40 protein-coding genes and 1 pseudogene are annotated in these 44,567 nt (G+C 73.0%); 27 read left to right on the plus strand and 14 right to left on the minus strand.

From position 1 onward, the window contains the following. Positions 1–138: 138 nt before the first annotated feature. Positions 139–1,374: a threonine aldolase family protein gene (locus Q5694_RS33130; RefSeq protein WP_333937224.1), complete on the minus strand. Its 1,236-nt coding sequence runs from the start codon at positions 1,372–1,374 to the stop codon at positions 139–141. Positions 1,375–1,562: 188 nt separating this feature from the next. Here Q5694_RS33130 and Q5694_RS33135 point away from each other — a divergent pair, with 188 nt between their 5' ends. From Q5694_RS33135 to Q5694_RS33180, 10 genes are all read left to right on the plus strand, one after another. Next, entirely contained in the window at positions 1,563–2,492 is a 930-nt protein-coding gene (locus Q5694_RS33135; protein WP_333937225.1) for a Rossmann-like and DUF2520 domain-containing protein, read from the plus strand. Further along, positions 2,489–3,487, plus strand: coding sequence for a pantoate--beta-alanine ligase (gene panC / locus Q5694_RS33140; RefSeq protein ID WP_333937226.1), 999 nt, complete (start codon positions 2,489–2,491; stop codon positions 3,485–3,487). Before Q5694_RS33135 ends, panC begins: the two co-directional genes overlap by 4 nt. Next, a complete protein-coding gene (locus Q5694_RS33145) occupies positions 3,484–5,193 on the plus strand; it encodes an L-aspartate oxidase (RefSeq protein WP_333937227.1) in 1,710 nt (569 codons plus the stop codon). Before panC ends, Q5694_RS33145 begins: the two co-directional genes overlap by 4 nt. 5 nt (positions 5,194–5,198) lie before the next feature. After that, complete coding sequence (nadC, locus tag Q5694_RS33150) at positions 5,199–6,173, plus strand: carboxylating nicotinate-nucleotide diphosphorylase (RefSeq protein ID WP_333937228.1); 975 nt, start codon at positions 5,199–5,201, stop codon at positions 6,171–6,173. A 15-nt stretch (positions 6,174–6,188) separates the two neighbouring features. Continuing rightward, complete coding sequence (locus Q5694_RS33155) at positions 6,189–6,986, plus strand: type III pantothenate kinase (protein WP_333937229.1); 798 nt, start codon at positions 6,189–6,191, stop codon at positions 6,984–6,986. Positions 6,987–7,807: 821 nt separating this feature from the next. Then, a complete protein-coding gene (locus Q5694_RS33160) occupies positions 7,808–8,470 on the plus strand; it encodes a hypothetical protein (RefSeq protein ID WP_333937230.1) in 663 nt (220 codons plus the stop codon). A 16-nt stretch (positions 8,471–8,486) separates the two neighbouring features. Beyond that, positions 8,487–8,675, plus strand: coding sequence for a hypothetical protein (locus Q5694_RS33165; RefSeq protein WP_333937231.1), 189 nt, complete (start codon positions 8,487–8,489; stop codon positions 8,673–8,675). A 169-nt stretch (positions 8,676–8,844) separates the two neighbouring features. Then, positions 8,845–9,282 (plus strand): BlaI/MecI/CopY family transcriptional regulator, encoded by a 438-nt coding sequence (locus Q5694_RS33170; protein WP_443040987.1) that lies wholly within the window; start codon positions 8,845–8,847, stop codon positions 9,280–9,282. 9 nt (positions 9,283–9,291) lie between these two features. Beyond that, on the plus strand, positions 9,292–9,825 hold the full coding sequence (locus Q5694_RS33175) for an amino-acid N-acetyltransferase (RefSeq protein WP_333937233.1): 534 nt from the start codon (positions 9,292–9,294) through the stop codon (positions 9,823–9,825). A 271-nt stretch (positions 9,826–10,096) separates the two neighbouring features. Beyond that, the gene (locus Q5694_RS33180; RefSeq protein WP_033310340.1) at positions 10,097–10,432 is read left to right on the plus strand and encodes a histone-like nucleoid-structuring protein Lsr2; all 336 of its coding nucleotides are present in this window, start codon (positions 10,097–10,099) and stop codon (positions 10,430–10,432) included. Between the two features lie 9 nt (positions 10,433–10,441). Here the strand turns inward: Q5694_RS33180 and Q5694_RS33185 are convergent, their stop codons facing one another. Next, positions 10,442–11,164 carry an SCO3374 family protein gene (locus Q5694_RS33185; RefSeq protein ID WP_443040986.1) on the minus strand — a complete coding sequence of 241 codons (723 nt, stop codon included), beginning with the start codon at positions 11,162–11,164 and terminating at the stop codon, positions 10,442–10,444. A gap of 430 nt (positions 11,165–11,594) precedes the next feature. On the opposite strand from Q5694_RS33185, the gene Q5694_RS33190 reads away from it, so the two are divergent. Then, positions 11,595–14,120 carry an ATP-dependent Clp protease ATP-binding subunit gene (locus Q5694_RS33190; RefSeq protein WP_333937235.1) on the plus strand — a complete coding sequence of 842 codons (2,526 nt, stop codon included), beginning with the start codon at positions 11,595–11,597 and terminating at the stop codon, positions 14,118–14,120. 66 nt (positions 14,121–14,186) lie between these two features. On the opposite strand, the gene Q5694_RS33195 is transcribed toward Q5694_RS33190, so the two are convergent. Beyond that, the gene (locus Q5694_RS33195; RefSeq protein ID WP_333937236.1) at positions 14,187–14,828 is read right to left on the minus strand and encodes an HAD family acid phosphatase; all 642 of its coding nucleotides are present in this window, start codon (positions 14,826–14,828) and stop codon (positions 14,187–14,189) included. Between the two features lie 439 nt (positions 14,829–15,267). Here Q5694_RS33195 and Q5694_RS33200 point away from each other — a divergent pair, with 439 nt between their 5' ends. Further along, positions 15,268–15,963 (plus strand): M23 family metallopeptidase, encoded by a 696-nt coding sequence (locus Q5694_RS33200; RefSeq protein ID WP_333937237.1) that lies wholly within the window; start codon positions 15,268–15,270, stop codon positions 15,961–15,963. Between the two features lie 22 nt (positions 15,964–15,985). Here the strand turns inward: Q5694_RS33200 and Q5694_RS33205 are convergent, their stop codons facing one another. Next, positions 15,986–16,582, minus strand: coding sequence for a TetR/AcrR family transcriptional regulator (locus Q5694_RS33205; RefSeq protein ID WP_333937238.1), 597 nt, complete (start codon positions 16,580–16,582; stop codon positions 15,986–15,988). A 122-nt stretch (positions 16,583–16,704) separates the two neighbouring features. Between Q5694_RS33205 and Q5694_RS33210 the strand changes: the two genes are divergently transcribed. From Q5694_RS33210 to Q5694_RS33220, 3 genes are all read left to right on the plus strand, one after another. Further along, on the plus strand, positions 16,705–18,303 hold the full coding sequence (locus tag Q5694_RS33210) for an MDR family MFS transporter (RefSeq protein ID WP_333937239.1): 1,599 nt from the start codon (positions 16,705–16,707) through the stop codon (positions 18,301–18,303). Between the two features lie 254 nt (positions 18,304–18,557). Continuing rightward, positions 18,558–19,004, plus strand: coding sequence for a helix-turn-helix transcriptional regulator (locus Q5694_RS33215; protein WP_333937240.1), 447 nt, complete (start codon positions 18,558–18,560; stop codon positions 19,002–19,004). Between the two features lie 62 nt (positions 19,005–19,066). After that, on the plus strand, positions 19,067–19,513 hold the full coding sequence (locus Q5694_RS33220) for a VOC family protein (RefSeq protein ID WP_333937261.1): 447 nt from the start codon (positions 19,067–19,069) through the stop codon (positions 19,511–19,513). Between the two features lie 28 nt (positions 19,514–19,541). Here Q5694_RS33220 and cseC read toward each other — a convergent pair whose 3' ends face one another. From cseC to Q5694_RS33245, 5 genes are all read right to left on the minus strand, one after another. Beyond that, entirely contained in the window at positions 19,542–20,891 is a 1,350-nt protein-coding gene (gene cseC, locus Q5694_RS33225) for a two-component system sensor histidine kinase CseC (protein ID WP_333937241.1), read from the minus strand. A gap of 7 nt (positions 20,892–20,898) precedes the next feature. Then, complete coding sequence (gene cseB / locus Q5694_RS33230) at positions 20,899–21,600, minus strand: two-component system response regulator CseB (protein WP_333937242.1); 702 nt, start codon at positions 21,598–21,600, stop codon at positions 20,899–20,901. Positions 21,601–21,718: 118 nt separating this feature from the next. Then, positions 21,719–22,372, minus strand: coding sequence for a hypothetical protein (locus tag Q5694_RS33235; RefSeq protein ID WP_333937243.1), 654 nt, complete (start codon positions 22,370–22,372; stop codon positions 21,719–21,721). Next, entirely contained in the window at positions 22,360–22,899 is a 540-nt protein-coding gene (locus tag Q5694_RS33240; protein WP_311689083.1) for a SigE family RNA polymerase sigma factor, read from the minus strand. The genes Q5694_RS33235 and Q5694_RS33240 overlap by 13 nt, the downstream gene beginning before the upstream one ends. A 294-nt stretch (positions 22,900–23,193) precedes the next feature. After that, the gene (locus tag Q5694_RS33245; protein WP_333937244.1) at positions 23,194–24,135 is read right to left on the minus strand and encodes an A/G-specific adenine glycosylase; all 942 of its coding nucleotides are present in this window, start codon (positions 24,133–24,135) and stop codon (positions 23,194–23,196) included. A gap of 633 nt (positions 24,136–24,768) precedes the next feature. Here Q5694_RS33245 and Q5694_RS33250 point away from each other — a divergent pair. After that, entirely contained in the window at positions 24,769–25,620 is an 852-nt protein-coding gene (locus tag Q5694_RS33250; protein ID WP_333937245.1) for a hypothetical protein, read from the plus strand. Between the two features lie 188 nt (positions 25,621–25,808). Here Q5694_RS33250 and disA read toward each other — a convergent pair whose 3' ends face one another. Both disA and radA read right to left on the minus strand, forming a co-directional pair. Further along, positions 25,809–26,933 carry a DNA integrity scanning diadenylate cyclase DisA gene (gene disA / locus Q5694_RS33255; RefSeq protein WP_333937246.1) on the minus strand — a complete coding sequence of 375 codons (1,125 nt, stop codon included), beginning with the start codon at positions 26,931–26,933 and terminating at the stop codon, positions 25,809–25,811. A gap of 80 nt (positions 26,934–27,013) precedes the next feature. Then, complete coding sequence (gene radA / locus Q5694_RS33260) at positions 27,014–28,423, minus strand: DNA repair protein RadA (protein ID WP_333937247.1); 1,410 nt, start codon at positions 28,421–28,423, stop codon at positions 27,014–27,016. A gap of 196 nt (positions 28,424–28,619) precedes the next feature. On the opposite strand from radA, the gene Q5694_RS33265 reads away from it, so the two are divergent. Beyond that, the gene (locus Q5694_RS33265; protein ID WP_333937248.1) at positions 28,620–30,344 is read left to right on the plus strand and encodes a BACON domain-containing protein; all 1,725 of its coding nucleotides are present in this window, start codon (positions 28,620–28,622) and stop codon (positions 30,342–30,344) included. A 13-nt stretch (positions 30,345–30,357) separates the two neighbouring features. Here the strand turns inward: Q5694_RS33265 and Q5694_RS33270 are convergent, their stop codons facing one another. After that, entirely contained in the window at positions 30,358–31,185 is an 828-nt protein-coding gene (locus tag Q5694_RS33270; protein WP_333937249.1) for a hypothetical protein, read from the minus strand. Positions 31,186–31,256: 71 nt separating this feature from the next. Between Q5694_RS33270 and Q5694_RS33275 the strand changes: the two genes are divergently transcribed. The 4 genes from Q5694_RS33275 to ilvD all read left to right on the plus strand — a co-directional run bounded on the left by Q5694_RS33275 (position 31,257) and on the right by ilvD (position 35,753). Further along, positions 31,257–32,189: a Ppx/GppA phosphatase family protein gene (locus Q5694_RS33275; RefSeq protein ID WP_333937250.1), complete on the plus strand. Its 933-nt coding sequence runs from the start codon at positions 31,257–31,259 to the stop codon at positions 32,187–32,189. Positions 32,190–32,307: 118 nt separating this feature from the next. Then, positions 32,308–33,132: a sugar phosphate isomerase/epimerase family protein gene (locus Q5694_RS33280; protein WP_333937251.1), complete on the plus strand. Its 825-nt coding sequence runs from the start codon at positions 32,308–32,310 to the stop codon at positions 33,130–33,132. Continuing rightward, positions 33,129–33,761, plus strand: coding sequence for a TetR/AcrR family transcriptional regulator (locus Q5694_RS33285; protein WP_333937252.1), 633 nt, complete (start codon positions 33,129–33,131; stop codon positions 33,759–33,761). Before Q5694_RS33280 ends, Q5694_RS33285 begins: the two co-directional genes overlap by 4 nt. 138 nt (positions 33,762–33,899) lie before the next feature. Further along, the gene (gene ilvD / locus Q5694_RS33290; protein ID WP_333937253.1) at positions 33,900–35,753 is read left to right on the plus strand and encodes a dihydroxy-acid dehydratase; all 1,854 of its coding nucleotides are present in this window, start codon (positions 33,900–33,902) and stop codon (positions 35,751–35,753) included. Positions 35,754–35,814: 61 nt separating this feature from the next. On the opposite strand, the gene Q5694_RS33295 is transcribed toward ilvD, so the two are convergent. Further along, on the minus strand, positions 35,815–37,926 hold the full coding sequence (locus Q5694_RS33295) for a serine/threonine-protein kinase (RefSeq protein ID WP_333937254.1): 2,112 nt from the start codon (positions 37,924–37,926) through the stop codon (positions 35,815–35,817). 181 nt (positions 37,927–38,107) lie between these two features. Here Q5694_RS33295 and Q5694_RS33300 point away from each other — a divergent pair, with 181 nt between their 5' ends. The 6 genes and pseudogenes from Q5694_RS33300 to proC all read left to right on the plus strand — a co-directional run bounded on the left by Q5694_RS33300 (position 38,108) and on the right by proC (position 42,977). Then, positions 38,108–38,440, plus strand: coding sequence for an SH3 domain-containing protein (locus Q5694_RS33300; RefSeq protein ID WP_333937255.1), 333 nt, complete (start codon positions 38,108–38,110; stop codon positions 38,438–38,440). A gap of 176 nt (positions 38,441–38,616) precedes the next feature. Continuing rightward, the gene (locus Q5694_RS33305; RefSeq protein ID WP_333937256.1) at positions 38,617–39,111 is read left to right on the plus strand and encodes an EamA/RhaT family transporter; all 495 of its coding nucleotides are present in this window, start codon (positions 38,617–38,619) and stop codon (positions 39,109–39,111) included. Positions 39,112–39,312: 201 nt separating this feature from the next. Beyond that, on the plus strand, positions 39,313–40,140 hold the full coding sequence (locus tag Q5694_RS33310) for a class I SAM-dependent methyltransferase (protein WP_333937257.1): 828 nt from the start codon (positions 39,313–39,315) through the stop codon (positions 40,138–40,140). A 300-nt stretch (positions 40,141–40,440) separates the two neighbouring features. After that, entirely contained in the window at positions 40,441–41,268 is an 828-nt protein-coding gene (locus tag Q5694_RS33315; RefSeq protein ID WP_333937258.1) for an ABC transporter ATP-binding protein, read from the plus strand. Beyond that, positions 41,265–42,058: pseudogene (locus Q5694_RS33320) on the plus strand (ABC transporter permease). Before Q5694_RS33315 ends, Q5694_RS33320 begins: the two are co-directional and overlap by 4 nt. 106 nt (positions 42,059–42,164) lie before the next feature. Continuing rightward, entirely contained in the window at positions 42,165–42,977 is an 813-nt protein-coding gene (gene proC, locus Q5694_RS33325; protein WP_333937259.1) for a pyrroline-5-carboxylate reductase, read from the plus strand. Between the two features lie 44 nt (positions 42,978–43,021). On the opposite strand, the gene trpS is transcribed toward proC, so the two are convergent. Further along, a complete protein-coding gene (gene trpS, locus Q5694_RS33330) occupies positions 43,022–44,056 on the minus strand; it encodes a tryptophan--tRNA ligase (protein ID WP_333937260.1) in 1,035 nt (344 codons plus the stop codon). Between the last annotated feature and the right edge of the window lie 511 nt (positions 44,057–44,567).

Genomic DNA, 44,567 nt, shown 5'->3' on the forward strand with positions numbered 1-44,567 from the left:
AGCCGCCCGTGCCCGGGCGGCTTCCGCGCGGTTTCGGCGGAGGCCGGCCCGTCACGGAGCCGCCTGCGCCCACGCGCGGGGCGTCGACGCCCCACCCCGCCCCGCCCGGCTGACCTCCCCGCTCCCGGTGCCGCGGCCTCAGGCGCCTCCTCCGGCCCGGCCTCCCCGGCCCCGCCGCGGCCGCCCCGGCAGCCGGCTCGCGAACTCGGCCACCGCCGCCTCGACGTCCCCGGCCGTCCACTCCAGCCCGGCGGCCCGCACGTGCACCTCGGTGTACGCGAGTCCCGGGCCGCCCCGGGCCCAGCCGGCGCCGAACAGCACCACGCCCGTCTCCTCGGCCGTCCGCACCGCCGCCTCACCCGCGACGTCCGCGTCGTACGGCAGCCACACCTGGAAGTCGTGCGTGTGCGGCACCTCCGGGTGCACCCGCGCCCAGGGCAGCCCGGCCGCGGCGAAGCCCTCCCGCAGGGCGGCGGCCACCACGCGCGCGTGGGCGACGTACTCCGGCAGCCGGGGCAGCTCCCGCTCCAGCCCGGCGAGCGCCGACAGGACGGTCGGGAATTGCTGGAAGACCTGGCCGCCGTAGCGGTGCCGCCACACCTTGGCCTCCTCCACCAGCAGCTCCGGCCCGGCGAGGGCGGCACCGCCGAACGCCTCCAGCGACTTGTAGAACGACACGTAGACGCTGTCGGCCAGGGCCGCGATCTCCGCCAGGGGCCGGCCGAAGTGGACGGTGGACTCCCACAGCCGGGCCCCGTCGAAGTGCACCACCGCCTCCCGCTCCCGGGCGGCCTCGACGACCTCGGTGAGTTCCTCCCAGGTCGGCAGGACGAAACCGGCGTCCCGGAGCGGCAGTTCCAGCATCAGGGCACCGAAGGGCTCCGCGAAGTCGCGCACCTCGTCGGCGGTCGGCAACCGCGGCTCGCTCGTCACGCGCACCGGGCGCAACCCGCCGACCTCCCGGAAGGCGTTGCGCTCGTGCACCTCGGGGTGGCTGAGCCCGTGCACGGCGACGGTCCGGTCGCCGGTGCGCCCCGCCCAGCAGCGCAGGGCCACCTGCTGGGCCATCGTGCCCGTCGGGAAGAACGCGGCGGCCTGCGTGCCGAGCAGCCCGGCGACCTTCTGCTCCAGGGCCTCGACGACGCCGTCGCCGTACAGGTCGGACGGCTGGTCCAGGTCGTGGAGCCCTTCCGCGTCCTCCAGCACCGCCAGGCGCTCGCGAAGGGTGCGGTGGAAGCCGAAGCGGGCGAAGACCCGCCGTGCGCCGCGGTGGGCGGCCAGCCGCCGTTCCCGCAGCCCCGGTGCCCGCTCCCGCGCGTCCTGGTCCCGCTCCCGGTCCGCCGTGGGGCCGTCGTGCCCCGCCGTGTCAGTCATGCTCCGGATCCTCCCCCGCGCGCGTGCGGCCGGGCACTCGCATTTCCGTCACCTGCGGGCGCCGGTCCGCGGTCCCGAGCGCCGTGCACAGCCTGTGGACGGCCCAACGCCCCGCGGACCGATAGCGTTAACATGACGAGAAATCGTCCGGTACCCGGAGCGGACTGGAACGGGAAGGCCGCCGTCGAGTGAACACAACCCCACAGCCAGACCCCAGGGACCGCCCCGCGCGACTCACCGTCGGCGTGATCGGCGCCGGCCGGGTCGGACCCGCGCTCGCGGCGTCCCTCCAGCTCGCCGGGCACCGGCCGGTCGCCGTCTCCGCGGTCTCCGAGCGCTCCCGGCGCCGCGCCGCCGAGCTGCTGCCCGACGTGCCGGTGCTGCCGCCCGCCGAGGTGCTGGAGCGGTCCGACCTGGTGCTGCTGACGGTCCCGGACGACGCCCTGCCCGGCCTGGTCTCCGGCCTCGCCGAGACCGGGTCCGTCCGGCCGGGCCAGCTGCTCGTCCACACCTCCGGGCGGTACGGGGCGCGTGTCCTCGACCCGGCCCTGCGCGCCGGGGCGCTGCCGCTCGCCCTGCACCCCGCGATGACCTTCACCGGCACACCCGTGGACGTCCAGCGCCTGGCCGGCTGCTCCTTCGGCGTCACCGCCCCCGAGGAGCTGCGCCTGGCCGCCGAGGCCCTGGTCATCGAGATGGGCGGCGAGCCGGAGTGGATCGCCGAGGAGAACCGCCCGCTCTACCACGCGGCTCTCGCCCTGGGAGCCAACCACCTGGTCACCCTGGTCGCCCAGGCCATGGACCTGCTGCGCACCGCCGGGGTCTCCGCCCCCGACCGCATGCTCGGCCCGCTGCTCGGCGCGGCCCTGGACAACGCCCTGCGCTCCGGCGACGCGGCCCTGACCGGCCCCGTCGCGCGCGGGGACGCGGGAACGGTCGCCGCGCACGTCACCGAACTGCGCCGGCACGCCCCGCAGACCGTCGCCGGCTACCTGGCGATGGCCCGCGCCACCGCCGACCGGGCCCTCGCGCACGGCCTGCTCAAGCCGGAACTGGCCGAGGACCTCCTCGGGGTACTCGCCGACGGGACCGACGGCACCGAAGGGGACGCCCGATGACCACCCTGCTGCGCACCGCCGGTGAACTGCACGCACGCGTGCGCAAGGGCCGCCGCGCCGTCGTGATGACCATGGGCGCCCTGCACGAGGGCCACGCCACGCTCGTCCGCACCGCGCGCGACCTCGCCGGACCGGACGGCGAGGTCGTCGTCACCGTGTTCGTCAACCCGCTGCAGTTCGGTGCGGGCGACGACCTCGACCGCTACCCGCGCACCCTGGACGCCGACCTCGCGCTGGCCGGGCGGTCCGGCGCGGACGTCGTGTTCGCCCCCGCCGTCGAGGAGGTCTACCCCGGCGGCGAACCCCAGGTCCGCATCAGCGCGGGGCCCATGGGCGAGCGCCTGGAGGGCTCCTCCCGCCCCGGCCACTTCGACGGCATGCTCACCGTCGTCGCCAAGCTGCTCCACCTCACCCGCCCCGACGTCGCCCTGTACGGCCAGAAGGACGCCCAGCAACTCGCCCTGATCCGCCGCATGGTGCGGGACCTGAACTTCGGCGTGGAGATCGCCGGCGTCCCCACCGTCCGCGAGGAGGACGGCCTGGCCCTGTCCAGCCGCAACCGCTACCTGTCGGCCCCCGAGCGGCGTACGGCCCTGGCCCTGTCCAGGGCGCTGTTCGCGGGCCGGGACCGGCACGCCGCGCAGGAGGCGCTGCGCGCCCGGGCCCGCGAGGTGCCCGCCACCCGCGCGCGTGCCGAGGCGCTCAGCGCCCTCGGCGAGTCCCGCGCGGCGGCCGACACGCACGCCGTCGCGACGGCCGCCCCGGGCGGCCCCGCGGCCGTCCGAGCGGCCGCCCGCCAGGTCCTGGACGAGGCCGCCCGCCTCGACCCGCCCCTGAAGCTGGACTACCTCGCCCTGGTCGACCCGTCCGACTTCACCGAGATCGGCGAGGACTTCACCGGCGAGGCGGTCCTGGCCGTCGCCGCCCGGGTCGGCACCACCCGGCTGATCGACAACATCCCGCTCACCTTCGGAACCTTCGGAGCCGCCTCGTGACCACCACAGGCATACGACTGCACGCCCCCGCCCCCGGGTGGTCCATCGCCGCGGACGTGGTCGTCGTCGGCTCCGGGGTCGCCGGCCTGACGGCCGCCCTGCGCTGCGAGGCCGCGGGGCTGAGCACCGTGGTGGTCACCAAGGCGCGGCTGGACGACGGCTCCACCCGCTGGGCCCAGGGCGGCATCGCCGCGGCCCTGGGCGAGGGCGACACCCCCGGGCAGCACCTGGACGACACCCTGGTCGCCGGAGCGGGCCTGTGCGACGAGGAAGCGGTCCGCATCCTCGTCACCGAGGGCCCCGACGCCGTACGCCGCCTCATCGAGACCGGTGCCCGGTTCGACGAGTCCACCGCGGGCGGGCTCGAACTGACCCGGGAGGGCGGCCACCACCGCCGCCGCATCGCCCACGCCGGCGGCGACGCCACCGGCGCCGAGATCTCCCGCGCCCTGGTCGAGGCCGTCCGCGCGCGTGGCATGCGCACCGTGGAGAACGCGCTCGTCCTGGACCTGCTGACCGACGCCGAGGGCCGCACGGCCGGCGTGACCCTGCACGTCATGGGGGAGGGCCAGCACGACGGGGTCGGCGCCGTCCACGCCCCCGCGGTGGTCCTGGCCACCGGCGGCATGGGCCAGGTCTTCTCCGCCACCACCAACCCGTCGGTCTCCACCGGCGACGGCGTGGCCCTGGCCCTGCGCGCGGGCGCCGAGGTCAGCGACCTGGAGTTCGTCCAGTTCCACCCCACCGTCCTCTTCCTCGGCCCGGACGCCGAGGGCCAGCAGCCCCTCGTCTCCGAGGCCGTGCGCGGCGAGGGCGCCCACCTGGTCGACGCCGACGGCGTGCGCTTCATGGTGGGGCAGCACGAACTGGCCGAGCTGGCCCCCCGCGACATCGTCGCCAAGGGCATCACGCGCCGCATGCAGGAGCACGGCGCCGAGCACATGTACCTGGACGCCCGGCACTTCGGCGCGGACATGTGGGAGCGCCGCTTCCCGACGATCCTCGCCGCGTGCCGCGCCCACGGCATCGACCCGGTCACCGAGCCCGTCCCGGTCGCCCCGGCCGCCCACTACGCCTCCGGCGGCGTGCGCACCGACTCCCACGGCCGTACGACCGTGCCCGGCCTGTACGCGTGCGGCGAGGTGGCCTGCACCGGCGTGCACGGCGCCAACCGCCTCGCCTCCAACAGCCTCCTGGAGGGCCTGGTCTACGCCGAGCGGATCGCCGCCGACATCGCCGCGGCCGGCCTGCACGCGCGCGTGCCGCAGCCCCTGCCCCACCCCGAGGTCCCCGAGCACCCCCTGCAGAGCCCCGAGGCCCGCCTCACGATCCAGCGGATCATGACGAACGGCGCGGGCGTCCTGCGCTCGGCCGACTCCCTCACCCACGCCGCCGACCGGCTGGAGCGGCTGCACGCGGACGCCCGGGAGGCCCTCACCGAGCACGGCAAGACGGCCGAGCCCGGCACCGACACCTGGGAGGCCACCAACCTGCTGTGCGTGGCCCGCGTCCTGGTCGCCGCCGCCCGGCTGCGCGAGGAGACCCGGGGCTGCCACTGGCGCGAGGACCACCCCGAGCGCGACGACACGGCCTGGCGCCGGCACATCGTCGTACGCCTCAACCCCGACCGCACGCTGGCCGTGCGCACCACGGACACCACACACTTCCCTACGACTTGCCCGCCCCAGGCCCCCCAGGAGCAGTGACCCACGTGAGCACCCACGACCTTCCCCTCGCCCCGTCCGGAGGCTGCGGCGACGGCTGCGCCTGTGGCGCGGACGACGAGGCGTACCTGGAGTGCGGACTGGACCCCGCGCTCGCCCAGCTCCTGGCCGACGCGGGCCTCGACCCCGTCGAGGTCGAGGACATCGCCAACGTGGCCCTCCAGGAGGACCTGGCCCACGGTGTGGACGTGACCACGGTCGCGACCATTCCCGAGGACGCGGTGGCCACCGCCGACTTCACCGCCCGCGAGGCGGGCGTCGTGGCCGGCCTGCGCATCGCCGAGGCGGTCGTCTCGGTCGTGTGCGAGGAGGAGCTGGAGATCGAGCGGCACGCCGAGGACGGCGACCGCGTCGAGGCGGGCCAGAAGCTGCTCTCGGTCACCACCCGCACCCGCGACCTCCTCACGGCCGAGCGCAGCGCGCTCAACATCCTGTGCCGCCTGTCGGGCGTCGCGACGGCCACGCGCGCGTGGGCGGACGCCCTGGAGGGCACCAAGGCCAAGGTGCGCGACACCCGCAAGACCACCCCCGGCCTGCGCAGCCTGGAGAAGTACGCCGTCCGCTGCGGCGGCGGCGTCAACCACCGCATGTCCCTGTCGGACGCGGCCCTGGTCAAGGACAACCACGTGGTCGCCGCGGGCGGCGTCGCCGAGGCCTTCCGGGCGGTGCGCGAGCGCTTCCCCGAGGTCCCCATCGAGGTCGAGGTCGACACCCTGCACCAGCTGCGCGAGGTGCTGGACGCCGGCGCCGACCTGATCCTGCTGGACAACTTCACGCCGGCGGAGTGCGAGGAGGCCGTCGCGATCGTCCGGGGCCGCGCCGCCCTGGAGGCCTCCGGCCGCCTCACCCTCGGCAACGCCAGGGCGTACGCGGACACCGGCGTCGACTACCTCGCCGTCGGAGCCCTCACCCACTCCTCGCCGATCCTGGACATCGGCCTGGACCTGCGGCCGGCGGAGTAGGGGAGCGGTAGGGCCATGCTGCTGACGATCGATGTAGGAAACACCCACACCGTCCTCGGCCTGTTCGACGGCGACGAGATCGTCGAACACTGGCGCATCTCCACGGACGCGCGCCGCACCGCCGACGAACTCGCCGTCCTCCTGCAGGGCCTGATGGGCATGCACCCGCTCCTCGGCGACGACCTCGGTGACGGCATCGACGGCATCGCCATCTGCGCGACCGTCCCCTCGGTCCTGCACGAGCTGCGGGAAGTGACCCGCCGCTACTACGGCGACGTGCCGGCGGTGCTCGTCGAGCCCGGTGTGAAGACCGGCGTGCCGATCCTCATGGACAACCCCAAGGAGGTCGGCGCGGACCGCATCATCAACGCGGTCGCGGCGGTCGAGCTCTACGGCGGCCCCGCCATCGTCGTCGACTTCGGCACGGCCACGACGTTCGACGCGGTCAGCGCGCGCGGCGAGTACGTCGGCGGGGTCATCGCCCCCGGCATCGAGATCTCCGTCGAGGCCCTCGGCGTCCGCGGCGCCCAGCTGCGCAAGATCGAGGTGGCCCGGCCGCGCAGCGTCATCGGCAAGAACACGGTCGAGGCGATGCAGTCCGGCATCATCTACGGGTTCGCCGGCCAGGTCGACGGCGTCGTCAACCGCGTGGCCCGCGAGCTGGCGGAGGACCCCGACGACGTCACCGTCATCGCGACGGGCGGCCTGGCCCCGATGGTCCTGGGCGAGTCCTCGGTCATCGACGAGCACGAGCCGTGGCTGACCCTCATCGGCCTGCGCCTGGTGTACGAACGGAACGTGTCCCGCACGTGACCGGGCGGGCCGTCCCGGCCCGTCCGGCTCCGCAGCCCGCCCATTGGCGCGCCGGTCCGTACGCCCCGGCGCGCCAGCCCCTGCGCGTCGCGGTCCGGACACGCGCCGTGTTCGACCGCCCCGGCGCGTGCGGGTCCTCGGTGTCCCGGCCCGGGCGTGCGGGTCTGCGGTGCGAGGGCCCCGGCGTGTGCAGGTCATCGGCGTCGCAGCCCGGGTGCCCCGGAGTCTCCGGGCTTTCGGCGCCGGCGCCACAGCCGGGTCGGCCGGCCCGGCCGGGCGGCGTGGTTCGACCGCCCCGGCGCGTGCGGGTCCTCGGCGTCCTAGCCCGGGCGTGCGGTTCTGCGGTGCGAGGGTCCCGGCGTGTGCAGGTCATCGGCGTCGCAGCCCGGGCGCCCCGGAGTCTCCGGGCTTTCGGTGCCGACGCCACAGCCGGGTCGGCCGGCCCGGCCGGGCGGCGTGGTTCGACCGCCCCGGCGCGTGCGGGTCCTCGGCGTCCCGGCCCGGGCGTGCGGTTCTGCGGTGCGAGGGTCCCGGCGTGTGCAGGTCATCGGCGTCGCAGCCCGGGTGCCCCGGAGTCTCCGGGCTTTCGGTGCCGGCGCCTCAGCCGGGTCGGCCGGCCCGGCCGGGCGGAGCGGGTGGGTCTGCGCGGACTCCGGCCCGGCTCGGCGAGCACGCACCGGGACCCGCCCGCCGGCACCGCCACGACCGCCCTCCGCGCCTGCTCGGCCGCAGGCGTGCCGTCGCCCGGCCACCCGGGTGGTCCCCCGCGCCACACCCGTCCCCTATGCGTTATTTGTCTGATTAGCGCGTATCGTCGCCGCATGCCCACGCCCTACGGATCCCGCGGCGGCATGGCGTTCGGCCCGGAGGAGCTGCGTGTGCTCCGCCGCGCCCTCGCCCTCGCCCTCCACCCCGCCCCCGCCACGCCCGACGACGTCCGCGACTGTCTCCGCCTCGCGGAGTCGCTGGACGAGGCCCGGCGGGAGGGAGCCAGGCTGCGCGCCTTCCTCGTGGCCGACCTGGGCCGGTACCGCGCCGCCCTGCCCGGCACCGCGGCCGGCTACCTCGCCCTCCTGGACGAGGCCCTGGCCGCCGGCCACCGCCCCGGCCCCGACGACCTCGCCGCCCTGCGCGCCCTGCGCGGCAACCCCGCGGCGGCGGCCCTCCTGGACCGCTGCGCCCCCACCCCGGCCGCCCGGACCGCCCCGGCCGCGGCGCTGACGGCCACCGTCCCCGCCTCACGCACCCGCAGCCGCGTCGTCGGTGCCGTCCGCCTCCTGGCCCTTCCCGGCGGCGTCGGCCGGCAGCCCGACAGGAAGCCCGCCAAACCCGGCCCCGCGAAGCCCGCACCCACGCCCTCCCCGGCCCCCGCACCGGGCACCCCGAAGCCCTCCCGCCCGATCCCCACCCCGGGTGAGGTCTTCCCGCGCCGCAAGCCCGCTCCGCCGTCCCCACCGAACCCCCGGCAGCTCGCCGCGGGCTGACGGCTACCCTGGATCCATGGACTACGTCTCCGCGCTCCTGCCCCCGGTCGTCATGGCCGCGTTCTTCATCGGCGTGATCCGGGTGATCGTGAAGACCCAGGGCGGCGCCAACAAGGCCAAGGAGGACGCGGCCGTGGACGCCGCCCTCGCCCGCGTGGACGGCGCCCGCCCGTCCGCCGCGACGCCCCCCAGGGCCGAGGCCTGACCCCACCCTCCGTCCCACGGCGTACGACTCCGCGAGCCCGCTCGGCCGAGTCGTACGCCCTTTTTGTTCGTGTTCGCCGCTGAAGCGCACGTCCGCCACGCCATTACCCGGATCTCCCACTATTGTGCTGAGGGTGCCTCGCCCATTGGGAGAACTCGAAGACGCGGTCATGTCGCGGGTGTGGAAGTGGAACCGCCCGGTGACCGTTCGAGAAGTCCTGGAAGATCTCCAGAAGGAGCGGTCCATCGCCTACACCACGGTGATGACCGTTTTGGACAATCTCCATCAGAAGGGCTGGGTGCGCCGCGAGGCGGAAGGCCGCGCCTATCGATATGAGGCCGTCTCCACCCGGGCCGCCTACGCCGCCGCCCTCATGAACGACGCCTGGTCGCAGAGCGACAACCCCGCCGCCGCTCTCGTCGCCTTCTTCGGGATGATGAGCGAGGAACAGCGGCAGGCGCTCACCGATGCCGTGCGCATCGTCCAGGGCCCGGAAACGCGGGAAGCGGCCGCACCGCCGGAATCCGCCGCGCCGGCACAACCCGTGCAAGGCCCGGAAGACCCCCCTCAGAACCCCGCCTCCCCTTCGGACCCCCGCGGGCGATAGCGTCCCGGCATGTCCGCGAAGAGCCCCGAACCCACCGCAAAAGCCGTCACCGTCCGGCGGGCCCGCACGAGCGATGTCCCGGCGGTGCGCCGCCTCCTCGACGCCTACGTCCGCGGCGGCATCCTGCTCGACAAAGCGACGGTGACGCTTTACGAGGACATCCAGGAGTTCTGGGTCGCGGAACGGGACGACAACGCCGAGGTCGTGGGCTGCGGCGCACTGCACGTGATGTGGGAAGACCTCGCGGAAGTGCGCACTCTCGCGGTGAAGCCCGGCCTGAAGGGCGCGGGCGTCGGGCACCGGGTGCTGGAGAAGTTGCTGCAGACCGCGCGATGGCTCGGTGTTCGCCGCGTTTTCTGCCTGACCTTCGAAGTCGACTTCTTCGCCAAGCACGGCTTCGTGGAGATCGGCGAGACGCCCGTGGACACCGATGTCTACGCGGAGCTGCTGCGTTCCTATGACGAGGGCGTCGCGGAGTTCCTCGGTCTCGAACGAGTGAAACCGAACACCTTGGGCAACAGCCGGATGCTTCTGCATCTGTGATCACCGGGACGGACAACGCACCGTGCGAAGGCGGGCCGCCCGGTTCGTCAAGACATATTCCGCGGAGCACGCCCTGCCCCGGTGGCCTATGTCCGAAACGCGCACGTTTCCGGACGGAGCCCGGCCTCCGGTCTCCGCCGGGGGTTTGTGTTTTTCCGGCAAAAGCGGTTTGCTTTCCGACGTACTGCAGTACTGCATATAACAGGGGACGGCGATACGGCGGACGCCGGCACTCCCCCGACCCTTGAAGATATCGATGAAAGGAAATCCGGTGGCACAGAAGGTTCAGGTCCTTCTTGTCGACGACCTCGACGGCGGCGAGGCGGACGAGACCGTGACGTTCGCGCTGGACGGCAAGACGTACGAGATCGATCTCACCACCGCCAATGCGGACAAGCTCCGTGGCCTTCTCGAGCCTTACGTGAAGGGCGGTCGTCGTACCGGAGGCCGTGCCTCGGGCGGGCGCGGCAAGCCGCGCGCGGCCTCGGGCGGCAGCCAGGACACCGCGGCCATCCGCGCGTGGGCGAAGGAGAACGGTTACGAGGTCAACGACCGCGGCCGGGTCCCCGCGACCATCCGCGAGGCGTACGAGAAGGCCAACGGCTGAACAGCGGCGCTACCGGCCCCGCGCAGGCGAGGCCGGCGGCTGGGCGCCCGCGCGCCGCAGCCGGGTCCGGTGGCACCATGTGGCCACCGTGTCCACCAGCCGCACGAGATCGGGGGCAGCCCCACCGCCCCCCAGCGCCGACAGCGTCGGCAGCGAGGCCTCGACCTCGCATCCCGGCTCGGGGGGCCGCAGCCACACGGCGGCCCCCTGGGAACCGACCCGCCCTCCGGGCCGGGGCCGCCCCGTGACGGAACCGGGGGCCTCCGCACCGGTGGACCCGTCCGCGTCCGGCCCGCACGGCGGCAGCGGCGCCTCCATGGCGCCCCCCGTGCCGACCGCCGCCAGGTCCAGCGGCAGCGTCCCCCAGTCCAGCCACTCCAGCAGCCCCGGCAGCTCCTCAGCACTGCCCGGCGCCACCAGCAGGCGTACGCGCGGGCCCCGGACGGCCACGGGGCAGCCGGGCCCCAGGTGCCGCAGGGCGGCCCGGCCCGCCTCCGCCGGCACGTCCAGGACGTCGAAGCGCACGCCCACCACCAGCCGCACCGGGTCCCCGGGCACCGTCGGCCAGCCGAGCTCGTGCTCGTACCACCGCCGGACCCGACCGCCCGGGTCCGGGCCCGTCCCGCCGCGGGCGGCCGGGTCGAGCGGCCGGCGGGGGAGCGGGACGAGCCGGGGTGCGGAAGGGCTCACAGCGTGCGGGGAGGGGGTCACCGCGTGCGGGGTGCCGGACATGCCGAGTGCAACAGCCGGAAGGCTCCGAGAGTTACGCTGGGTGGCGCCGTGCGCGCGTAAAGTGCCCGGACGGGGGCGTGCGGGGGGCTCGGAGGGGCGCAAGGTTGTTCGCCCGTAGCGGAGGGGGAGGGTGCGCTCGGCATGGACTTCCGGTCCGCGCGGGTAAGACATGCCTAGTGGGAGGGGGCGACACGCAGGAAAGGACGTCTCACGTTCGCCATCGGCGTACTGGCGAGTGGGGTATCTGCCTGGCCTGCGGGAACATCGTCTCGCACCATCGGGTTGGAGCAGATGTCGGCGTTCGGGGTCAGGAGGCCAAGGACGGTGTCGGCAGTTGGAATGAGCGGTCCCCGCTTGCGGGACTAAGCTGCGGAAGGACAGGGAGGGGAAGTTCCCCCCACTGCCTGACCGCTCTGAGGAGCGATTAACGATGTTCGAGAGGTTCACCGACCGCGCGCGGCGGGTTGTCGTCCTGGCTCAGGAAGAAGCCCGGATGCTCAACCACAACTACATCGGCACTGAGCACATCCTCCTGGGCCTGATCCACGAGGGTGAAGGTGTCGCCGCCAAGGCCCTTGAGAGCCTCGGGATTTCGCTCGAGGCGGTCCGCCAGCAGGTGGAGGAGATCATCGGCCAGGGCCAGCAGGCCCCGTCCGGCCACATCCCCTTCACCCCCCGTGCCAAGAAGGTCCTGGAGCTGTCGCTCCGCGAGGCCCTTCAGCTGGGCCACAACTACATCGGCACGGAGCACATCCTGCTCGGCCTGATCCGCGAGGGCGAGGGCGTCGCCGCCCAGGTCCTGGTGAAGCTGGGCGCAGATCTGAACCGCGTGCGGCAGCAGGTGATCCAGCTGCTCTCCGGTTACCAGGGCAAGGAGACCGCCACCGCCGGTGGTCCTGCCGAGGGCACCCCCTCCACGTCCCTGGTCCTCGACCAGTTCGGCCGGAACCTCACCCAGGCCGCTCGTGAGTCCAAGCTCGACCCGGTCATCGGGCGCGAGAAGGAGATCGAGCGGGTCATGCAGGTGCTGTCCCGCCGTACGAAGAACAACCCGGTGCTGATCGGTGAGCCCGGCGTCGGCAAGACCGCCGTCGTCGAGGGCCTCGCCCAGGCCATCGTCAAGGGCGAGGTGCCCGAGACCCTCAAGGACAAGCACCTCTACACCCTGGACCTCGGCGCCCTCGTCGCCGGCTCCCGCTACCGCGGTGACTTCGAGGAGCGCCTGAAGAAGGTGCTCAAGGAGATCCGCACCCGCGGCGACATCATCCTGTTCATCGACGAGCTGCACACGCTGGTCGGTGCGGGTGCCGCCGAGGGCGCCATCGACGCGGCCTCCATCCTGAAGCCGATGCTGGCGCGCGGTGAGCTGCAGACCATCGGTGCGACCACGCTGGACGAGTACCGCAAGCACCTGGAGAAGGACGCGGCCCTGGAGCGCCGCTTCCAGCCCATCCAGGTCGCGGAGCCGTCCCTGCCGCACACGATCGAGATCCTCAAGGGTCTGCGCGACCGGTACGAGGCCCACCACCGCGTCTCCATCACGGACGAGGCGCTGGTCCAGGCCGCCACGCTGGCCGACCGGTACATCTCGGACCGCTTCCTGCCGGACAAGGCGATCGACCTGATCGACGAGGCCGGATCGAGGATGCGCATCCGCCGGATGACCGCGCCGCCGGACCTGCGCGAGTTCGACGAGAAGATCGCCGGCGTCCGCCGGGACAAGGAGTCCGCGATCGACTCGCAGGACTTCGAGAAGGCCGCGTCCCTGCGCGACAAGGAGAAGCAGCTCCTCGCCGCCAAGGCCAAGCGCGAGAAGGAGTGGAAGGCCGGCGACATGGACGTCGTCGCCGAGGTCGACGGCGAGCTGATCGCCGAGGTCCTCGCGACCGCCACCGGCATCCCCGTCTTCAAGCTCACCGAGGAGGAGTCCTCCCGCCTGCTGCGCATGGAGGAGGAGCTCCACAAGCGGGTCATCGGCCAGAACGACGCCGTCAAGGCGCTGTCGAAGGCGATCCGCCGTACGCGTGCCGGTCTGAAGGACCCCAAGCGTCCCGGTGGCTCGTTCATCTTCGCCGGCCCGTCCGGTGTCGGTAAGACCGAGCTGTCCAAGGCGCTCGCCGAGTTCCTCTTCGGTGACGAGGACGCGCTGATCTCCCTCGACATGTCGGAGTTCAGCGAGAAGCACACGGTCTCGCGCCTCTTCGGTTCGCCCCCCGGCTACGTGGGCTACGAGGAGGGCGGCCAGCTGACGGAGAAGGTGCGCCGCAAGCCGTTCTCGGTCGTCCTCTTCGACGAGGTCGAGAAGGCCCACCCGGACATCTTCAACTCGCTGCTGCAGATCCTGGAGGACGGTCGCCTGACCGACTCCCAGGGCCGGGTCGTGGACTTCAAGAACACGGTCATCATCATGACGACCAACCTCGGCACCCGGGACATCTCCAAGGGCTTCAACCTGGGCTTCGCGGCCTCGGGCGACACGAAGACCAACTACGAGCGCATGAAGAACAAGGTCCAGGACGAGCTCAAGCAGCACTTCCGGCCCGAGTTCCTCAACCGCGTCGACGACGTGGTCGTCTTCCCGCAGCTCAGCCAGGACGACATCCTCCAGATCGTCGACCTGATGATCGGCAAGGTGGACGAGCGCCTGAAGGACCGGGACATGGGCATCGAGCTCTCCCAGTCCGCCAAGGAGCTGCTGTCCCGCAAGGGCTACGACCCCGTGCTGGGTGCGCGTCCGCTGCGCCGCACCATCCAGCGCGAGATCGAGGACTCGCTGTCGGAGAAGATCCTCTTCGGCGAGTTGCGTCCCGGTCACATCGTGGTCGTGGACACGGAGGGCGAGGGCGAGGCCAAGACCTTCACCTTCCGCGGCGAGGAGAAGTCGGCCCTGCCGGACGTCCCGCCGATCGAGCAGGCGGCCGGTGGCACCGGTCCGAACCTGAGCAAGGACGCGTAAGCGTCACGGCCTGACGAGAAGGGGCCGGTGCCGAAAGGCACCGGCCCCTTCCGCGTGTCCGGGCCCCTACGACAGCTGCCCGCCGTAGTCGGGCAGCTTGAACGTCTTCTCGGCGTGGCCGCCGGAGAGGTCGGTGGCGCTGTTGCCGATGTTCGCGATGATCGTGTAGCCCTTCTTCTCGATCGAGACGCGCTGGGCCGTCTTGTAGTCCGCGACGTTCTTGAACAGGTCGATGAAGTTGCGGACGTACAGTCCGGAGACCCGGTAGCCGGCGTGCTTGAGGTTGTAGTCGGTGAACGCGTAGACGATGTCCGGGCGGGCGGTCACGAAGAACAGCGCGACGCCGCGCTCCTGGGCGTATCTGGCGGCCTCCAGGACCGGCTCGTTGGCGGGCTGGGGGTAGCTGAAGCCGAAGTCGGTCTCCAGCGTCGTGTTGTCGATGTCGAAGACGATGGCCTGCTTCTCGCCCGGCTCGGTCGCCGCGATCCGCTGCTTCAGATAGGGCAGCGCCTGGTCCATCACGGCCTGGCAGTCCCTCTGCCAGGTGCCGTAGTCGACGTCCGCCGCGGCGGCCGCGGTGGCGGCTGCGGTGGCGGTGGAGGCCCGGTCGGCGGTCGTGGCGTCGGCCGGTGCGGCCATCGCCACGAGGGCGGCCGCCGAGACGGCGGACACTGATGCGCGGCGCAACCAGGGGCGTCGGATCTGCATGTCGTGGGGGTCCTCTCACGTCCGTGACGCTGCCAACATGTCGTGTGCATGCTTGTGCGCGAGGGTGGCGCGAGGGGAACCGTAGGGTTACCGGACGGTAGGCGCATAGAGGCGTACGCCACATTTCCCGAATGGCCGAAGTGGGCCCCCGGTGACATGCCGCACAGGCGATATGTCCGTTACTAGCCGGAATAGTGGCCAAGTGACCGGGACGAAAGGGATTCTTCGCCCCTCCTGCGGGCCGAAGACGGGCTGGTGCCGGTATTTGTCCCGAATGGGAGCTGTGTCAAGAGACCTGGAACACGCTGCCAAAGTACTAACTTGGGCCGTAGATCACGCTTTTGGGGCTTTGTCGGACTTCGGGTTACCAAGGGATGGCCATTCGGCGAGCGACTGTGCGCCGGGTGGTTTTCTCCGTCCCCTTCCACACGAGGTTTCGATGTCCCAGCGCGTCACGTCCCGTTCTTCCCGTACGTCCCAGCTCCGCACCCGTGCGACCGTGCTGGCCGCCGGCCTCGGTGTCTCGGTCGCACTGGGGGCCGGGGTCGCGTCCGCCGCCGACACCACGGCCGCGTCCGGTGCCGCCGCCGCCGTCCAGGCGCAGGCCGCCGCCCAGGCCAAGGCCGCCAAGGCCGAGGCCGCCAAGGCCGAGAAGGCCGCCAAGACCGCCGCCGTGAAGGCGGCCGCGAAGAAGGCCGCCGCCAAGAAGGCCGCGCCCTCCTGGGTCGACCCGGTCAAGAAGTACAAGCTCTCCGCGAGCTTCGCCCAGAACGGCGGCATGTGGCAGTCCACCCACAGCGGTCAGGACTTCGCCGTGCCGAGCGGCACCCAGGTCGTCGCCGCCCACGGCGGCACGGTCGTCAAGGCCGGCGGCAACGGCGCCGGCGACGGCCCCGCCTACGGCAACGCCGTCGTCATCAAGCACGGCAACGGCACGTACTCCCAGTACGCCCACCTGTCGAAGGTCAAGGTGCACATCGGCCAGATCGTCAAGACCGGCCAGGAGATCGCGCGGTCCGGCAACACCGGCAACTCCAGTGGTCCGCACCTGCACTTCGAGATCCGCACGACCCCGAACTACGGCTCGGCGATCGACCCGGTCAAGTTCCTGCGCGCCAAGGGCGTGAAGGTCTGATCCGTGTGACCGGCCAGGCCCGCTAGGAGCTCGCCGCTCCTCGGTGGGCCTGGGTCACCAGGTCCGTGGCGACCTCGAGGACGGCTCTGCTCTTCTCCTCGGGGTCGTTTCCCATGTCCTGGAGCAGGAACATCCCGGCGTGCAGCGTGAAGATGGCGCTCGCGCAGCGCACCTGGTCGACCAGGTCCGCGTCCGGGTCGACGATGATGTCGCGCAGGCTGCGGATGCGTTCCTTGAAGGACTCGCCGATGCGCAGCTCGCGCACCGTCGCCTGGTTCTCGTGCATGAAGCGGAACAGCGGCGCCGCCTGGGCCAGCGTGTCGGCGTAGCGGCGGACGATCTCCTGCTTGGTCTCCAGGGTGTGCGGCTGCTGCCGACCCCAGTCGATCAGGTCCTCGATGGGCTGGGTGAGGTCCTCGAAGATGCTGACGAGGATCTCTTCCTTCGTCTTGAAGTGGTAGTAGAGCGCCGCCTTGGTGACGTCCAGGTGCTCGGCGATCTCCCGCAGGGACGTCTTCTCGTAGCCCTGCTCCGCGAAGAGGTCGAGGGCCACGTCCTGGATGCGCCGGCGGGTGTCCCCGCGGCGCCGCTGCTTGGTGCCGTCCATGGTGCCGCCCATCCTCCTACGCCGCTCGCTTTCCAGAAAACTTACTTGACGACCGGCTAGTGCGCCGCTAGCTTCCCAGTGTATTCACTAGCCGGTCGGCAAGTAAGTAGCAGTAGCTGGGGGAGTGGGAAGCGATGGCGGACACGACGGACACACCATCGGCGCTCGCCGCCGACGGCGGGGGCGGGCAACCGAGGAGCGTGCGGGTCGTCCTGCTCGCGCTCATGATCGCGATGATGCTCGCGATGCTCGACAACATGATCATCGGTACGGCGATGCCGACGATCGTGGGGGAGCTGGGCGGACTGGAGCACCTCTCCTGGGTCGTGACCTCCTACACGCTCGCCACCGCCGCCTCCACCCCGCTGTGGGGCAAGCTCGGCGACATGTACGGCCGCAAGGGCACGTTCCTGTCGTCCATCGTCATCTTCCTGATCGGCTCGGCCCTCAGCGGCATGGCCCAGGACATGGGCCAGCTGATCGGCTTCCGCGCCGTGCAGGGTCTGGGCGCCGGCGGTCTGATGGTCGGCGTCATGGCGATCATCGGTGATCTGATCCCGCCCCGGGAGCGCGGCAAGTACCAGGGCATGATGGCCGGCGTCATGGCGCTGGCCATGATCGGCGGCCCCCTGGTCGGCGGCACGATCACCGACAACTGGGGCTGGCGCTGGGCCTTCTACATCAACCTGCCGCTCGGCGTGGTCGCCCTGGTCGCCGTGAGTGCGGTGCTGCACCTGCCGAAGAAGCGGGCGCAGGCCCGGATCGACTACCTGGGCGCCGTGCTGCTCACCGTCGGCATCACCGCGATCGTGCTGGTCACCACCTGGGGCGGCACGGAGTACGCCTGGGACTCCGCGCGGATCATGGAGCTCATCGGCATCGGGGTCGCCGCGCTGGTCGGGTTCGTGTTCTGGCAGACGAAGGCGGCGGAGCCGGTGGTGCCGCTGCACATCTTCCGCAGCCGCAACTTCACGCTGATGTCGCTCATCGGCTTCATCACCGGCTTCGTGATGTTCGGCGCGACGCTGTTCCTGCCCTTCTACCAGCAGGCCGTGCAGGGAGCCAGCGCCACCAACTCCGGTCTGCTGCTGCTGCCGATGCTCGGCGCGATGCTGGTGACGTCCATGGTCGCCGGGCGGGTCACCACCGGTACCGGCAGGTACAAGGTCTTCCCGGTGGTCGGCAGCGTGCTGATGATCGTCGGGCTCTATCTGCTGTCCACGATGGACACCGGTACCTCCCGGCTGACCTCCGGCGTCTTCATGGCCGTGGTCGGCCTCGGCATGGGCTGCCTGATGCAGATCACCATGCTGGTGGCGCAGAACAGCGTGGAGATGAAGGACATGGGCGTCGCGTCCTCGTCCACGACGCTGTTCCGCACGCTGGGCTCCTCCTTCGGCGTCGCGATCATGGGCGCGCTGTTCAACAACCGGGTCCACGACGTCATGGCCGAGCGGGCCGGGGCGCTCGGCTCCGAGGTGACCGAGCAGTCCGCCCAGCTGGACCAGGCGAGCCTGGCGAAGCTGCCGGAGGCGGTGCGTGAGGCGTACCAGCACGCCGTGGCGGCCGGTACGCACTCCGCGTTCCTGCTCGGCGCCGTGATCGCCGTGCTCTCGCTGGCGGCGGCGGTGTTCGTCACGGAGGTCCCGCTGCGAGGAGCCGGGCCGAAGGCCCCGCAGGACGAGAAGCCGGACGCCCCGGCCCCCCAGGCACCGCTGGCGGAGGCGCTCTGACGGATCGGCGGCCCGGCCGGCGGTCGGTCCCCGGTGGGACGGCAACCGTGCCGGGGACCGGGCAACGGGTGCGGGGCCGCCCGCCCGGCCGGTCGACGCGTCGGCCGACCGGAGCGTGGCCGACCGGCCGACGGGCAGGCCGACCGGCACCGGCGAAGGCCCCGGGGATGTGTCTCCCCGGGGCCTTCGCCGCGCCGTGCGCGACGGGGGCGGTGCCCAGGGCGTTGTCGGACCCCCGTGTCACCATCGGTCGCATGGACAGGACGCGGCAGGTGCGGCTCGCCAAGGACGCCATGGACCGGGACTGGGCCGACCCCGGCCTCGACCTGGACACCGTGGCCGCCCACGCCGGTTACTCGCGGTATCACTTCATCCGTGCCTTCAAGGAGACCTACGGCGAGACCCCGGGCCAGTACCTCACCCACCGCCGTATCGAGCGGGCCGAGGACCTGCTGCGCACGGCCAACCTGACCGTCACCGAGATCTGCCACCTGGTCGGCTTCAGCAGCGTCGGCACCTTCTCGGCGCGCTTCAAGGCCTGGACCGGGCTGACCCCGAGCGAGTACCGCGCCGAGCACGTCGGTCGCGGAGCCGCCCTGATACCCGGCTGCTACGCGATGCTCTGGGCGGGCGGATTCCGCTCCGGCCCCGGCACCGCGCCCGGTCCCCGCAAGGAGCGCAATTCCGGAGAAGCGGGCTGACGGACCCGCTGCCTACCGTGGCAGGGCAAGCAGCATTCACCGCGGAGCAGCAGGAGCGCGCCATGATCAAGGGTCTCGCCATCTCGACCGTCTGGGTCCTCGACCAGGACCGGGCCAAGGAGTTCTACACGCAGAAGCTGGGTCTGGAGGTCCGTACGGACATGACCATGGGCGAGGGCGGCATGCGCTGGCTCACCGTCGGCTCACCGAACCAGCCCGACGTCGAGCTCACCCTGATGGTGCCGGGCGGACCCGCGATGGACCCGGAGTCCGCCGAGATGCTCAGGAAGCTGGTGACCAAGGGGGCGCTCGGCGCGGGCGTGCTGACCACCGACGACATCCACGGCGACTACGAGAAGCTCAAGGACCGGGGCGTGGAGTTCCTCCAGGAGCCGCAGGAGCGTCCCTACGGCACGGAAGCGCTGTTCCGCGACGACTCGGGCAACTGGTTCTCCTTCACCCAGCCCCGCGAGGGCGGCCTCGACATGGACCAGGACTGGTCCTGCTGAGCGGCAGGACCGGCCGCCCGCACAGGTCCTACGGGGCCGGCAGCATCGGGTAACTGCCGGTGTCGGTCGGCGCGTGCTCCGGCAGCCACAGCACCGCCACCGCGCCCTCGGCCCGTACGTCCTGCGGGGCACCCGGGGTGCGGACGTTGCGGAAGGTGAGCCGGGCGCCCAGCACCCGGGCCTGACCGGCCGCGATGGTCAGGCCCAGGCCGTGCCCGTGCCCGGCCCGGTCCGCGCTGCCGGTGCGGAAGCGGCTCGGCCCCTCGGCGAGCAGGTCCTCGGGGAAGCCCGGCCCGTGGTCGCGGACCCGGATGACCCGGCCCTCGACGGTGACCTCGATGGGCGGCTTGCCGTGCCGGGCCGCGTTGGCCAGCAGGTTGAACAGCACGCGCTCCAGCCGCCGGGGATCGGTGGTGACCTCCGACTCGTGCACGATCCGCACCTCGATGCCCGGGTCCTTGGCCGCCACCCGCCGGGCGACGAACTCCCCCAGCATCAGGTCCTGCAGCTCCGCCCGCTCCGAGGCGCCGTCCAGCCGGGCCACCTCCAGCACGTCCTCGACGAGGGTGCGCATGGCCTTGGCCCGGTCCAGCACCAGCTCGGTCGGGCGGCCGGGCGGCAGCAGTTCCGCGGCGGTCAGCAGCCCGGTCACCGGGGTGCGCAGCTCGTGCGCGATGTCGGCGGTGACCCGCCGCTCGGCCTCGATGCGCTGGCGCAGGGCGTCCGCCATGGCGTCCACCGCGCTCGCCAGGTCGTCGGTCTCGTCCCGGACGACCCCGCCCATGGCGTCCCGCACCCGCACGTCCGTCCCGCCGCCCGCGAGCTGGTTCGCCGCGACGGCCGCCTTGCGCAGCCGCCGGGACAGGTGCCCGCCGATCAGCACCCCGAGCGCGCTGCCGCCGAGGACGACCGCGATGGACCCGATGAGCAGGGCCTGGTCCAGGTCCTGCAGGATGTCGGAACTGCGGTCGGTGAAGCCCGAGTGCAGCGACATCACCTGCCCGTTCTTCAGCGGCACGGCGGCCCATATGTCGGGCACGTCACCGGGCCGGTCGGCCACGTACGTCGCCCGCTGGCCCGCCTCGACCCGCTCGCGCAGCTCCGGCGGCAGGGCCGGGTCGTTGATCTTCGTGTTGGGGAAGTTCATCCGCCCCGACAGCTCGAAGTTCCGCTGGGCGATCATGATGCGCTCGTCGGCGAGGTCGCGCGCGTTGTCCAGCATGGACACCCGGGCGGCGTTGTGCACCACCAGGCTCAGCGCGACGGCGACCAGCGCCCCGACCAGCGCGATGGCCGCGCTCAGCTTCCATCTCAGACCCGTGCGGATCCCCGCGCGCTCCAGGCCCGCGGCGACCAGCCGCCGGAAGTGCCCCCTCATACCCCGCTCAGGCCTTCAGCTTGTAACCGAAGCCGCGGACCGTCTCGATCCGGTCCTGGCCGATCTTCTGCCGCAGCCGCTGCACGTGGACGTCGACCACGCGGGTGTCCCCGCCCCAGCCGTAGTCCCACACCCGCTCCAGCAGCTTGTCGCGGGAGAGCACCGTGCCGGGCGCGGAGGAGAACTCCAGCAGCAGCCGCATCTCGGTCGGCGTCAGCGCCACCGGGCGCCCGGCCCGGCGCACCTCCATGCCCTCGGTGTCCACCTCCAGGTCCCCGAAGGTCAGCATCCCGCCATCGGCCGGGCCGGCCGGGTCCGCCGACCGGTCGCCGCCGGCGTGGCCGAAGCGGCGCAGCACCGCGCGGATCCGGGCGACCAGCACGGCCCCGTCGAACGGCTTGGTGACGTAGTCGTCGGCGCCCGCCTCCAGGCCCAGGACCACGTCGATGGAGTCGGCGCGCGCCGACAGCATGATGACCGGCACCGTGGACTCGTCCCGGATGCGGCGGCACAGGCTGACCCCGTCGAGTCCGGGCACCATGACGTCCAGCAGCGCGATGTCGGGGCGGTCCGCCCGGAACGCCTCCAGGCCCGACAGCCCGTCGGGCATGGCCGTGACCACGAAGCCGTCCCGTTCCAGGGCGAGCTGCGTGGCCTCGCGGATGACGTCGTCGTCCTCGACGAACAGGACGTGGGTCTGGTCTGCCATCCCGGTGCTCTCAGTCCTTCGTGGTGGCGTGGGGTGCTTCTCTTGGCTGGGACGCACGGGCCGTGCGCCGCGTTCACCGGCAGGCAGCCCGGCCGGAGATCCGAGCGGCCGCCCGGCGTCAGCTCGCCGGTACCGGTGTCGCGCTGTCGCCGGCGACCTTCCCGTAGTCGTTGTGCGTGCGGTACTTCTCGTCGAACCGGCCGGACGCCCACCGATAGGTGATCACGTTCTCGCCGGACGGGCTCGACAGCGGATCGCCCCGCTCGTAGACCTGCTTGGTCACCACCAGGTCGCCGCGGTCGATCTCCGCGTAGACCGGCGGCTCCTCGGCCTTGAAGACATTCTTGTACGCGCCGTCCTGCTCGCGGTAGACGTAACTGCCCACACCCACCGCGTCACCGCAGGTCAGTACGTTGACCACGATGTCTTCGGCCGATCCGCCGGTGAGGTTGCCGTAGGAGACGTCGACCGGGTACTCGTCGGCGACGCACGGCTTGAGGTCGCGCTTCACCTCGGGGGCGACCTGCGGGTCGTCCTTGACGAGCCTGACGGCGTTCACCGCGTCCGGTGTCCTCGACGGCTCGGCCGAGGGGCTCGCGGCGGCGCCCGCGACCGAGTCGGCGTGCGCCGGGCCCTCGTCGCGGGCGCCGGTCCCGCCGGCCCCGCACCCCGACACCAAAAGGGCGAGGGCGGTGGGCACGGCCAGTGCCGTGCCCACCGCCTGGACTCCGCCCCGGGTCCGTGCAGAACCCCCGCCGGTCAGGCCGCGCACCGCTCCCGCTCCTCACGCTCCAGCGCGCGTGCGTCCAGATCGCGGGACTCCAGCTCCTCGCGGAGCCGGGCGAGCGCCCGGTGCAGCGTGCTCTTGACCGTTCCGGCCGACATGCCGAGGGCGGCGGCCGTCTCCTCCGTGGACATCTGCTCCCAGTGTCGCAGCACCACGACACTGCGCTGCTTCGGGGCGAGCACCCGCAGGATGTCCATCAGCAGGGCGCGGTCCGCGTGCTGTTCGGTGGAGTCGTCGACCGAGGCGTCCGGAAGCTGCTCGGTCGGGACCTCCTCCAGCTTCCGCGCCCGCCACCACTCGGTCCGGGTGTTGATCATCACCCGGCGCAGGTAGGCGTCCGCCAGCCGCTTGTCCTCGATCGTCTCCCAGCGGCCGTACGTGCGCACCAGCGCCGTCTGGAGCAGGTCCTGCGCGTCGGTGGGGTCCGGGACCAGGCGTCGGGCGCTGCGCAGCAGCGCGTCCTGCCGGGTGCGGACGTACTCCTCGAACTCGAGCACCTCGCCCTGCGCCATGGTGAACCGCCTCCCGTTTCCCCGTTCGGGCCGGCTCCCCGCCGCCCGTGCACTGCCTGTGGTCCTCAGTCGTCCCGGGTCTTCCGGGAACGCAACCGAAGGTACGGAGGCCTTGTCACGGCACTGTCCGAAGCAGCCTGCGGCCAGCGCTCGGCTGTCCGTCGGTTGTGTAACGGAAGTCGGAACGGGGTAAAGACGCGGGGGAGTTGGGAAGGGTATGGGGCGATTTGTCCACCCGGAACGCTGTGACGTCCACGGTGTCGACGACCCGCCCCTGCGACCCCGCCTGTGGCGTCAGGTCAGCGGCAGCCGGTACAACCCGCCCGGCATCGGCTCCACCAGGCCGTCGGCGACGAGGCCGTCCAGGGCGCGGGCCCGCTGCACCGGCTCCTGCCACACCCGGTCCAGGGCCGTCTGCGGAACGGGGCCGTGCGCCTCGCGCAGCACGGCGAGCAGCCGTCCGCGCACCTGCCGGTCGGTGCCCGCGTACGTCTGGCCCCGGCGCGGCGGCCCGTCGTGCGCCGGCTTGCCCGCCAGCAGCCACGCGCAGCTCGCGGCGATCGGGCAGCGGTGGCAGGACTCGTTCCTCGCGGTGCACACCAGGGCGCCCAGCTCCATCGAGGCGGCGGCCCAGCGCGCGGCGGTCGGCTCGTCCTCGGGCAGCAGCGCGCGGGCCAGCCTCCGCTCGGCGGCGGTGGTGGCGTTGGGCGGGTACTGCGTCCCGGTGACCGCGCGGGCGAAGACCCGGCGCACGTTGGTGTCCAGCACCGGGTGGCGCTGGCCGTAGGCGAAGGAGGCGACGGCGGCGGCCGTGTACTCGCCGATGCCGGGCAGGCCCAGCAGCTGCGCGTGATCGGCCGGCACGTCCCCGCCGTGCCGTTCCGTTATGGCGACCGCGGCGCCGTGCAGCCGCAGCGCGCGGCGCGGGTAGCCGAGCCGGCCCCAGGCGCGCACGGCCTCGCCGGGCGCCTCCTTGGCCAGGTCGGCGGGGCGCGGCCAGCGGGCCAGCCACTGCTCGTAGACGGGCAGCACGCGGCTCACCGGCGTCTGCTGGAGCATGAACTCACTGACCATCACGCCCCACGCCCCGGCCTCGGGGCGCCGCCACGGCAGGTCGCGGGCGTTCTCGTCGAACCAGTCGATGACGGGGGAGTGCAGGTCCGCGCCGACGGGCGCCACGGGGACCGGGCCGGTGGGGGAGGGGACGGGGTGCGGGGGCTTCGTGGGAGCAGTCATGGCCTTCCGATGGTGCCACGCGGGGCCACCGATCGGGGCGCACCGCCACCCTGTGGGCGACGGCGGACCGACGACCGGTACCGGTCCGGCTCCACCCGGCGCGGCGGCGTCCCGCCCGGTTCCCCCCGGTGCCGAGTGGGGGCGGGCCGGTCGCCGGACCGTTCCGCTCCACCCCGTGCCGGCGGGTCGCGGTCGCGGTGCGGTCCGCCCGGCGCGGCCGGCGCGCGGCGTCCCGAGCACCGCTCGCGCCGCGGGCGGCCCGGGCGCCGTCGCACCTCGACCGGATCGCGGACCGGCGCAGCAACTCGTCGTCCGCCCCGTCGAGTCCGGCGTCCTCGCGCGCCGCGTCACGAACACCCGAGCGCGGTCACGGGACTTGGGCGTCGCGGGCCCGGACGCCTCCGCCTTGGCCAGAGGTGCAAGGGCCGCAATCGCGAAGCGGGATGCCCTCAAGTCCGCGATCACACACGGTAGGTGAAGCGCCGACATCATCACACTCGGTGACCATCGTCCCCTGCGCCCGGCGAAACACGGGGGTGGCAACGGGAGTTCCGGAATGATGATCCGGAAAAGTTGCGGTCCGAACGGCGGGTGTGACGGGTGAACACGCCGAACTCTCGTAAGGTTTGCGCCGTGGGATCTCTGCGCAATCCGGTCGGGCCGCTTCCCTCCTCCATCTACTGGCGTCGGAGGGCCGTACTCGTGTCCGTGGTCGCCCTGTTGGCGCTCCTGATCACCTGGATCGTGTCCATGGGCGGCGGGGGCGGCGACGGGGACGACAACGGTGCCAACGGCAAGAATCCCGCGCCCTCCATCACGCCCGGCCCGTCCGGTTCCGGCCCGGCGATCAGCCAAGCGCCCGGCGGGCGCGACGAGTCGCCGGGCACGGGCTCGGGCGGCTCCTCCGCCGGGTCCGGAGGCGGCTCCGGGGACGGCTCGGGCGGCGGTTCCGGTGAGGGCTCGGGCGGCGGTTCCGGTTCGGGCTCCGGCGGGTCCGAAGGCGCGGGCGGCGCGGGCGGTTCCGGGGGCGGTGCCGCGACGGGCGTCGGCGCGGGCGACACCCTGCCGGCCGGATCCACCCTGCCCAACTGCACCGCGAGCGCGGTGAAGTTGAGCCTGCGCAGCCGCCACAACACCTACGACCCCGAGCAGACGCCCACGTTCCTGCTGACCGCGCGGAACGTCTCGGGCAACGACTGCAAGATCGATCTCGGGCCGGAGAACGCGGTGTTCACGATCTCGCAGGCCGACAGCGACGACGACTACTGGTCCTCGAAGGACTGCCCCCGGTCCGCGGCGCGCCAGTTGTTCCGGGTCCCCTCGGACAGCAGCATCACCTACACCGTGAAGTGGAACCGCAAGCCGAGCGCCGCCGAGTGCGCCACGCCTCCGGCCGGCTCGGCCAAGCCGGGCACCTACCTGGTCGAGGCGAAGGCGCCGGGCTTCGCGAAGGTGCAGACGTCCTTCGTCCTCTCGGCCGACTAGGGCCTGTCTGACGATTCCCGCCGTCGCCCGGAGGGCGGCCTGGCGTCGCGAGGCAGGAGGGAATTGTCAGCCAGGCCTCAGGACCTGCCGTCCGGAGCGGGGCGCGGGCAACCGCCGGACCCGGGACCGGCTGCACCGAGGGCGGTACCCCTGGTCAGGGGTACCGCCCTCGGGCTTTGCCGGTCGTCCTAGACGTACCGCTCCAGGATCGACGACTCCGCCAGCCGGGACAGGCCCTCGCGGACGCTGCGGGCCCGGGCCTCGCCCACGCCGTCGACCGTCTGGAGGTCGTCGACGCTCGCCGCGAGCAGCTTCTGCAGGCCCCCGAAGTGCTCCACCAGGCGGTCGATGATCGCGCCGGGCAGCCGCGGCACCTTGGCCAGCAGGCGGAAGCCGCGCGGGGACACCGCCGAGTCCAGCGTCTCGGGCGAGCCCGTGTAGCCCAACGCCCGGGCCACCGTGGGCAGTTCCAGCAGCTCGGCGTGGGTCAGCGCGTCGAGCTCGGACAGCGCCTCGTCGACCGTGCGGGACCGCTTGGCCGTGGGCTCGGGGACGTAGTCGCGCACGACCAGCTCGCGCTCGGGCTCCACGCCGGCGATCAGCTCGTCCAGCTGGAGCGCCAGCAGCCGGCCGTCGGTGCCGAGCTCCACCACGTACTCGGCGATCTCCGTGGCGATGCGGCGCACCATCTCCAGGCGCTGCGCCACCGCCGAGACGTCCCGGACCGTGACCAGGTCCTCGATCTCCAGCGCGGACAGCGTGCCCGCGACCTCGTCGAGGCGGAGCTTGTAGCGCTCCAGGGTCGCCAGCGCCTGGTTCGCGCGCGACAGGATCGCCGCCGAGTCCTCCAGGACGCGGCGCTGGCCGTCGACGTACAGGGCGATCAGCCGCATCGACTGGGAGACCGAGACGACCGGGAAGCCCACCTGCTTGCTGACGCGGTCCGCGGTGCGGTGCCGGGTGCCGGTCTCCTCGGTGGGGATGGTCGGGTCGGGGACCAGCTGCACGCCCGCGCGCAGGATCTTCGACAGGTCCGAGGACAGCACGATGCCGCCGTCGAGCTTGCACAGCTCGCGCAGGCGGGTCGCGGTGAACTCGACGTCCAGCACGAAGCCGCCGGAGCACAGCGCCTCGACGGTCTTGTCGGAGCCCAGCACGATGAGCCCGCCGGTGTTGCCCCGGAGCACCCGCTCCAGGCCGTCACGCAGGGCGGTACCCGGTGCCACGGCGCTCAGAGAGGCGCGCATGAGGCCATCGGTACCGGCACTCCCACCGGACTTTCCGGGAGCTGCTGCCCGGTCGTTGGCTGCCACTGCACTCCTCCGGTCGCAGGTTCTGGGCGCCCCCGTGTCGCACGCTTGGTTCGCACGGACGGGCGAGACCAGGGCAAAGTCTACCGGCGACCCTCCTCGTCCCGCGGGGCCTCTCGGCGACGGGACCGGGGAAGGACGCGCAGGGCGTCCCCTATGTCCGCGACTTCCAGAACCTTCATGCCCGCCGGGACCTTGCCCGGATCGGCCGGGACCAGGGCGTGCGTGAAGCCCAGACGGTGGGCTTCTGCCAGCCTGCGCTGCACTCCTGTGACCCGCCGCACCTCTCCGGCCAGGCCCACCTCTCCGATCGCCACCAGGTTCTTGGGGAGAGGTGTGTCACTCGCCGCACTCGCCAGCGCGAGCGCCACGGCCAGGTCCGCGGCGGGCTCCGAGAGCTTCACCCCGCCGACCGTCGCGGAGTAGATGTCCCTTTTGCCCAAGGCGCTGATCCGTCCGCGCTGTTCCAGCACCGCGAGCATCATCGAGACGCGGGAGGTCTCCAGGCCGGAGGTGGTGCGGCGCGGGGAGGGGATCTGCGAGTCGACCGTGAGCGCCTGCACTTCGGCGACCAGGGGGCGGCGGCCCTCCAGGGTGACGGTCAGGCAGGTGCCCGGGACGGGTTCGGCCCGACGGGTGAGGAAGAGTCCGCTGGGGTCGGCCAGGCCCGTGATGCCCTCGTCGTGCAGTTCGAAGCAGCCCACCTCGTCGGTGGTGCCGTAGCGGTTCTTGACGCCCCGCACGAGCCGCAGCCGGGCGTGCCGGTCGCCCTCGAAGTGCAGGACGACGTCGACCAGGTGCTCCAGCAGGCGCGGACCGGCGATCGCGCCGTCCTTCGTGACGTGGCCCACCAGCAGCGTGGACATGCCGCGATCCTTGGACGCGCGGATCAGGGCGCCCGCGACCTCGCGCACCTGGGCCATGCCGCCCGGGGCGCCGTCGATCTCCGGGGAGGCGACCGTCTGCACCGAGTCCAGGATCAGCAGCGAGGGCTTGACCGCGTCCAAGTGGCCCAGCACCGCCGCGAGATCCGTCTCGGCCGCCAGGTAGAGGTGGTCGTCGATCGCGCCGATGCGGTCGGCGCGCAGCCGGACCTGGCTGGCCGACTCCTCGCCCGTGACGTACAGCGTGCGGTGCTCGTCGCTGGCCGACTTGGCCGCCACGTCCAGCAGCAGCGTCGACTTGCCCACCCCCGGCTCGCCCGCCACCAGCACCACCGCGCCCGGCACCAGTCCGCCGCCGAGCACGCGGTCCAGCTCGGGCACGCCGGTCGTGCGGGCGGTGGCCCGGCGGCCGTCGACCTGGCCGATGGGGAGGGCGGAGGTGGTGACCCGCCCGGGCGTCGTCGTGCGGACCGCGGGCGTGCCGTACTCCTCGACCGTCCCCCAGGCCTGGCACTCGGGGCAGCGGCCGAGCCACTTGGCCGTCTGCCAGCCGCACTCGGTGCAGCGGTAGGACGGGCGGTCCTTGGTGGATTTCGTACGGGCAGCCATGGACGGAACCGTAACCGCCGCCACTGACATCGCGGCACCGGCCGGCCCGGGCGACCTGCGCGCCAGGGCCCCGCCACCCCTCGCCGGCGGCGGAACGAACCGTTCCTGTCCCCGATTGAGGGATCGTTTCACCCGTACGGATTAAATGTGCTCAAGCCACCGGAAGGTGCCACTCCCGGCCCCCTACGGTCGCCGAATGATGAGCAGTACTCCGGAGATCTCGACCCGCTCGGCCCGCAGTACCGGCGCACACAGGGCGCACCGGGAAGCGCGTGACCGCGGGGCGGCGCGCACGCTGGCGCAGCGGCCGCCCGCGCGCTACGAGCCCTACCTGGACGGCCTGTTCACCTACTGCCTGTCCGTGCTGTGCGACCACGACGCCGCGACCGCCGCCCTGGGCGACGTCCTCGCCCTGGCCGAGCGCCGCGGCCGGCACGTGCCCGAGGCGCCCGCCGAACGCCGGGCCTGGCTGTACGCGCTGGCCCGCTGGGCGTGCCTGCGCAAGCTGGCCGAGGCCAAGCAGAAACGTCAGAGCAGCCACGCGGCGGGCCGTTCCGGCCGGCAGCACGCCGAGCGCCCGGCCGCGCCGGCCCCCTCGGAGGAGGTGCAGGAGCAGCGCCGCCGCGAACTGGCCCAGCTGGCCTGGCCGGAGGCCGCCGGCACCACCCCCGAGCAGCGCGAGGCGCTCGAACTGGCCGTGCGCCACCACCTCTCGGCTCACGAGGTCGCCGCCGTCCTCGGCCGTGACGTGACCGCCACGCGCGACCTGCTCGCCTCCGCGGCCTGCGAGGTGGAACGCACGCGTGCGGCCCTCGCCGTCGTCGAGACGGGGACCTGCCCCAGCGTCGCCCACCTCGTCGGCGACGACCGGCTCGTCCTCGGCACGACCCTGCGCCGCGAACTGGTCCGGCACGTCGACGACTGCCCGCGCTGCCGCCGTACCGCCGAGCGCGCCATCCCCGGCCGCTGGCCCGGCACCAGCGTCACGCCGGCCGAACTGCCCGTCCTCGCGGCGCCCCGCGCGGCCCTGCACGTCGCCATGGCCCACCACTCGCGCACGCGGGGCGACGCACCGCGCTTCGACCGGCGCGGCTTCCCGATGGACCCCAAGGACCACGCCGCCCGGCGGGACCGCCTGCGCGCGCGTGCCGTCACCACGACCGTCGTGGCCACCGTCGTGGCCGCCCCCGTGCTCGCCCTGTGGGCGGCCTACCGCGGCACCCCGGTCGGGGAGGGGCAGGACGGACGTTCCCCCTCCGCCAGCGAGGCGGACGACCCGTACGGCATGGACGGCGAGATCGCGGGCGGCGGCTACGAGAACGCCGGCAACGCGAGCACCCGTCCCGGTCCCCGCTTCGGCGAGGACGGCAAGGCCGACGTCTCCGTCGAGGTCGTCGGCGTCGCCGGCGCGGGCCGCGAGAGCGCCCTGGACGTGACGGCCGACAACAGCGGCGACACCACCCTGATCACCCTGACCGCCACCGGCCCGGCCACGGTGAGCTGGTCCGCCTCCACCGGAGCCGACTGGCTCTACCTCAGCCGGTCCTCGGGCACGCTCCGCCCCGGCCAGTCGGTGACGATCCGGGTGTACGTCGACCACCTGCGCGAGCCCGCCGGCGCCTGGCAGGCACGGGTGGCGATCGCACCGGCCGGCGCGGTCGTGCACATCGGCGGCTACGGCACCGCGCCCAGCCCCTCCGGCCCCGGGACCCACCCCGGCGGACCGGGCGGCGAGCCCTCGACCCGGCCCGACCCGACCCCGACGACCTCCGCCCCGGACCCCGACCCGACCCCGACGACCCCGCCGCCGTCCTCCGGCCCGGACCCCACCCCGACCCCGACGGACCCGACCCCCACCGAGCCGGCGGGCTCGACGCCCCCGCCGTCCGACAGCGGTGACCCGAGCCCGGCCACGTCCTGAGGGCGCCGCCCCGTCAGGCCACCGGTCCGGCCGGGGGCGCCGGTGGCGCCGGATCCGCCGGGTGCGGCGCCAGCATCGGCAACTGCGCGGCCAGCCGCTGCTCGCACAGCTCGACCAGCCGGTCGTAGCCGGCCTTGCCCATCAGCTCGATCAGTTCGGGCCGGTAGGAGACGTAGACGGGCTCGCCCGCGCCGTGCGCCGAGGTCGCCGAGGTGCACCACCAGTGCAGGTCGTGCCCGCCCGGGCCCCAGCCGCGGCGGTCGTACTCACCGATCGACACCTGCAGCACGCGCGTGTCGTCGGGCCGGTCGATCCACTCGTACGTCCGGCGCACCGGAAGCTGCCAGCACACGTCCGGCTTGGTCTCCAGCGGCTCGCGGCCCTCCCTGAGGGCGAGGATGTGCAGCGAGCAGCCCATGCCGCCCGGGAAGCCCGGCCGGTTCTGGAAGATGCAGGAGCCCTCGAAGGGCCGGGTCTGCCGGTCGCCGTCCTCGTCCTCGGAGACCCAGCCGCCCCGCGTGCCCTCGGCGTGGTGCTGCCAGATGTCCGGCGTGAGCCTGGCCACATGCTCGGCGACGCGCTTCTCGTCGTCCTCGTCCGAGAAGTGGGCACCCAACGTGCAGCACCCGTCGTCCGCGCGGCCCGCCTGGATGCCCTGGCAGCCGCTGCCGAAGATGCAGTTCCAGCGAGAGGTCAGCCATGTCAGATCGCAGCGGAACACCTGCTCCTCGTCCGCCGGATCGGGAAACTCCACCCACGCGCGGGCGAAGTCGAGGCCCTGCTCGTCGGGGACCGCGACGCCAGGTGATTTGTCGCGCTTGGCCTTTTTCGTCTTTGGCACGCCTCCAGGGTACGGGCCGGGTGCCCGCACCGAGGACGGCGGACGGCCGGGTGGGCAGTAGCGTGCCCTACATGAGACTCGGTGTCCTCGACGTGGGTTCGAACACGGTGCACCTGCTGGTGGTGGACGCGCACCCCGGCGCGTGCCCGCTGCCCGCGCACTCGCACAAGGCGGACCTGCGCCTGGCCCAGCTCCTCGATGAGGACGGCGCCATCGGCCCCCACGGCGTCGACCGGCTGGTCGCGGTCGTCCACGGGGCACTGCAGGCCGCCGAGGACAAGGGCGTCGAGGAGATGCTCCCGTTCGCCACCTCCGCCGTGCGCGAGGCCCGCAACGCCGACGACGTCCTCGCGCGCGTGCGCAGCGAGACCGGCGTCGAGCTGCAGGTCCTCACCGGTGAGGAGGAGGCGCGGCTCACCTTCCTCGCCGCCCGCCGCTGGTTCGGCTGGTCGGCCGGGAAGCTGCTCGTCCTGGACATCGGCGGCGGCTCCCTGGAGATCGCCTACGGCATGGACGAGGAGCCCGACGCGGCGGCCTCGCTGCCCCTGGGTGCCGGGCGCCTCACCGCCGGCTGGCTGCCCGGCGACCCGCCCGGCTCCGACGACGTGCGGGCCCTGCGCCGCCACGTGCGCACCGAGATCGCCCGCACGGTCGGCGAGTTCAGCCGCCTCGGCGCCCCGGACCACGTGGTCGCCACCTCCAAGACCTTCAAGCAGCTGGCCCGCATCGCCGGCGCCGCCCGCTCCGCCGAGGGCCTCTACGTGCAGCGCGAGCTGAAGCGGGAGTCGCTGGAGGGCTGGGTGCCGAGGCTGGCCGGGATGACCGGGCGCGAGCGCGCCGAGCTGCCCGGGGTGTCCGAGGGCCGTGCCGGGCAGCTGCTGGCGGGCGCCCTGGTGGCCGAAGCCGCACTCGACCTGTTCGGCGTGGAGCGCGTGGAGATCTGCCCCTGGGCCCTCAGGGAGGGCGTGATCCTGCGCAAGCTGGACCACATGGAGACCGCGTAGCGGCCCCCGCGGGGAACGGAGCGCACGGGAGGAACGGACCACGGCCTCACGTGGCAATCACCACAACGGCCAGGAGACCCCCCACTCCCCGCCCACCACACCCCGTAATCTGTGCTGCATGGCAGAGCCAGCCGTGAAGATCCCGGACGCGAAGGTCGCCCTCTCGACGGCCTCGGTCTACCCGGAGTCGACGGCCACGGCCTTCGAGATCGCCGCGCGCCTCGGTTACGACGGGGTCGAGGTCATGGTGTGGACCGATCCGGTCAGCCAGGACATCGAGGCCCTGCGCAGACTCAGCGACTACCACCGCATCCCGATCCTCGCGGTGCACGCCCCCTGCCTGCTCATCACGCAGCGGGTCTGGTCCACCGACCCCTGGACCAAGCTCCAGCGGGCCCGCGCGGCGGCCGAGAAGCTCGGCGCGAGCACGGTCGTGGTCCACCCCCCGTTCCGCTGGCAGCGCCAGTACGCGCGCGACTTCGTCACGGGCATCTGGCGCATGGCGAACGAGACGGACGTACGGTTCGCCGTCGAGAACATGTACCCCTGGCGCTACCGCGACCGGGAGATGCTCGCCTACGCCCCCGACTGGGACGTCACCAAGGACGACTACCGCCACTTCACGATCGACCTCAGCCACACCGCGACGGCCCGCTCCGACGCGCTGGCCATGGTCGACCGCATGGGCGACCGCCTCGGCCACGTCCACCTCGCCGACGGCCGCGGCTCCGCCAAGGACGAGCACCTCGTGCCCGGCCGCGGCACCCAGCCCTGCGCCGAGGTGCTGGAGCGGCTGGCCCTGACCGGCTTCGACGGCCACGTCGTCATCGAGGTCAACACCCGCCGCGCCATGTCCGGCGCGGAGCGCGAGGCCGACCTCGCCGAGGCCCTGGCCTTCACCCGGCTCCACCTGGCCTCGGCCGCGAAGGTGCCGCGCCCATGAGCGGCCGGCCCCCGGCCGGCACCGGGCCCGGCCCCGCAGCCCGGCGCCGCGGCCGCCCCCCGCGCACGGAGTCCGCCGGCACCCGGGACCGCATCCTGACCGCCGCCCGCGACGAGTTCTCCGCACGCGGCTACGAGAAGACGTCCGTGCGCGGCATCGCCAAGACCGCCGGCGTCGACTCCGCCCTGGTGCACCACTACTTCGGCACCAAGGAACAGGTCTTCGAGGCGGCCGTCACCCAGTCCTTCGGACCCGCCCTGCAGGCCCCCGAGGCCATCGAGGAGGGGCCGCTCGACGGCGTGGGGGAGCGGCTGGCCCGCTTCTTCTTCGGCGTCTGGGAGAACCCGGCGACCCGCGCCCCCCTACTCGCCATCGTCCGCTCCGCCCTCACCAACGACACCGCGGCCGCCGTCTTCCGCCGCATCGTCGCCACCCAGGTGCTGCGCCGCATCGCCGTGCGGCTGGAACTGCCGGACGCCGAGCTGCGCGCCGAGCTCGCCGCAGCCCAGCTCGTGGGCACCGCGATCCTGCGGTACGTCATCAGGATCGAGCCGCTGGCCTCGGCGGACCCGGAGCAGATCATCGAGCGGCTGGCCCCCGTCGTCCAGGGACACCTGACCGGTCCGTGATCCCGCCGGGGTACGCACACGAGACGGCCGTCCCGCATTCCGGACACTGCGTCCCGCCTCCTGGATGACCGGCGTACGCTCGACAGCAGTCAGACGTCTCCGAAATCTCTGACGCAGTCTCTGAAGGAGCGAGCGACGATGCCCGAGCTGAGGTCCCGCACAGTCACCCACGGCCGCAACATGGCGGGCGCCCGCGCCCTGATGCGCGCCTCCGGTGTACCGGGTGCGGACATCGGCCGCAAGCCGATCATCGCCGTCGCCAACAGCTTCACGGAGTTCGTCCCCGGCCACACGCACCTCGCGCCGGTCGGCCGCATCGTCAGCGAGGCCGTGATCGAGGCCGGCGGCATCCCGCGCGAGTTCAACACCATCGCCGTGGACGACGGCATCGCCATGGGCCACGGTGGCATGCTCTACTCCCTGCCCTCGCGCGACCTGATCGCGGACAGCGTGGAGTACATGGTCGAGGCCCACTGCGCCGACGCCCTGATCTGCATCTCCAACTGCGACAAGATCACCCCGGGCATGCTCAACGCGGCCCTGCGGCTGAACATCCCCACGGTGTTCGTCTCCGGCGGGCCCATGGAGTCCGGCCGGGCCACGCTCGTCGACGGCACGGTCCGCACGCTCGACCTGGTCGACGCGATCTCCGACGCCGTGAACGACAAGATCTCCGACGAGGACATCCTCCGCATCGAGGAGAACGCCTGCCCGACCTGCGGCTCCTGTTCCGGCATGTTCACCGCCAACTCGATGAACTGCCTGACCGAGGCCATCGGCCTGTCCCTGCCGGGCAACGGCTCGGTCCTCGCCACGCACACCGCCCGCAAGCAGCTGTACGTGAACGCGGCCCGCACGGTCATGGACATCACCCGCCGCTACTACGAGCAGGACGACGAGACGGTCCTGCCCCGCAGCGTGGCGTCCTTCGCCGCCTTCCAGAACGCCATGGCCCTCGACATCGCCATGGGCGGCTCCACCAACACGATCCTGCACCTGCTGGCCGCCGCCCAGGAGGCGGGCGTCCCCTTCGGCCTGGAGGAGATCGACGAGGTCTCCCGCCGCGTGCCGTGCCTGGCCAAGGTCGCCCCGAACGTGGCCAAGGACCGCACGTACTACATGGAGGACGTGCACCGCGCGGGCGGGATCCCCGCCCTGCTGGGCGAGCTGCACCGCGCCGGGCTGCTCAACGAGGACGTGCACTCCGTCCACAGCCCCTCCCTCGCCGACTGGCTGAAGACCTGGGACGTGCGCGGCGGCTCCCCGTCCGCCGAGGCCGTCGAGCTGTGGCACGCGGCCCCCGGCTGCGTCCGCTCCGCCGAGGCATTCTCCCAGTCCGAGCGCTGGGAGGCCCTGGACGAGGACGCCGAGGGCGGCTGCATCCGCTCCGCCGAGCACGCCTACTCCAAGGACGGCGGCCTCGCGGTCCTCAAGGGCAACCTGGCCGTGGACGGCTGCGTCGTGAAGACGGCCGGCGTCGACGAGTCCATCTGGACGTTCGAGGGGCCGGCGGTCGTCTGCGAGTCGCAGGAGGAGGCCGTGCAGAAGATCCTCACCCAGCAGGTCCGGGACGGCGACGTCGTCGTCATCCGCTACGAGGGCCCCAAGGGCGGCCCCGGCATGCAGGAGATGCTCTACCCGACCTCGTACCTGAAGGGCCGCGGCCTCGGGAAGTCCTGCGCGCTGGTCACGGACGGCCGCTTCTCCGGTGGCACCTCGGGCCTGTCCATCGGTCACGCCTCGCCCGAGGCGGCCGCGGGCGGCACCATCGCCCTGGTCGAGGACGGCGACCGCATCCGCATCGACATTCCCAACCGCTCCATCGACCTGCTGGTCGACGACGCCGAGCTGGCCCGCCGCGAGCAGGCCCTGAACGGCCGGTACGCCCCGAAGAACCGCGACCGCAAGGTCTCCGCCGCCCTGCGCGCCTACGCGGCGATGGCGACCAGCGCCGACAAGGGCGCCGTGCGGGACGTGTCGAAGCTGGGCTGACCCCGCGTCACCCGCCGAGGGCCGCCTCCCGCCACCGGGGGGCGGCCCTCGCCGTACGCGCTCACCAGGCGGCGGGATCACGCCCGTCGACGGCGAACACCGTGCCGTCCGGGGCGCTGCCGTAGACCCGGCCGCCCACCACCACCGGCTCGGGCAGGGAGGCCGGCACCCGGTCGGACCGCTCACCCAGCCGGACCGGCGTCTGCCCGACGAGCCCGCCCCGCCGGGCGTCCACGGCGAGCAGCCGCCCGTCGGGCGCGCTCACGTACACGTGCCGGCCGTCGGAAGCCGGCCTGGAGGCCCGTACGACTCCCGTCTCCAGGGTCCACAACTGCTCGCGCGCCTCGAGGTCGACGGCCGTCAACGCCCCGCCCCCCGCCATGAGATGGACGACGTCCCCGCGCACACCGCCCTGGACCTGCGCCAGGGGAACACGCAACGGAACCCGTACGGTCGCCCGGCTGCGGGGGTCGTAACGCACGACGGCCCGCGCCTGACCGCTCGCGGCGTCGACGGCCACCGCCACGAGCGCTCCGTCCGACGTGCCGACGGCCTCCAGGTTTCCGTCCAGCCCCCGCTGCCACCGCACCTCACCGGTCCGCGGATCCAGTGCCGTGACCCGCGTGCGGCTCCCGTCGCCGGACACGCCCACCGCGTACGCCAGCCGATCGCCGGGGAACGAGACGAAGTACGGCACGTCCTGCCCGGGCACCCGGTGGCTCCACCGCACCCGGCCCGAGGCGGCCTCCACCCCGCTGACCGTGCCGTCGGACCCGGTGAGCAGCACCATGCCGCCCACGGCCCGCAGCCCGCCGTACGCCGGCAGCTCCTGCCGGGACACCCCGCCCGACGCCAGGTCGACGGCCGTCAGCTCCCGCCCCTGACCGAGTCCCCCCAGCACCCTGCCGTCCGTCACGACCGGCGCCCCGGCCGGCGGCCCGCTCGCGGCGGCGCCCCTCAGCGCCTGCCGCCACAGCAACCGCCCGTCCACGGCGTCGCGCGCGAACACCAGCCCCTCCTGGGCGCACACCACGGCGTCCGCCGCGTACGAGCACTGCGGCGTGCTCCGGCCGTCGAGCGGCTCCGCCTCCCACCCGGAGAACGCGGCGGCCGTGGTCCGCGGCGAGGCGACCTCCCGCGCCGCCTCCGCGCCCCCGGGCAGACCCACCACCGCCAGCACCCCGGCGGTGGCCAGCGCGAGAGCCCCGGCCGCCACGGCCACCCGCTTGAGCAGCCGGCCGGACCCCTCACGCGGGGGCACCTCTCCGGCCGGCGCCTCGGGCTCGGCTGCTGCCGGTTCCTCCTCGGCACGCTGTGGGGGTCCGAAGGCCTGCGTGTCGTACGAGGCCGACACCGACCGGAGCTCCCGCATCAACTCGTCGGGGGAGGGCCGGTCCTCGGGCTCCTTGGCCAGGCACCGCAGCACGAGCGGGGCCAGTTCCTCGGGCACACCGGTCAGCTCCGGCTCGTCGTGCACGACCTGGTAGGCGACCACGTACGGACTGTCCGAGTCGAACGGCCCCCGCCCGGTCGCCGCGTGGACCATCACCGATCCGAGCGCGAACACGTCGGCGGCGGGCCCGACCTCCCTCGGCCGCCGGAACTGCTCGGGCGCCATGAACGGCGGCGTCCCGATAAGTTTTCCCGTCTCGGTGCGCAACTCGCTGTCCTTCGGCCGGGAGATGCCGAAGTCGATGACCTTCGGCCCGTCCTCGGCGAGCAGCACGTTGCTCGGCTTCAGATCCCGGTGCACGACCCCGACCCGGTGGATGTCCCGCAGCGCCTCCGCGAGCCCGGCCATCAACCGCCGCAACCGGGCAGGGGCCAGCGGCCCGTTCCGCTTCACCTCCTGGGCGAGCGTGGGACCCGGGATGTACAAGGTGGCCATCCAGGGCCGGCCGGCCTCGGGATCGGCGTCCACGACCGGCGCGGTGAAGGCCCCGCTGACCCGCCGGGCGGCCCCCACCTCCTGCCGGAAACGCCCCCTGAACTCAGGGTCCTTGGCGAACTCGGCGTGCACGACCTTCACGGCGAGCCTCATCCCTGAGGTGCTGCGCGCCAGATGCACGACCCCCATCCCGCCGGATCCCAGGCAGGACTCCAGGCGGTAGTGCCCGGCGTATTCGGGAAGTTCCGCTTCCGGGCCCGCTCCGGCGTTCCGCCGTGGCGCCATGGGACCACCCCCGTGCTGTTCGTCCGCGCGCGCGACGCACGGAGCCTAGTCGATGACTCGTACGGGACAGAGGCGGCTTGCCAGCCGCCGGCGGCAAGTCGCGCACATGTGTTTGACGGCGTGATGCGGGGGAATCAACGGGACCCCACGGCAGACGTGGGGCTCAACGGGGGAGGAACACATGTCAGTCGAGCCTGCCGAGATCGAGCACACCGAGCAGCCCGAGGGCGCCGCCGAGCCGGCCGTCACCACGCTGGCCGCGGCGGCCACGACCTACCCGATCGCACCGGGCACCAGCGTCAACGTCCGCAGCGGCCCCGGCACCGGCTACCCGGTCGTCAAGGTCCTGCCCGCCGGATCCAGGGTCTCCATCAACTGCCAGTCGCCCGGCACCTGGATCACCGGCCCCTACGGCACCACCAACATCTGGGACAACATCGCGAGCGGCCAGTACATCTCCGACGCCTACGTCCAGACGGGCAGCGACGGCTACATCCGCCCCCGCTGCTCCTGACCGTCCGCCCGGACCGGTGTGGCCCGCCCCCACTGCGGGCCACACCGCGCCGGGCGTCCCGCGCATCCCGTGCCCTCCGGCGGCGGCCGCACGCGGAGCGCGATGGAACCGCGGGCCGCCGCCGGAACCGCGGCCGCCGGAACCGTCCCCGCACCACCGCGAGCCATAATCGACGGGTGAGCGCAGACACAGGCACCCCGGCCCCCGGCACCGCCCCGCACCCGGAGCCCCTCCGGTTCTTCGGCACCAGCTGGGTGAACCACGACGACGGCTACACCGCCCGCCGCATCGCCGTGGCCACCGGATCCCTCGTCGCCGCCGCCGCGTCCTGCCTCGTCCTCCGCCTCGCCTACCAGGGCCTGCAGATCGCCGCGATCGGCAGCTTCGTCACGCTCCTGACGACCGTCATGTTCGCGATCTGCAGCGCGATGGCCTTCCGCCACACCTGGGAGGGCTTCACCCGGCGCCAGGACCCCGACCGCCAGGCGTCCCTGCGCGGCCTCCTCACCATCGGCTTCGTCGGCTCCCTCCTGGCCTACTTCTTCCGTTCCCTCACCGAGGCCCCCGGCGAGAAGCTCCACCGCGCCGAGTACGAGGAAGCCCGCCGGCAGCACGAGAAGCGCACCACCCGCCGTTCCGGCAACCCGTCGAAGAAGCGCCGCCCCACCTGACGCCACCGGCACCCCTCCACCGAGCCCCCGTCGCGCCCGGGCGCCCCTCACCGAAGTCGCCCGCTTCCCACCCCGCCCACCGGACTCGACCCCTCGGGGCTATCTCTCCCCGGCGTCTCACCGCACCCCACCCCGATTTTCCAGGCACCTCTCACCGAAGTCTCACCGCGCCCCACCCCGGCTCCCGGCCACCATGGCGGGATGACACCGTCTCCTGCCCACCGCTCCACCGGAGCCGAAGCCACCCCCGACGACCGACCGGGCGTCCGGCCGCTTCACACGGCCCGCGCCCACTCCTTCAACGCCGTCGCGGCTCAGTACGCGGCCCACCGCCCCGCCTATCCCCCGGCCCTCTTCGACACGATCGAAACCCTCACCGGCCGCCCCCTGACCGGCGCCCGCGTCGCGGACATCGGCGCCGGCACCGGCATCGCCACCGCCCTCCTGCGCGCGCGGGGCGCGGACGTCGTCGCGGTGGAACCCGGCGCCGGCATGGCCGCACAGTTCCGCCGTACCCACCCGGACATCCCGCTCGTCATCGGCACGGGCGACGACCTCCCTCTGGCCGACGCCCGTCTGGACCTCGTCACATACGCCCAGGCCTGGCACTGGACCGACCCCGCCCGCTCCGTCCCGGAGGCCCTGCGCGTCCTGCGCCCCGGTGGGGCCCTGGCCCTGTGGTGGAACACCGAGGCGCTGGACGTCCCCTGGATCGCGGAAGCCGCCGAGCGCGTCGCCCGTCACTTCGCCGTCGACGTCACCGCCGAGCAGAAGAACGCCGGGGCCCGCGATCCGGACCCCACCGGCCGTCTCGGCTTCACCCGCCGCACGGTCCGCTGGAGCCGCCGCGTCCCGGTCGACACGCACCTCGCCAACGTCGCCAGCCACTCGATCTTCCTCGTCCACGACGAGGAACACACCACCGCCTTCCTCGACCGGGAACGGCAGCACCTCATCGCGGCCTTCCCGGACGGCCACGTGGACGAGGTCTACGAGGTGGTCCTCCTCCTCGCCGAAGCCCCGTCCTGACCCGGCGCCCCGTCCTGCTCGAAGCCCTGTCCGACAGGGAGCCTTGTCCCACCCGAGGCCCCGTCCGGCCCGGATCCCTGTCCCACTCGAAGTCGGTCCTGAGGCGAAGGTCCGCCCCTGCCCCGGCACCCGGTCGTGACGCGACTGCCGTCCTGACCCGGCGCCCCGTCCCGACTCGAAGCCCTCCCGGCCCGGACGCCCCCGCAAGGCGCCCCACCCGATCCGGCCTCCCGACCGGACCCGCGCCCGCCCACGCCCGCACGCTTGACGACCCCCACCCCCGGGAGCATTATTCATCGCATGATGAATAATGCTCTCGGCTCCCCGCGCCCGGACCCGGAACCCCAGGTCCGACCCGCCCCGGCCGACCCAGCCGTCCACGCCGAACACCTCACCGTCGTCCGCGGCCCCCGCACGGTCCTGCGTGACCTCGCCTTCACCGTCCCGCGAGGCCGGATCACCGGACTCCTCGGCCCCTCCGGCTGCGGCAAGTCCACCCTCATGCGCGCGATCGTCGGCACCCAGGCCAAGGTCACCGGCACCCTCGACGTCCTCGGCCGGCCCGCCGGCCACCCCGCCCTGCGCACCCGCGTCGGCTACGTCACCCAGGCCCCGTCCGTCTACGACGACCTGACGGTTCGTCAGAACCTCGACTACTTCGCCGCGATACTCGACCCGGGCCGCGCCCACGCCGATCGCCGCCACGACCACGTCACCCGCGCCATCGCCGACGTCGACCTCACCACCCACGCCGACGCCCTGGCCGGCAACCTCTCCGGCGGCCAGCGCAACCGCGTCTCCCTCGCCGTGGCCCTCCTCGGCGCCCCCGAGATCCTGGTCCTCGACGAACCGACCGTCGGCCTCGACCCGGTCCTGCGCCGGGACCTGTGGACCCTCTTCCACGACCTCGCGGCGAACCGCGGCGCCACCCTCCTGATCTCCTCCCACGTCATGGACGAGGCCGAGCGCTGCCACCGCCTCCTCCTCATGCGCGAGGGCGAACTCCTGGCCGACACCACCCCCGACGCCCTGCGCGCCCGCACCGGCGCCGAGACCGTCGAAGAGGCCTTCCTGCACCTGGTCGACGAGGCCGAGGCCGCAGCCCGCACCAAGGAGACGACCCGATGACCACCACGACCACACCACCGGTCCTCCCCACCCCCACCGCGCCCCCACGCGCCCTCAGCGCGTCCCGCACCACCGCCACCGCGCTCCGGGTCCTGCGCCAGCTCACCCACGACCCGCGCACCATCGCGCTGCTGGTCCTCATCCCCTGCGTGATGCTGCTCCTGCTGCGCTACGTCTTCGACGGCAGCCCCCGCACCTTCGACAGCATCGGCGCGTCCCTCCTCGGATCTTCCCGCTGATCACGATGTTCCTGGTGACGTCCATCGCCACCCTGCGCGAACGCACCTCCGGCACCCTCGAACGCCTCCTCGCCATGCCCCTCGGCAAGGGCGACCTCATCGCCGGCTACGCCCTCGCCTTCGGCGCCCTCGCGATCGTCCAGTCCGCTCTCGCCACCGGCCTCGCCCTCTGGCTCCTCGGCCTGGACGTCACGGGCAGCCCCTGGCTCCTGCTCCTCGTGGCGCTCCTCGACGCCCTCCTCGGCACGGCCCTCGGCCTGTTCGTCTCCGCCTTCGCGGCCTCGGAGTTCCAGGCGGTCCAGTTCATGCCGGCGGTGATCTTCCCCCAGCTCCTCCTGTGCGGCCTGTTCACCCCGCGCGACGAGATGCACCCCGTCCTCCAGGCCGTCTCCGACGTGCTGCCCATGTCGTACGCGGTGGACGGCATGAACGAGGTCCTGCGCCACACCGACATGACGGCCGCGTTCGTCCGGGACGTGTCGATCGTCGCCGGATGCGCCCTGCTGGTCCTCACCCTGGGGGCGGCCACCCTCCGCCGCCGCACCATGTGACCGGCCCGCACACGCGTCCCGCCCACCGGACACGCCCCCCGCCCCGCGACCCCGGGTGCGAGGATGAACCAGGACGACGCGCAACCCCCGGAGGGCACCGAAAGCCATGACCCAGAAAGTCGCAGTCCTCGGCACCGGCAAGATCGGCGAAGCCCTGCTCAGCGGAATGATCCGCGCCGGCTGGACCCCGGCCGACCTCCTGGTCACCGCCCGCCGCCGGGAACGGGCGGAGGAACTCCGCACCCGCTACGGCGTCACCCCCGTCACCAACGCCGAAGCCGCCAAGACCGCCGACACCCTGATCCTCACCGTCAAGCCGCAGGACATGGGCACCCTCCTCGACGAGCTGGCCCCGCACGTCCCCGCCGACCGCCTGGTCATCAGCGGCGCCGCCGGCATCCCCACCGCCTACTTCGAGGAGCGCCTCGCTCCCGGCACCCCCGTGGTCCGCGTCATGACGAACACCCCGGCCCTCGTCGACGAGGCGATGTCCGTCATCTCCGCCGGCACCCACGCCACCGCCGCCCACCTCGCCCACACCGAGGAACTCTTCGGCGCCGTCGGCAAGACGCTGCGCGTCCCCGAGTCCCAGCAGGACGCCTGCACGGCCCTCTCCGGATCCGGCCCGGCCTACTTCTTCTACCTGGTCGAGGCCATGACCGACGCCGGCATCCTGCTCGGCCTGCCCCGTGACAAGGCGCACGACCTGATCGTCCAGTCCGCCATCGGCGCCGCGACGATGCTCCGCGACAGCGGCGAGCACCCGGTCAAACTCCGCGAGAACGTCACGTCCCCCGCCGGCACGACGATCAACGCCATCCGCGAACTCGAGAACCACGGCGTACGGGCCGCCCTCATCGCCGCCCTCGAAGCCGCCCGCGACCGCAGCCGCGCCCTGGCCTCCGGCAACAGCACCTGATGCCGAGGGGGCGGCCGCACACCGCCCCCACCGGCACCCTCACGTCACACGGTGACGCCGCCCCCCGCGCCCGCCCTCTCGGCCACGGGCTCCAGCAGCCCGATCGCGCGGTACGCGGCGTCCACCGTCGGCCGGGCCATCGCCCGGGCCCGCTCGGCCCCGGCCTGCAGCACGGCCTCCACATGACCGGGATCGGCGCACAACTCCTTGTGCCTCTCCTGCACGGGCCGCAGCACCTCGACCACGGCTTCGGCGGTGTCCCTCTTCAGATCCCCGTAGGACGCGTACGCACCACTGAGGCTCTCGGGATCCCCACCCGTACAGGCGGCGAGGATCTCCAGCAGGTTGGCGAGCCCCGGCCGGGCCTCCCGGTCGTACACGACCTCCCGCCCGCTGTCGGTGACGGCACGCATGACCTTCTTGCGCACCACGTCCGGCTCGTCCAGCAGATAGACGATCCCGGGCCCCACGTCGTCGCTCTTGCCCATCTTCGACGTCGGGTCCTGCAGGTTCATCACCCGCGCCGCCACCCGGGGCCGCGTGGCCCGCGGCACGACGAACGTGTGCCCGTACCGCTGGTTGAACCGCACCGCCAGATCCCGGGCCAGCTCCACGTGCTGGCGCTGATCGTCCCCGACCGGCACCTCACCGGCCCCGTACGCCAGGATGTCCGCCGCCATCAGCACGGGATACGTCAGCAGCGACAGCCGCACGCTCCCGCCCCGCCGCTGCTCCCGCGCGGCCTTCTCCTTGTACTGGATCATCCGCCGCATCTCACCGTCGGTGGCCACGCACTCCAGCACGTACGACAACCGCGCGTGCTCGTCCACGTGGCTCTGCACGAACACCGTGCACAGGGCGGGATCGAGCCCGGCCGCCAGCAGCAGACTCGCGGCCTGCCGGCTGAGCCGGCGCACCCGCGCGGGATCGTGGTCCACGGTCAGGGCGTGCAGATCGACGACACAGAACAAGGCGTCCGCCTCGTGCTGGTCGACCGCGGCCCAGCGCCGCATGGCTCCGAGGTAGTTCCCCAGCGTCAGATGCCCCGTCGGCTTGACCCCGCTGAAGACCCGCGTCATCTCTGTTCCACCTTCCGGTCCGGGACCGCCGCCCCGGCCCGGCCGCCCCTCGGTGATGCCGGAGGGAGGAACAGAAACGGCCGCCGAGGCGGCGGCCGTCGAGTGCGTACGTGAGCGCGGCCGCCGTCAGGCGGCCCACCAGGACTGGTGACACGTACGCGTGGTCATGCGTCCCACCGTACGCCTCCGGAGCCGGGCCCACCCGGCACTTGACACGCCCTGCCCCGCTTCGTAGTGTTCTCCGAGTTGCCCGACGTGAGAGCCGACTCCGGTCGGTCCCCGGGCAGCCAATCCGCAGGTACCCACCACTACTCGACGGGCAGAACTCTGTCCTCGTTTCATTGGTGTGCGTATTCGCGGAATGAGGAATCCACGTTCGAAAGGACGCGGCCCCCGATTAGGTCGGGAGCCGGGGAATCCGCTAAAGTCTCACTCGTCGGAACGGCCCAACAGCCGTGACGACAGCCCACTCTGACTGGGAATCAGGCCCGAAAGGATCTGATAGAGTCGG

This window comes from Streptomyces sp. AHA2 (assembly GCF_036857595.1).
Taxonomy (GTDB): domain Bacteria; phylum Actinomycetota; class Actinomycetes; order Streptomycetales; family Streptomycetaceae; genus Streptomyces.

Excerpts from the sequence above, each read along its gene's own strand:
- Q5694_RS33185 (WP_443040986.1), bottom strand. The coding sequence starts at position 11,164 with ATGTCCGGCACCCCGCACGCGGTGACCCCCTCCCCGCACGCTGTGAGC.
- Q5694_RS33160 (WP_333937230.1), top strand. The coding sequence starts at position 7,808 with ATGCCCACGCCCTACGGATCCCGCGGCGGCATGGCGTTCGGCCCGGAG.
- Q5694_RS33275 (WP_333937250.1), top strand. The coding sequence starts at position 31,257 with ATGAGACTCGGTGTCCTCGACGTGGGTTCGAACACGGTGCACCTGCTG.
- Q5694_RS33285 (WP_333937252.1), top strand. The coding sequence starts at position 33,129 with ATGAGCGGCCGGCCCCCGGCCGGCACCGGGCCCGGCCCCGCAGCCCGG.
- Q5694_RS33215 (WP_333937240.1), top strand. The coding sequence starts at position 18,558 with ATGGACAGGACGCGGCAGGTGCGGCTCGCCAAGGACGCCATGGACCGG.
- Q5694_RS33190 (WP_333937235.1), top strand. The coding sequence starts at position 11,595 with ATGTTCGAGAGGTTCACCGACCGCGCGCGGCGGGTTGTCGTCCTGGCT.
- Q5694_RS33310 (WP_333937257.1), top strand. The coding sequence starts at position 39,313 with ATGACACCGTCTCCTGCCCACCGCTCCACCGGAGCCGAAGCCACCCCC.
- Q5694_RS33175 (WP_333937233.1), top strand. The coding sequence starts at position 9,292 with ATGTCCGCGAAGAGCCCCGAACCCACCGCAAAAGCCGTCACCGTCCGG.
- cseC (WP_333937241.1), bottom strand. The coding sequence starts at position 20,891 with ATGAGGGGGCACTTCCGGCGGCTGGTCGCCGCGGGCCTGGAGCGCGCG.
- cseB (WP_333937242.1), bottom strand. The coding sequence starts at position 21,600 with ATGGCAGACCAGACCCACGTCCTGTTCGTCGAGGACGACGACGTCATC.
- Q5694_RS33205 (WP_333937238.1), bottom strand. The coding sequence starts at position 16,582 with ATGGGCGGCACCATGGACGGCACCAAGCAGCGGCGCCGCGGGGACACC.
- Q5694_RS33265 (WP_333937248.1), top strand. The coding sequence starts at position 28,620 with ATGATGAGCAGTACTCCGGAGATCTCGACCCGCTCGGCCCGCAGTACC.
- Q5694_RS33300 (WP_333937255.1), top strand. The coding sequence starts at position 38,108 with ATGTCAGTCGAGCCTGCCGAGATCGAGCACACCGAGCAGCCCGAGGGC.
- Q5694_RS33245 (WP_333937244.1), bottom strand. The coding sequence starts at position 24,135 with ATGACTGCTCCCACGAAGCCCCCGCACCCCGTCCCCTCCCCCACCGGC.
- radA (WP_333937247.1), bottom strand. The coding sequence starts at position 28,423 with ATGGCTGCCCGTACGAAATCCACCAAGGACCGCCCGTCCTACCGCTGC.
- Q5694_RS33170 (WP_443040987.1), top strand. The coding sequence starts at position 8,845 with ATGTCGCGGGTGTGGAAGTGGAACCGCCCGGTGACCGTTCGAGAAGTC.
- Q5694_RS33200 (WP_333937237.1), top strand. The coding sequence starts at position 15,268 with ATGTCCCAGCGCGTCACGTCCCGTTCTTCCCGTACGTCCCAGCTCCGC.
- Q5694_RS33295 (WP_333937254.1), bottom strand. The coding sequence starts at position 37,926 with ATGGCGCCACGGCGGAACGCCGGAGCGGGCCCGGAAGCGGAACTTCCC.
- panC (WP_333937226.1), top strand. The coding sequence starts at position 2,489 with ATGACCACCCTGCTGCGCACCGCCGGTGAACTGCACGCACGCGTGCGC.
- Q5694_RS33240 (WP_311689083.1), bottom strand. The coding sequence starts at position 22,899 with ATGGCGCAGGGCGAGGTGCTCGAGTTCGAGGAGTACGTCCGCACCCGG.
- trpS (WP_333937260.1), bottom strand. The coding sequence starts at position 44,056 with ATGACGCGGGTCTTCAGCGGGGTCAAGCCGACGGGGCATCTGACGCTG.
- Q5694_RS33220 (WP_333937261.1), top strand. The coding sequence starts at position 19,067 with ATGATCAAGGGTCTCGCCATCTCGACCGTCTGGGTCCTCGACCAGGAC.
- Q5694_RS33165 (WP_333937231.1), top strand. The coding sequence starts at position 8,487 with ATGGACTACGTCTCCGCGCTCCTGCCCCCGGTCGTCATGGCCGCGTTC.
- Q5694_RS33195 (WP_333937236.1), bottom strand. The coding sequence starts at position 14,828 with ATGCAGATCCGACGCCCCTGGTTGCGCCGCGCATCAGTGTCCGCCGTC.
- Q5694_RS33280 (WP_333937251.1), top strand. The coding sequence starts at position 32,308 with ATGGCAGAGCCAGCCGTGAAGATCCCGGACGCGAAGGTCGCCCTCTCG.
- ilvD (WP_333937253.1), top strand. The coding sequence starts at position 33,900 with ATGCCCGAGCTGAGGTCCCGCACAGTCACCCACGGCCGCAACATGGCG.
- Q5694_RS33210 (WP_333937239.1), top strand. The coding sequence starts at position 16,705 with ATGGCGGACACGACGGACACACCATCGGCGCTCGCCGCCGACGGCGGG.
- Q5694_RS33155 (WP_333937229.1), top strand. The coding sequence starts at position 6,189 with ATGCTGCTGACGATCGATGTAGGAAACACCCACACCGTCCTCGGCCTG.
- proC (WP_333937259.1), top strand. The coding sequence starts at position 42,165 with ATGACCCAGAAAGTCGCAGTCCTCGGCACCGGCAAGATCGGCGAAGCC.
- Q5694_RS33130 (WP_333937224.1), bottom strand. The coding sequence starts at position 1,374 with ATGACTGACACGGCGGGGCACGACGGCCCCACGGCGGACCGGGAGCGG.
- Q5694_RS33315 (WP_333937258.1), top strand. The coding sequence starts at position 40,441 with ATGATGAATAATGCTCTCGGCTCCCCGCGCCCGGACCCGGAACCCCAG.